This window comes from Streptomyces rhizoryzae, assembly GCF_023155275.1.
GTDB classification, from domain to species: Bacteria; Actinomycetota; Actinomycetes; order Streptomycetales; family Streptomycetaceae; genus Streptomyces; species Streptomyces rhizoryzae.
Map to the genome: position 1 here is coordinate 57672 of NZ_JALMUV010000026.1, position 53478 is coordinate 111149.

Consider the following 53478-nt stretch of genomic DNA (forward strand, 5'->3'; position numbering starts at 1 on the left):
CACACCCGCCCGTCGTACGCGCCGAGCGAACCGAGGTCGAGGGTGTGCTGCCCGGCCCGGCCCAGGACCTGTTCCAGGGGGTGCGGGAGGGGCAGGCCGAGGGCCCGGTCGACGTGTCCGGTCCAGCCGCCGCCGGTGCCGATGCCCAGCGCCAGCCAGGCCAGGTTGGGCAGGCCCAGCAGGAGCACCGCCAGGGTCCGGGCCGGGTGGTCGCCGGTGGCCAGTTCGGCGAGACCGGCGAGCAGGCCGAGCGCCGTGTAGACCAGCAGGACCAGCAGCATCGCGGACGCGGGCGGGCGGACCGCGTACGGGAGGCGCAGCAGGCCCGGGGGGAGCGGGGCCTTGCGGGAGACGGCGAAGGACAGCACCAGGACGGCGAGCACCCACAGCAGGCCGTAGCCGAGGGTGGCGGGCAGGTCGGCGCGGAAGCCGACGGTGGGGGTGGTGCCCAGGGCGGCGCCGATCCGGTCGGCGAGGCCGCTGCCGACCGAGAGGGTGAAGCGGTGGCGGGCGGCGAGCGCCACGAGCAGCAGCAGGACCAGCCAGCAGACCGCCGTTCGGGCCATCCGGCCGAGCAGTTCGCCGGGCGGGGCGACCGCGCGGTGGCGCAGCGGCCGCCGGAAGAGCGCGGCGAGGACCAGCGCCCCGGCGAGCGTCACCGACAGCGGGACGGCGTCCACGGCGGCACCGGCCCGGGCGAGGAAACCGGCGTCGCCGGTCGCGGTGAGCGAACCGCCGGCGGCGGCGACCACGGCGGCCGCGACCACGGCGGGGAACCCTCCGCCCGGCAGGCCCGCCGCCCCGGCCGCCCACAGGCCCAGCGCGGCGGTCACCGCCATAGCGGCCAGGCCCGCCAGGGCGGTGCCGAGGGCTTCCGCCCAGCCGCGGAGGGCGGGCGGTGCGCCGTGCGGGGCCGGGTTTCCGGGGCCGGCCGCTGCCGGGCCGCGTGTCTGGCTCACGGGGTCTCCTGCGGGGCACGGGGGCCGGGGTGCCGTCCAGGCCACGGTACGCACGGCGGGTGCCGTCCGCTTGCGGAAGACGGCGACCCCGGACAGACAATTGACGCGAAATGGCCGAACAGCCGCATGCAGCCGCGGCCTTCGCCTCGACACCGCCGGACGGCCGGACGGGCCGGACGGCCGCACCGTGCCGGGAAGAGGAACCGTGACATCTCCACCGCCGTCGGACAGCCAGCCGGAGAGCCGGCCGACCGGCCCGCCGTCGGGTCCGCTCTCCGGTTCCCCGTCCGGTGCGCCCACCGAGCCCGCGCACGAGCCGACCCGCCCCTGGCAGCAGCCGGGGCAGGCCACCGCCCCCGGGACCGGTGAGCCCCCTCCCCCGGGCGGCCCCGGCGGCGGGGGCGGCGGAGGCGGGGGCGGCGGTGCGAGCGGCGGCGGGGAGCACCGGCCGTGGTGGCGCTCGGCGCCGCGGGTCGCGCTCGCCGCGGCCGCGGTGGTCGTGGTGGTGGTGCTGGCGGTGGTGCTCACCCGTCCCGGCGGCGGGGGCGGCACCCAGGGCGAGGTGTTCCTGGAACCGGCTGCCTCGGCGGGCCAGGACCCGTTCACCGGCTCGACGGTGAACGGCGGCGGCACCGCGTCCCCGACCGCCACCCCGTCCCTGCCGCCGCACGGCGACCACCGGCACCCCAGCGTGTCCGGCGCGGCGCCCGGCCTGTACGGCGGCAGCCGCTCCAACGCCAGCTGCGACGTCGAGAAGCAGATCCGCTACCTCCAGGGCGCCCCGGAGAAGGCGCGGGCGTTCGCCGGTGTGGTGGGGGTGAGCACCGATCAACTGCCGCAGTACCTGCGGGGGCTGACCTCGGTGCAGCTGCTGGTGGACACCCGGGTCACCAACCACGGCTTCCGGGACGGGCGGGCCACCTCCTTCCAGGCGGTGCTACAGACGGGCACCGCGGTGATGGTGGACGCGCACGGGGTGCCGCGGGTGCGGTGCGCGTGCGGCAACCCGCTGACGCCGCCGGTGCCGGTCAAGGGCGCGGTGAAGACGGTGGGCAAGCCCTGGCCGGGCTACCGGGACGCGAATGTGGTGGCGGTGAAGCCGGCGCCGCACCCGGTGCAGACGTTCACGCTGCTCGACCCGGACACCGGTCAGTACTTCACGCGCCCGCAGGGCGACACCGGTGACACGGACCAGCCGACCGCGCCGCCCTCCCAGTCGCCGTTCTCCCCGTCCCCCGGGACACCGGGGTCCACCCCGCCCGGGGGCGGTTCGACGCCGGTGACCCCGTCGGGGCCGGGCGGCGGGACGACGCCGGAGACCCCGTCGGGGCCGGGCGGCGGGACGACGCCGCCGACCGCACCGGGGCCCACCGGGCCCGGGGAGACCGGCCCCGGCGGCACACCCGGGTCGCCCGGCCCCCCGGGCGGACCGGGCAGCACGGGCGGCGGCGGGACCACCGGCGGCTCGACCGGCTGACCGCCGCCCGACCCCGCCACCCCGCACACGCGTACGCCTTGGGAACACCGATATCGAACTGTGTCCTGATTATCCGATGCATCGCACAACCTCTGAAGCGGACAAACCCTCTGTATATGCGGCGGATGCCTCTGGCTCCGCCGCTGTCCGTTGTTCAGCTTTGGAGGAACTCTCGTGCACGCCGGAACGCGTCGCCCCACCACCCGGTTGATACCCGCCGCCCTCGCCGCGGGACTGCTGATGACCGCGTGCGGCACCGGCGCCTCGCAGTCCCAGGCGCCGGCGGCCAAGGTGACGGTCACCCCGGTGGCCGGCAGCTCCGCCGCGAAGCTCGGCGCACCGATATCCGTCAAGGCCGACGGCGGCCGGCTGACCGCCGTCGACGTCAAGGACGACAAGGGCGCGGCGGTCCCCGGCCGGCTGGCCGCCGACGGGTCGTCCTGGACCTCGCAGGGCAAGGTCCGCCCCGCGACCACCTACACCGTGCACACCAAGGCCACCTCGTCCGGCGGCAAGGAGTCCGCGGCCACCGCGAAGTTCACCACCGAGCAGGCCGGGAAGGTCAACAAGCTCACCAACACCCCGGGGAACGGGCAGACCGTCGGCACCGGCATGCCGGTCTCCATCCTCTTCGACCACCCGGTGGCCAAGAGCAGCCGCGCCGAGATCGAGAAGGCGCTGAAGGTCACCACCCAGCCGCACGTCGAGGGCGCCTGGGGCTGGGTGAAGGACTGGTCGGGCAAGGACCGGATCGACTGGCGGCCCAAGGACTACTGGCCGTCCGGCACCAAGGTCTCCGTCCGGGGCGCGCTGTCCGGCATCAACTCCGGCGACGACCGCTGGTTCGTGCGGGACTACGACTTCGACTTCTCGATCGGCGCCGACCACAAGGCCGTCATCGACGTGCCCGCGCACACCCTGACGATGTACGCGGACGGCAAGCCGGTGGGCACCATCCGGGGCTCCGCGGGCTCCCCGCAGGACCCGACCCGCGGCGGGGTGCACACCGTCCGCAGCAAGAACGCCGCCGAGACCATGGACTCCGCGACCATCGGCCACGGCAACGAGTGGATGCTGGACTCCCAGTGGGTCACCCACCTCACCGCGTCCGGCACCTTCCTGCACTCCGCCCCGTGGAACAAGTCCCTCGGCGTGGTCAACAACAGCCACGGCTGCTTCGGCATGACCACCTCGGACGCCAAGCGGGTCTACGACTTCCTCAGCGTCGGCTCCACGGTCGAGGTGAAGGGCACCACCAGCACCAAGAAGACCGACGTCGGCAACGGCCTGGAGGTCTGGCAGGAGACCTGGTCGCAGTGGCAGCAGCGGAGCGCGCTGAAGTAGCCGCGCGGCGGGGCACCGGGCCGGGCCGGTGCCCCGGCCCGGCCGGCTCACCGGATGTCGTGGGCGGTGCGCCGGTAGGTGGAGCGGCGGTCGTCGATGGCGGCCCAGCGGTCGCCGTGCACGGTCCGGGTGATGCCCTCCTCGCGGAGGAAGTCGTGCGGGAAGCCGAGCGGGACCGCGCTGACCTCGTCCAGCCGGGCCAGTGCGGCCGCGTCGAGGGTGACGTCCAGGCTGGCGAGGTTGTCGGCCAGCTGGGACTCCTTGGTGGCGCCGATGATCGGGATGACGTTGCCGGGGCGCTGCCGCAGCCAGGCCAGCGCCACCTGGGCGGGCGTCCAGCCGCCCTGTTCGGCGATCTCCAGGACGGCGGTGACGGTCTCGTCCTCGTTGTGGTCCCGGAAGCCCAGCGCGCCCTCCGCGGTCAGCCGGCCGGACTCGCCGCGCCGGTACTTGCCGGTGAGCTTGCCGGCCGCGAGCGGCGCCCAGGCCAGCACGGCCAGGTCGAAGGCGCGGGCCTGCGGCAGCAGTTCGCGCTCCACGGTGCGCTCCAGCAGGCTGTAGCGCAGCTGGGAGCCGGCGAACGCGGTCCAGCCGCGGAGTTCGGCGAGGGTGTTGGCCTGGGCGATCTCCCAGGCGGGCCAGTCCGACACACCCAGGTAGAGGACCTTGCCGGACCGCACGAGGTCGTCCAGGGCGCGCATCACCTCCTCGACGGGGGTGAAGTTGTCGCGGGCGTGCACCCACAGCACGTCCAGGCGGTCGGTGTCCAGCCGGCGCAGGCTGTCCTCGACGGACCGGACGAGGTTCTTGCGGTGGTTGCCGGCCGCGTTGACGTCGCCCTCGGCGGTGGCGCAGGTGTACTTGCTGGCCAGCACGAACCGGTCGCGGCGGCCGGCCAGGAGGGTGCCGAGGAGGGTCTCGGAGGTGCCGCCGGTGTAGTTGTTGGCGGTGTCGAGGAAGTTGCCGCCGGCGTCGGCGTAGGCGTCCAGGACGCGGGCGCTGGTCTCCCGGCTGCTGCCCCAGCCCCACTCCTCGCCGAACGTCATGGTGCCCAGGGCCAGTTCGCTCACCCGCAGGCCGGTCTTCCCGAACAGTGTGTACCGCACGTGTTCCCCTTCGGTCGTGGTGGCTCCCACGCTAGGAGCTGGAGTGCGCTCCAGGGCAAGGCGGCACTCCGGCGGGGGGCGGGGAAGGGGGCGGCCGGGAGGCGGGGGTGCGGTGCCTCCCGGCCGCGGGTGGGTCAGCCGGTGCGGAGGGCGGGGTCGCTGACGCCCGGTGCGCCGGTCTCGACGTGGCCGGCGAAGCGGCGCAGGAAGCCGGCGTCGGCGTCGGCGGTGGCCGTCAGGTCGTACCAGCGCCGGCTCGGGCCGAGGTCGACGGCCTGGGTGAGGGTGCTGCCCGGGTCCACCCGGACGGTCTGCCGGGTGCCGGTGTAGGCGTTGGCGACGGTGAAGGTGCAGGGGGCCGGGCCGGGGTTGGTGAAGGACAGCTCGACGCGCCCGGAGGCGGCGTTGTGGCGGGCGGTCACCTCGGGAGTCCGCTTCTTGCCGGGGCCCTTGAAGGTGCGCAGGAAGCCGTTGGGGCCGTGCACCGTCAGGTCGTAACTGCCCTGGGAGTAGGCGGTGTTCCAGGTGTCGGAGACGGTCTTGCCGGCCTCGGTGGTGTACGTCCAGGGGCCGTCGGTGCGGTTGGGCGAGGTGACGAGGAAGCAGGCGCCGGTGGCGGCGCCGCCGCTGAAGGTGAGGGTGAAGCGCCCGCCGGCGGGGTCGGCGGTGCCGTCGGTCAGCGGGACGTAGCGCAGCGGGCGGGTGGGCCGGGAGCCGGACTCCTGCACCGGCAGGGCGGGCTTGGCGGGCGGCGTGGGGACGTAGCTGCCGTGCCGCTGGTGGTCCGGCGGCCGGTACCCGCTGGTGTCCGGCAGCGCGGCCGGCTTGCTGTTCTCCAGGGAGAAGTCGAACGCCGAGGTCAGGTCGCCGCAGACGGCGCGGCGCCAGGGGGTGATGTTGGGCTCGTGGACGCCGAAGCGGCGCTCCATGAACCGGATGATCGAGGTGTGGTCGAACAGTTCGGAGCAGACGTACCCGCCGGTGCTCCACGGGGAGACCACCAGCATCGGGACGCGCTGGCCGAGGCCGTAGGGGCCGGCGGCGTAGCCGGCGCTGCCGGGGTAGTGCTCCAGGGCGGTGTCCACGGTGGAGCGGCCCTGGGCGGCGGAGGCGGGCGGGAACGGCGGGACGGCGTGGTCGAAGTAGCCGTCGTTCTCGTCGTAGGTGATGAACAGGGCGGTGCGGCTCCACACGTCGGGGTTGGCGGTGAGCGCGTCCAGGACCTGGGAGACGTACCAGGCGCCGTAGTTGGCGGGCCAGTTGGGGTGCTCGGAGAACGCCTCGGGGGCGGCGATCCAGGAGATCTGCGGCAGGGTGCCGGCCTTGACGTCGGCGCGGAGCCGGTCGAAGTAGCCGTCGCCGCGCTTGGCGTCGGTGCCGGTGCGGGCCTTGTCGTAGAGCGGGTCGCCGGGCTTGGCGTCGCGGTACTGGTCGAAGAAGAGCAGGGAGTTGTCGCCGTAGTTGCCGCGGTAGGCGTCGTCGATCCAGCCCCACTTGCCGGCCGCGTCCAGGCCGTCGCCGATGTCCTGGTAGATCTTCCAGGAGATGCCGGCCTTCTCCAGGCGCTCGGGGTAGGTGGTCCAGCTGTAGCCGGCCTCCTCGTTGCCCACGACCGGGCCGCCGCCGGAGCCGTCGTTGCCGACCCAGCCGGAGAACATGTAGTAGCGGTTGGGGTCGGTGGCGCCCATCAGCGAGCAGTGGTAGGAGTCGCAGACGGTGAAGGCGTCGGCGAGCGCGTAGTGGAACGGGATGTCCTGGCGCGTCAGGTGGGCCATGGTGCCGGTGCCCTTGGCGGGGATCCACTGGTCGTACCGGCCGTTGTTCCACGCCTGGTGGCCGCCGTGCCAGTCGTGGTCGAGGCCCGCGATGAACTGCATGCCGAGGTTCGCGGCGTCGGGGTGGTAGGGCAGGACGTCCTTGGTGCCGTCCTTCTGGTACCACACGGGCTTGCCGCTGGGCAGGGTGACCGGGCGCGGGTCGCCGAAGCCGCGGACGCCCCTGAGGGTGCCGAAGTAGTGGTCGAAGGAACGGTTCTCCTGCATCAGGACGACGATGTGCTCGACGTCCTTGAGGGAGCCGGTGCTGCGCCGGGCCGGGATGGCCGCGGCCCGGGCGATGCTGTTCGACAGGGCGGTGGTGCCTGCGGTGGCGCCGGCTATCTGGAGGAAGCGCCGGCGGTTGATGTCAGCCATGTGCGGTGGGGACCTCGCGGGTGAGGGAGGACGGGGTGATGGTGGGTGGGAGGTGACAGGGTGATGGTGGGTGGGAGGTGACAGGGTGATGGTGGGTGGGGGTGACAGCGTGATGGTGGGTGGGGATGACAGGTTGACGGTGTGACGGTGCGGACTGCGCAGTGTTCCAAGAGGAACGAGGGCCCGGGAAGAGGGAGTGTCCCGGAGGTGACACCTCACCGTACGGGGGGCGAACTCGCGGCCGGGCGGCGGGCGGCGGGCCCGGGAACGCCCGACGGCCGGCGGGCCGCGGTGCGAGGACCGTGGCCCGCCGGCCGTCGGGGCCGGTGCGGGTGCGGGTGCGGTTATACGGCCGGGGCGGGTCCCGCCGCCGGCTCCACCGCGGTGCCGGCCGCCGGGACCGGGCCGTCCGCGGTGGGCGCGGGCAGCGGACCGTCCGCCGCGGACGCGGGCTCCCCCGCGTCGGGGACGCCGCGCGGCCGCACCGGCGGGGCGGCCGGCGCGGTGCGGGGCGCCTCGACGCGGCGGGTGAACCAGATGACCTTGCCGCCGGCGGTGGCGCAGGTGCCCCAGCTGTCGCTGAGCGCGGCGATGCGGGCGAGTCCGCCGCCGGCGGCGGAGTCCAGCCGGGGCAGCTGGGGGCCGTCGTCGGTGACCGAGGCGGTCAGCTGGCGGCCGCTCCAGCGGAGTTCGACCACGCAGCGGGCCTCGGCGCCGACATGGCGGTGGACGTTGGTCAGGAGCTCCGCCACTCCCTCGCACACGGGCGGGATCTGCGGCGCGAGATCCCAGTGGCGCAGATGCGCGGCGACGATCCGCCGGATCTGCGGGACGCGCTCCGCCGAGACGTGCAGTTCGACCGTGTAGTGCCGGCCGCCGGGAAGTGTCATGTCGTGGCTCCTCACCGCGAGGCTCACGTCCTTCACCTCGTTGGACCAACGAACCCCGAACACGAAGAGTGAGCTTCCGTCACGTATGGGTTGACTGCCATGCTGACCCGCCCGTTGCGGGGCCGCAACAGCGCTTGAGCCGTCGGAGTTGCCCCGGACGCGCCGGGCCGCGCGGGCGTCAGGCGCCGGGGGCGGCCGGCGCGGTCGCGGCGGTCAGGGCGGTCAGAACCTTGTCGGGGGTCAGCGGGAGGTCGCGGAAGCGGTGGCCGGTGGCGTGCCACAGGGCGTTGGCGATGGCCGCGGCGGTGCCGACGATGCCGATCTCGCCGATGCCCTTGCTGCCCATGGGGTTGAGGTGCGGGTCCTCCTCGTCGAGCCAGTACGCCTCGACGACCGGGGCGTCGGCGTTGACCGGGACGTGGTACGAGGCCAGGTCGCGGGCGGTGAAGTCGCCGAAGGCGGGGTCCAGCGAGCTGCCCTCGGTCAGGGCCATGCCCAGGCCCATGATCAGCCCGCCGGTGAACTGGGAGCGGGCGGTGAGGGGGTTGAGGATGCGGCCGGCCGCGTACTGGCCCAGCAGCCGGCGGACCCGGACCTCGCCGGTGCGGGTGTCGGCCTGCACCTCGGCGAAGACCGCGCCGAAGGCGTGCCGGGAGTACCCGGAGGACTCGGCGGTCTCCCGGTGGGTGTCCGCGGTGACCGTGAGGCCGTCGGCGGGGAGCGGACCGCGGTGGTCGCGCAGCCGGTCCCGCAGGGCGGTGCACGCCTTGTGGACGGCCCAGCCCCAGGAGGCGGTGCCGATGGAGCCGCCGGCCAGCACCGCGGGCGGCAGGTCGCTGCTGCCGATCTCCAGGGCGATCCGGTCGCCGGGGACGCCGAGCGCGGCGGCGGCGATCTGGCCGAGGACGGTGCGGGCGCCGGTGCCGATGTCGGTGGCGTTGATCCGCACGCGGTAGCCGCCGTCCGGGGCGGCGTGCGCCTCGGCCTCGGAGGCGTCGACGGAGAAGGGGTAGGTGGCCGCGGCGACGCCGGTGCCCAGCAGCAGGTCGCCGCGGCGGCGGACGGCGGGGCGCGGGTCGCGGGGCAGCCAGCCGAAGCGGTCCGCGCCGCGGCGCAGGCACTCGGCGAGGTGACGGCTGCTGAACGGGCGGCCGCTGTCCGGTTCGGTGGCCGGGTCGTTGCGCACGCGCAGTTCGACGGGGTCGGCGCCCAGGGCCACGGCGAGTTCGTCGACGGCGGACTCCAGCGCGTACATCCCCGGGCACATGCCGGGGGCGCGCATCCAGGAGGGGGTGGGCACGTCGAGGGCGGTGACGCGGTGCACGGTGCGGCTGTGGGGCGAGGTGTACATCATGCGGGCCGGGATGGCGGCCTGTTCGACGAACTCGGTGACCGTGGAGGTGTGCGAGAGGGTCTCGTGGGCCAGGGCGGTGATCGTGCCGTCCGGTCCGGCGCCGAGGCGGACCCGCTGGACGGTGGGGGTGCGGTGGCCGACGACGGCGGGCATGTGGCGGCGCGGCACGGCGAGTTTGACCGGGCGGCCGGTGTAGCGGGCGGCCAGCGCGGCGAGCACCACGTGCGGGCGCGGGGTGCCCTTGGAGCCGAAGCCGCCGCCGACGTGTTCGGAGACCACGGTGACCTGGTCGGTGCCGAGCTTGAACAGCGCGGCCAGCTCCTCGCACACCTTGGTGGCGCCCTGGCTGGAGTCGTGGACGGTGAGGTGCCCGTCGTCCCACCGGGCGGTGGCGGCGTGCGGTTCCATCGGGTGGTTGTGCAGGGAGGGCATGGTGTAGGTGGCGTCGACGGTGGTCGCAGCGGCGGCGAACGCGGTGTCGAAATCGCCGCGTTCGCGGGCGCCGGGGCCGCCGTAGACCTTCTCCGGGACGTAGCAGCCGGGGTGGTCGGGGGTGAGCAGGACGTCGTGGCCGTCGGTGGCGTAGCCGATGTGGACGGCCTCGGCGGCGTCCCGGGCGGCCTCCAGGGTGTCGGCGACGGCGAGCGCGACGTACCAGCCGCGGTGCGGGACGCGGTCCTCCTGGAGGACGGCGAGGGTGGGGTCGTCGGTGGGGGCGAGGCGGGGCGCGTTCTCGTGGCTGAGGACGGCGAGGACGCCGGGCAGGGCGAGCGCGTCGCGGGTGTCCACACAGGTGATCCGGCCGCGGACGATGGTGGCCGGGACCGGCCAGGCGTAGGCGCAGCCGGGCGGGGTGCGGTCGTTGGCGTAGCGGGCGGTGCCGGTGACCTTCGCGCGGCCCTCGCGGCGGACCAGGGGGGTGCCCAGGGGCTGCGGGGGCGGGCCCGCCGGGAACGGTTCGTCGGTCATGGCGCAGATCCTTGGGTCAAAGGGGCCGGGGGCGGGGCGGGCGGGGTCAGCCGGGGGCGGCGAGGTCGGTGAGGACGCCGACGGCCAGGGCGCGGGCGAGCGGGACCTTGAAGCCGTTGTCGCGCAGCGGCCGGGCGGCGGCCAGTTCGGCGTCGGCGGCGCGGGCGAAGGTGTCCTCGGTGGCGGGCGCGCCGCGCAGCACGTCCTCGGCGGCGCGGGCCCGCCAGGGGCGGTGGGCCAGTCCGCCGAAGGCCAGGGCGGCGTGCGCGACGGTGCCGTCGCGGACGGCGAGCACGGCGGCGACCGAGGCCAGGGCGAAGGCGTACGAGGCGCGGTCGCGGGCCTTGCGGTAGCGGGAGCGGGCGCCGGGGGCGGGCGGCGGCAGGTCGACGGCGGTGAGCAGTTCGCCGAGCCGGATCTCGGTGTCCCGTTCGGGGGTGTCGCCGGGCAGGCGGTGGAAGTCGGCGGCGGGGACGGTGCGTTCGCCCTCGGGGCCGTGCAGGTGCACGGTGGCGTCCAGGGCGGCGAGGGCGACGGCGAAGTCGGAGGGCTGGGTGGCGACGCAGTGCGCGGAGTGACCGAGGACGGCCAGTTCGCGGTGGTGGCCCTCGACGGCCGGGCAGCCGGTGCCGGGCTCCCGTTTGTTGCAGGGTTTGGAGGTGTCCTGGAAGTAGGTGCAGCGGGTGCGCTGGAGGAGGTTGCCGCCGGTGGTGGCGGCGTTGCGCAGCTGGCCGGAGGCGCCGGCCAGCAGGGCCTGGGAGAGCACCGGGTAGCGGTCGCGGACGGCGGGGGCGGCGGCGAGGTCGGCGTTGCGGACCAGGGCGCCGACGCGCAGTCCGCCGCCGGGGAGTTCCTCGATGCGGTCCAGCGGGAGCCGGCCGATGTCGATCAGGGTGCGGGGCGTCTCGACGCCGAGCTTCATCAGGTCGACGAGGTTGGTGCCGCCGGCCAGGAACAGCGCGCCGGGCTGTCCGGCGGCGGCCCGCACCGCCTCGTCGACGCTGCCGGCCCGCAGGTATCCGAACGGTCTCATGCGCCGCTCACCTCCGTCCCGGCGGCGTCGGCGACCGCCTCGGTGATCCGGGGGTAGGCGCCGCAGCGGCAGAGGTTGCCGCTCATCCGCTCGCGGATCTCCTCCGCGGTGAGCGGGACCGGTCGGCCGGAGGGGGCGGTGTCGGGGGTGACGTACGACGGGGAGCCGGCGGCCGCCTCGGCCAGGACCCCGGCGGCGGAGCAGATCTGGCCGGGGGTGCAGAAGCCGCACTGGTAGGCGTCGCGGGCCAGGAACGCCTCCTGGAGGGGGTGCAGGGCCTCGCCGTCGGCGAGGCCCTCGATGGTGGTGACGGCGCGCTGGTCGTGGGCCACGGCCAGCAGCAGGCAGCTGTTCTCGCGCCGCCCGTCGACCAGGACGGTGCAGGCGCCGCACTGGCCGTGGTCGCAGCCCTTCTTGGCGCCGGTCAGGCCGAGGTGCTCGCGGAGCGCGTCCAGGAGGGTGGTGCGGTGGTCGAGGACCAGGGTGTGCCGGGTGCCGTTGACGGTGAGGGTCAGTTCGGAGCGGCGCCCGTTGACCGGGCGGGGGGCGTCCGGCCCGGTCCGCGCCTCGCCGGGGATCATCAGGCGTCCTCGGGGACGGGCCGGCGCAGCGTCTCCAGCCGCAGTTCGACCTCTTTCTCCTGGTCGCCGGCGGCCGTGCCGAGGACGCGGACCGCGAACGCGGATTTCAGGCCCTCGCAGAGCTGGTCGACGGCCCAGTAGCCGCCCTGGAGGGTGGCGATGACGGGGGCGGCCAGCCGCTGCGGTTCCGGTGCGGTGCCGCGCCGGCTGACGTCGACGGTGGAGGTCCACACCGTCGTGCCGGGCCCGGCCGTTTCCTTCGGTACGTCGTCCGCGGCGCGGTCGGAGCGGAAGGCGGTGCGCAGGGCGCCGAAGACGGCGTGTGCGTCCGCTCCCGAGCCCTCGACCTCCACCGTGACTTCGGCCGATACGTGTTCCGCGTGTGACGCCTGGTGCGCGCTGTTCACTGTGGGCCCTTCCTGTGGGTGCCGGACGCTTCCAGGCTCGCTCCGCGGCCCGGGGTGTGCGACCGGAGGCTCGAACGAGTGGTTTGAACGGGCGCATCGGCCGGCCCTCCCCACCCGGGGTTACGTTGTGCGCAGTTACGTTGGGTAGCCGGGGCGTGCGCTGCGTAGTCACGCCGGCTGCCCCGTGGTCCGTGTCCTTCCGCCGTGTCCTGTCCGTCCGTGTCCTATCCGTCCGTGTCCCTTCCGTCGTCGCTGTCCGTCCCCGCCGTCCCGCGTACCCACCAGGAGCACCGTTGACCAGTCCGCTCGCCGATCGGCACACCACCGGCTACAGCCTCCGCCAGGCGCTGTTCATGGCGCGCGCCGCCGCCCTCGCCTACGAGGACGAGCACGCCGTCGAGGCCGCCGCCGGCGCGTGGGGGTTCGGGCGGGTGCGCCACCACCACGCCGCGTTCCGCCCGCCGTTCCCGCTCACGGACACCCGGGCGTACACCCTCGGCGGGGAGCGCGTGGTCCTCACCGCGTTCCGCGGCGCCGAGCCCGCGGCCCTGCGGGCCTGGCTCACGGAGGCGGCCACCCCGCCGCGGCCCGGCCCGGGCGGCCGCGGCCGGGTCCACCACGGCTTCGCGGCGGTGCTGGAGGCGGTCTGGCCGCAGGTGCGCACGGCGCTGGAGGAGTGCGGGGGCGGCGGCCGGGCGGTCTTCTTCACCGGCCACGGGCTCGGCGGCGCGCTGGCGATGCTGGCCGCCGCCCGGCTGCACTTCGAGGACCCGCGGGTGACCGCCGACGGCGTCTACACCTTCGGCCAGCCGCGCACCTGCGACCCGGGGCTGGCCAGGGAGTTCAGCACCGCCTTCGCCGGCCGCACGTACCGCTTCGTGAACAACGGCGACATCGTGCCGCAGCTGCCCCCGGAGCCGGCCTTCCGCCACGTCTCCGCGCTGCGCCACATCGACTCCCGCGGCACGGTGCGCAACACCGTCCCGCTGCTGGGCGGCCTGCCGGACCGCGGCCGGGGCCCGGCCGCCGACCTGCTGGCCCCCGCCGCCGACGGCGTGCGGGACCACGCCGTCCGCGCCTACCTCACCGCGCTGGAGGACGCGGCGGCCGCTCAGGGCTGACGGGGCGGCGGCACGAAGGGCACCGCGGCCGCGTGCGGCACGAGCTCGACCTCGTCGCCGAGCGCCCACTCGGCGGCACGGGCGGACATCGCGGCCGGGACGGTGCCGCTGATGCCGGGCGCGGCGGGGATGTCGTAGGTACCGTGCGCGTCGTGCGGCAGGACGACGCGGTGGCCGCGGGCCAGCGCGGCGCGGGCGGTGGCGGCGACGCACATCTCGGAGAGCACCCCGCAGACCGCCAGCGCGGTGGCGCCCGCGCCGTCGAGCAGCCCGCCGAGCGGCGTGCCGTCGAAGCCGTCGTCCTCGGTCTTGCGGACCACCCGCTCCAGCGGGCCGGGCGCGGCGGGCAGGTGGAGGCGCCAGCCGGGGGTGCCGGGCTCGTCGGCGGCGCCGGGCGGGCCGTCGTTCTGGAGGTGGACGACGAGGGCGCCGGCCGCGCGGGCCCGGGCCAGCAGGCTGCGGGCGCGGTCCAGGATCCGGTCCGCGGCGGGGACCGCCCCGGCCCCGGAGACGAACGCGGACTGGAGGTCCACGAGGACGAGCGCGTGGACGGGGTCGGGGGCGGTGACGGGGCGCGGTGCGGTCGGGGCGGTCATGGACCCATCCTCGCCGCGGCGGGGGGCTGCGCCGGACGGGCGGGAACGTTTCCGGCCGGACCGGCATGGTTGCCACAGGCATCGAAGCGGGCGGATCATCCGTAGGTGCTTCGCGGCCGTCGCGCACCGGGATCGCGCCCCGGCGTCCGGGCGGCGGGGCGCGCAGGCGACCGCACCGCGACGAGGCGAGGAGACCCCCCGTGGAAGCTGCCACCGTCAACGGCCACTGCGCACCGGGCTTCGAGGGCGTCCGCGCCGCCTTCGAACGGAACTTCCGCGCCCACCGGGAGGTCGGGGCGGCGGTGGCGGTGACGCTGGACGGCGAGCCCGTGGTCGACCTGTGGGGCGGCCGCGCGGACGCCGCCGGCACCCGGCCCTGGGAGCGCGACACCCTGGTCAACGTCTACTCGACGTCGAAGGGGATGACCGCGCTGTGCGCCCATCTCCTCGCGGACCGGGGCGAGTTGGACCTGGACGCGCCGGTCGCCCGCTACTGGCCGGAATTCGCCCGTGCGGGCAAGGAGGCCATACCGGTGCGCTGGCTGCTCAGCCACCGCGCCGGGCTGATCGCGCCCCGGGAGCCGCTGGCCGAGGGCCGCGCCTACGACTGGGAGTACGTCTGCGGCGCGCTGGCGGCCACCCCGCCCTGGTGGGAGCCGGGGACCGCGCAGGGCTACCACGCCGTCACGTTCGGGTACCTGGTGGGGGAGGTGGTCCGGCGGATCACCGGGCAGTCGCTGGGCGCGTTCCTGCGCAGCGAGATCACCGGGCCGCTGGACGCCGCGGTGTTCATCGGCACCCCGCGGGCGGAGCAGGCCCGGTGCGCCGACATGGTCGGCCAGCTGGACGAGGAGCGGCTCGCCCGGCGCCTCCCGGGGCTGCCGAAGGCGCCGGTGCGGGGCCTGGCCGACCATCCGCTGGCCGGGGTGACGCTGGCGCTGACGTACATCCCGACCGGCGACGTGAACAGCGCCGCCTACCGCTCCGCGGAGATCCCGGCCGGCAACGCGCACGCCTGCGCACGCGGCCTGGCCGCCGTCTACGGGGCGCTGGCCGGCGGCCGGCTGGTGGGCCGGGCCACGCTGGAGGCGATGCGGACCTCGCAGAGCCGGCCGGACGAGCCGGACCTGACCATCGGCGGGCTGGTCCCCGACGGCGCCGCCGCGGCGTTCCGCTGGGGGCTGGGCTACATGCTCAACGACCACGGCCGGGCGGGGCCCAATCCGCGGGCGTTCGGGCACGGCGGCGCGGGCGGTTCGTACGCCTTCGCGGACCCGGAGAACGGGCTGGGCTACGCCTACACCATGAACCGCTTCGGGGGCGGCACCAGCGGCGAGGACCCGCGCAGCGGCCCCCTGGTCGCGGCCGTGTACGCGGCCCTGGCGGGGGTGCGCGGCAGCGCGTGAACGGCCCGCCGCGGCCCCCCGCGTACGCCCCGGGCGGCGTGATAATGGGAGGTGCGGCACGGATCCGTCCGGTGCCGCCGCGGTCCGCGGCGGCCCGGTGAGAGGACGTGGTGATGATGACGGAAAGGGACACCGAGACGGTCCACGAGGCGTACTCGTTCGTCTGCCTGCACTGCGGGCACGGGTGGGAGGAGGAGTACGAGATCCGGCACACCCCGGATGCCGGCGGCCGCCGGCACGCCGAGTACTTCTGCCACGGCCGGCGGGTGCCCTCTCCCCTGACCCACACCGACTGCCCGGGCTGCACCCGCGGCCCGATCCGGATCCTGCGGCCCGGCCGGGTCAAGGGGATGCAGGCGTACCTCGGCTAGCGGGAGGCGCCGCTGCGATTCGGTAACGGCGGCGGACGCCCCGTCGTTCGCCCCGGCAAACGTTGCATATGCTCAGGTCGGGGGCCCCAAGGCCGGTTTCGGACAGTCGAACGGACCGCGGCCGGTCCCCCGTCCCGATCACCTCCCAGGGGCCGCCGCGCGCGGCCCCTGGGCCGTAACGACGCCGGAGTGGAGCTTGGCCGTGGAGAAGGGGGAGCAGCGCACCCGCTCCCGTGCGCTGTCCGCGTTCCCGTACGTGGTCATGGCCGCGGTCAGCGCGGTGGACATCACCGCCGGCCCGGAGGTCGGCTTCCTGCCGCTGGTGTCGCTGGGGCCGGCGTTCGCCGGGCTGGTCGGCGGGTGGCGCCGGACCGCGCTGGCCGGGCTGAGCGCGGCGGTGCTCTGTGTGGGTCTGGGCCTGCACAGCGGGCTCTTCGAGAGCCGCCGCGGGCTGACCGCGCTGCTGTCGGTGGCCGGGGTGACCGCGGCCGGGGTGGTGGCCGCGGTGATGCGGCAGCGCCGGGAGGCGGAGCTGGCCAGCGTCCGCTCGATCGCCGAGGTCGCGCAACGGGTGCTGCTGCGGCCGGTGCCGCGCAGCGCCGGGCCGCTGCGGATCGCGGTGTCCTACACCTCCGCGGTGGCCGAGGCCCGGATCGGCGGCGACCTCTACGAGGTGGTGACCTCGCCGGCCGGGGTGCGGATCATCGTCGGCGACGTGCAGGGCAAGGGCCTGGAGGCGGTGGAGAGCGCGGCGGTGGTGCTCGGCGCGTTCCGGGAGGCGGCGCACGACGAGCCGGACCTGCCGGCGGTCGGGGCCCGGGTGGAGCGGGCGCTGAACCGCCATCTGTCCGGGGAGCGGTTCGTGACCGCGGTGCTCGCCGAGATCGGCGACGGCCCCGACGCCACCCTGCTGAACTTCGGCCACCCCTCACCCCTGGTGGTCCGCCCCTCCGGCGAGGTCGGCTACGCGGCGCCCGCGGAACGGGCGCTGCCGCTGGGCCTGATGGACCACCGGCCGGACGTGCCGGTCCCCTACACGGTGCCGTTCGCCCCCGGCGACCAGCTGCTGTTCTACACCGACGGGGTCGCCGAGGCGCGGGACTCGGGGGGCCGGTTCTACCCGCTGGACGAGCGGGCGGTGCTGCTGAAGGACCCCGACCCGGAGGCGGCGCTGCGGGCGGTCCGGGAGGACGTGGTGGACCACGCCGAGGGGCCGCTCAACGACGACGCGGCGATGCTGCTGGTGCGGTACCGCGAGCGGGCCGGCGGCGGTACCGGCGGCCCGGTGTAGCCGGTACCGCCGCCGCGGTCCGGGCCGGGGCTCAGCCGTCGGTGCCGGGGGCCGGGCGGGTGTGCAGCGGCGCCAGGTGGGCGAGGAGGGCGGCGAGGACCTCCGCGGGGCGCTCCACGCCCGCGAGGTGGGCGGCGCCGGAGAGTTCCACGAGGTTGGCGTCGCGGATGCCGTCGGCCAGTTCGCGGGCGTGCGGGGGCGGGGTGGCCGGGTCGGCGCGGCCCGCGACGACGAGGGTGGGGGCGGTGATCCGGGGCAGCGCGCTGCGCAGGTCGAAGGCGGCGAGGGCGTCGCAGCAGGCCGCGTACCCCTCGGGCGACACGTCCCGGCGCAGCGCCTCCACCAGGGCGGTGGCCTCCGGTCCGGTGGCGGCGGCGGGGGTGAACCAGCGGCCGGCGACGGTGTCGGCGACCGCGTCGGTGCCCTTGGCGCGGACCAGGGCGGCCCGTTCCCGCCAGCCGGCCGGTTCGCCGAACCGGGCCGAGGAGCAGACCAGGGCGAGCGAGCTGATGCGGGTGGGGTGGTGGGCGGCGAGCCAGGCGCCCACCGCGCCGCCCAGGGAGACCCCGGCGTAGGCGAAGCGGCCCAGGCCGAGGGCGTCGGCGAGGGAGAGGACCAGGCGGGCCAGTTCCGGGACAGTGGTGGTGCCGGGGTCGGCGAGTGCGTCCAGCGGGGTGCCGCCGTGGCCGGGCAGGTCCCAGCGGACGACGTGGAACCGGCGGGCCAGCCCGGCGAGTTGGGGGTCCCAGACGGTGAGCGAGGTGCCCAGGGACGGGCCGAGGAGCAGCGCCGGGGCGCCGGGCGGGCCGTCGGCGGTGTGGTGGAGGGCGGGGGCGGCGGGCGGCGTCATACGGGCTCCTGCGGTCGTGCGGGTGGTGCGTGCGGTGCTGCGTCACGTCCCGGGCGGGGTCCGCGGGGGCGGCGGACGGTCCCGGCGGCCGGCGGGACGGGCGGCCGGCGGCACCGGGGCGGCGCGCGCGGCGCGGTCCGGTCCGGCGGGGCCGCCGGCCGGGGCCGGGCGTCCGCGAGCCCCGCCGCGGCCGGTCAGGGCGGTGAGGGCCGCGGCGGGGGTTCGGGCACGGCCGGACCGCCGACCGTACCGAGGTTGTACCGCATCGCGGACGCGCGCACCCGCAGGCCCGCTGCCGGACCGGCCGCGGACCGGGCAGCACCGCCCGCCAGGCGCAGCGCCCGCGCTCACCGGAAGGCGAGGAACACCGTCTCGGCGCACCGGCCGTCCGCCGGCTGCCGGAGCTGGATGTCGAAGCGGTGGCGGCCGGGGCCGTCGGGGCGGGCCAGCAGGGTCCGGGCGCGCTCGGCGGGGAGCCGGGCCAGCAGCGGGTCGGCGGCCAGGGCCGCGGGGCCGCCGAAGTAGACGCGGGTGAACAGGGGGTGGAGCAGGCCGCGGGCGTGCACGCAGAGCGCGAGGTGCGGTGCGGCGTCCGGGCGCGCGGCGGGGAGCGGGGTGTGGACCGCGTAGTGGCCTGCGGCGTCGGTGGGCACCCGGCCGAAACCGGTGGCGGCCGGGCCGCCGCGGCCCGGCGGCGCTCCGGTGGCCGGATCGGGGCGCGGCGGGCCGGCGTCCGGGCCGGGCCGCCAGAACTCCAGCAGCGCGTCCGGGACCGGCGCGCCGTCCCCGTCGCGGACCCGGCCGTGCAGGGTGACGGCCCCGGGGTCGCCCTCGGGCGCGATCCGGTCGCCGCCGGGGAAGGGCAGGGCGTGGCCGAAGAACGGGCCGATGGTCTGGGCGGGGGTGGCGGCGAGGGGCTCCCGGGCGGTCCGCGGCATCAGCGGCCCTCCTCGGTCCAGGTGGCGGACGGGCCGTCCAGGACGATGTCCCAGCGGTAGGCCAGGATGCCGTCGGCGCAGGACCGGGCGTGGTCGTAGCCGGCGACCAGGCGGGGCCGGGCGGCCGGGTCGGGGACCGCGGCGAGCACCGGGTCGTGGGGCAGCAGCGGGTCGCCGGGGAAGTACATCTGGGTGACCAGGCGCTGGGTGAAGGCGGTGCCGAAGACCGAGAAGTGGACGTGGGACGGGCGCCAGGCGCGCTCGCCGGGCAGCGGGTAGGCACCGGGCCGGACGGTGGTGAAGGCGTACCGGCCGGCCGCGTCGGTCAGGCAGCGGCCGGCGCCGGTGAAGTGCGGGTCGAGCGGGGCCGGGTTGCGGTCCTCGCGGTGGGCGTACCGGCCCGCGGCGTTGGCCTGCCAGATCTCGACGAGCTGGCCGCGGACGGGGCGGCCGGCGCGGTCCAGGACGCGGCCGGAGACGGTGATCCGCTCGCCGAGCGGCGGGCCGGCGTGGTGTGCGGTGAGGTCGGCGTCCCGGGGGCCGGCGGGCGCGGTGCCGAAGACGGGGGCGGTGCGTTCGGCGGCGCCGGGGGCGGTGCGCAGGTCGAGGGTGACCGGTGGGTGCCGGGGGTGGCGGGCCGGGGCGCCGCGGTAGGGCGCCGGGGCCGGGGGCGGCGGGGCGGGGGCGGAGCCGGGGGACGCGGGTGCGGTCATGAGTGCCCTTTCCCTGCGGTGGGGTGATTCCCGGTGCCAGGAGGGGAGTTCGCGCAGCGGAGCGACGTTCATGATCCTTGCTGCCCCGAGTGTGGACCCGGCCGCGGAGCGGCGTCAACGGGCCGCCGGGTGCGGTTCCGGACGTCCTGGGCCGGTCAGCCCGCGCCGCGGTGACCGCCGCCCGCGCCGTGCGCGCCGGGCCCGTCGGCGCCGTCGTGCCCGGCGCGGGCGGCGGCGACGGCCTCCGAGGGCCAGACCCGGTCCAGGGAGGCGTTCAGGGCCGCGCCGACCAGCACCGCGAAGGCGGACACGCCGATCCACAGCAGGACCGCGATCGGGGCGGCCAGCGAGCCGTAGACGGTGGGTCCCTCGACGGCCGAGGTGAGGTAGAGGCGGAGCAGGAAGCTGCCGAGGATCCACATGGCCAGGGCGGTGACGGCGCCGGGGATGTCCTCGCGCCACGGCGACCGGACCGGCACCGAGACGTGGTAGAGGGTGGTGAGGAAGGCGACGCACAGCACCACCACCACCGGCCAGTACAGGACGCGGATGATGTCCTCGCTGGCGGGCAGCCAGCTGACCACGACGTCGGGTCCGGCGACCAGCAGCGGGAAGGCGATCGCGCCGACGGCGAGCGCGGCGACGTAGAGCCCGAAGGACAGCAGCCGGGTCCGGACGATGCCGCGGCGGCCGTCCAGCCCGTACATGATCGTGATGGTGTCGACGAAGACGTTCAGGGCCCGGGAGCCGGACCACAGGGCGAGGGCGAAGCCCAGCGAGATGACGTCGGGGCGGTGGCCGGTGAAGACGTCGTCGAGCAGCGGGCGGGCGATCTCGTGGACGCCGCGGCCGGACAGGACGCTGCCGGCGGCGTTCAGCAGGTGGTTGCGGAACCGCTCCAGGGTCGCGTGCCCGAGCCACGGCTCGCTGTAGCCCAGGACGCCGAGCAGGCCGAGGACCAGCGGCGGCAGGGAGAGCAGGCACCAGAAGGCGGCCTCGGCGGCCAGGCCGGTGACGCGGTAGCGCATGCAGCTGGCGACGACGTCCTTCAGGAGCAGCCAGACCAGCCGCCGGGCGGAGACGTTGCGGTAGAGGACCCGGGCGCGGGTGAGCCGTCCCCGGGGCGGTCCGTCCGGCCCGCGCGGTTCGGTCGGTTCGTTCGGCGGCTGCACCTCCTTACCGTATCGGCATGGCACCTACCACACATGGCACGCATACCGTGACCAACCAGCCGCCGCCGCTGACCGGGTACGACGTCTTCGCCGCCGACCCGGCGCTGACCGAGGGGGTGGCCCGGTACGTCACCGGGGAGCACCTCGGCGAGGTGCGGGAGGAGCTGGGCCGGCTGGGGCAGGCGGCCGGCTCCGCCCAGGCCCAGTGCTGGGGCGCGCAGGCCAACGCGTATCCGCCGGTGCTGCGCACCCACGACCGCTACGGCCACCGGATCGACGAGGTGGAGTTCCACCCGGCCTGGCACCGGCTGCTGGGGCACGCGGTCGGCGCCGGGCTGACCGGCGCCTGGTCGCGCCCGCACGGGCACCTGCGCCGCACCGCGGGCTTCCTGGTGTGGACGCAGGTCGAGGCCGGGCACGGCTGCCCGCTGTCGATGACCCACGCGGCGGTGCCGGCGCTGCGCGCGGAACCGGAGCTGGCGGCGGTCTGGGAGCCGCTGCTGACCTCGTCCGTCTACGACGCGGAGCTGCGGCCCGCCGGGCGGAAGGCGGGGGCGCTGGCGGGGATGGCGATGACCGAGAAGCAGGGCGGCAGCGACGTGCGGGCGGGCACCACCCGCGCGCAGCCGCTGGCGGCGGCCGGGGAGTACGTGCTGACCGGTCACAAGTGGTTCTGCTCGGCGCCGATGTCGGACGCGTTCCTGGTGCTGGCCCAGGCGCCCGGGGGGCTGACCTGCTTCCTGCTGCCGCGGGTGCTGCCGGACGGCAGCCGGAACGCGTTCCGCATCCAGCGGCTGAAGGACAAGCTCGGCAACCGGTCGAACGCCTCGGCGGAGGTGGAGTTCGACGGGCGGACGTGGGTGCGCCGGGTCGGCGAGGAGGGGCGCGGGGTGGCGGCGATCATCGGGATGGTCGCGGCGACCCGGCTGGACTGCGTCACCGCGTCGGCGGCGGTGATGCGGCAGGCGGTGGCGCAGGCGCTGCACCACACCGCGTACCGGGAGGCGTTCGGGCGCCGGCTGGCCGACCAGCCGCTGATGCGGAACGTGCTGGCCGACCTGGCGCTGGAGTCGGAGGCGGCGACCACGCTGGCGCTGCGGCTGGCCGCGGCCTGCGACGGCGGCACCGAGCGGGACCGGGCCTTCCTGCGGCTGGCGGTGCCGGCCGCCAAGTACTGGGTGACCAAGCGCTGCACGCCGGTGGTCGCGGAGGCGCTGGAGTGCCTGGGCGGCAACGGCTACGTGGAGGAGTCGGGGCTGCCGCGGCTGCTGCGGGAGGCCCCGCTGAACTCGATCTGGGAGGGCTCGGGCAACGTCCAGGCGCTGGACGTGCTGCGGGCGCTGCGCCGGGAGCCGGCCGCGCTGGACGCGTACCTGGTGGAGATCGGTGCCGCCCGGGGCGCCGACCACCGGCTGGACCGGGCGATCCGGGGGCTGCTGACCGAACTGGCCGACCTGGAGGGCGTCGAGGCGCGGGCCCGGCGGCTGGCGGAGCGGCTGGCGGTGGTGCTCCAGGGGGCGCTGCTGGTGCGGTACGCGCCGCCGGAGGTGGCCGACGCGTTCTGCGCCGCGCGGCTGGGCGGCGACGCGGGCGCGGCCTTCGGCACCCTGCCGCACACGCTGGCGCTGGCCGCGATCGCGGAACGGGCGCGGCCGGTGGTGGCGTAGCGGCGCCGGGGGGAGGTCCGGCGGCGCGGCGGCGGTTCCGCGTCCCCTGAGGAGCCGTCAGCAAGCGGCTCCGGTCAGGGGGCGGGACAGGGGGCAACCGCCGCCGCGCCGGGCTGGGAGCGGTGCCGCGCCGACTCGGCACCGCTCCCGGTCTTCAGGTCCACCGCGGCGGCTGCGGCGCGGTGCGTCCGCGCAGCGCCGCGTCGATGGCCACGATGATCTCGGCGTCGGGGACGTCCGGCCGGAAGCCGGCGAGGACGCCCCGCGCCTCGTAGTAGCGGATCACCCGGAAGGCGTCCCCGCTGCCGTCCGGTCCGGCCCCGCGCAGGTGGACGACGAGGTCGGCGAAGGCCGGCACCGGCAGCGGTCCGCCGAAGCGCGCGACCCGGTCGAGGAGTTGCGGCGCGCCGTCGACCACATAGCCGGCGGCCGGCAGCGGCTGACGCCTGATCAGGACGTCGACCGCGGACAGCCGGGGGACGCCGTAGTGTCCGGCCAGCCGGGCGGCCCGCGCCGTGCGGGCGCCCTCGCCGGCACCGATCACCACGACACGCGGGGCGGCGGCCACCATGGCGAGCCCCCTCCCACACCGTGCCGACGACGCGGGCGGCCGATCGCATCTCCGGCGGGCACCGGCGGGTTCTCCGTCGGGTGACCGGCGAATCCTCCGGCGGGGGACGCCATCGGCCGCTGCAACCAGATTTCCCCGCAGGCGTCATAGGCCACAACCGTTGCACCGCGTTGCAGCGGATCTGTGCAAGGGGCTCTCCCCCGGGGGCCGCTGACGGCACGATGGGCGCATACCGGGGCAGGGCCGGAGGCACGGGCACAACGGAGAGCGGTGTGAGGCAGAGACCGAGCGACAGGGCCGGCGGGGCGGCCGGCGACCGGGCGGGCGGCAGAGGGCTCGACGGTGCGGTGCGGTCCGCGCAGGACATCCGCGGGACCGCGCGGCGGCTGGCGGTGGTGCACGAGGCGGTGCTGGCCGGCGATCCGCCGGAGGCCGGCCGGGACGCGCCGCGGGCGGTGATCGGCGCGTCCTGGCGGCGGGTGCTGGACCGCGGGGTGGACCCGGACCGGGGCAGCGCGCAGCAGCCGCTGTCGGTCGCGGAGCTGGAGGCCCGCCGGCAGGCGTCGCAGCTGGCGGCGGTGCTGCCGGTGCTGGGCGGCGGGCTGCTGCCGACCGCGGACGCGGCGCAGCAGATCATGGTGGTCACCGACGCCGAGGGCCGGGTGCTGTGGCGGGAGGGCAGCGCCCCGATCCGGCGGATGGCCGACCGGCTGGGCTTCGACAAGGGCGCGGACTGGCGGGAGGGGACGGTCGGCACCAACGCGATCGGCACCGCGCTGGTGGCCCGCAGCCCGGTGCTGGTGCACTCCGCCGAACACTTCGTGCGCAGCCACCAGCAGTGGACGTGCGCCGCGGCGCCGCTGCACGATCCGCGGGACGGGCGGCTGCTGGGCACGGTGGACCTCAGCGGCCCGGCGCACTCCTTCCACCCGACGACGCTGGCGCTGGTCTCCGCGGTGGCCCGGCTCGCCGAGGGCGAGCTGCGCGGCCGGCACCAGGCGGCGCTGGAGCGGCTGCGGGCCGGTGCGGCACCGGTGCTGGCCCGGCTCGGCGGGCGGGCGCTGGCGGTCGATCCGCACGGCTGGACGGCGGCGGTGACGGGGATGGCCCCGCCGGCCCGGGTGGCGCTGCCGAAGGCGCCGTCGGCCGGGCCGCTGTGGCTGCCGCGGTACGGCATGTGCACGCTGGAGCCGCTGCCCGGCGGCTGGCTGATCCGGCTCGGCCGCCCGGAGCCGGTGCCGGAGCCGCACCGGGTGGTGCTGGACCTGCGCGGGCCCGGCGAACCGGCCGTGACGGTGTCCGGGCCGGCCGGCAGCTGGTCGCACCCGCTGACCCCGCGCCACGCCGAGCTGCTGTTCGTGCTGGCCGCCCACCCGGGCGGGCGCAGCGCCGCCGAGCTGGCCCGGGACCTCTTCGGCGACGGCGGGCGGACGGTCACGGTCCGGGCCGAGCTGTCCCGGCTGCGCCGCCACCTCGCGGGCGTCCTGGCCCACCGCCCGTACCGCTTCGCCGACGGCGTCGAGGTGGAACTCCGCCTCCCCGCCCGCCCGCTGGAGCTCCTCCCGCACTCCACGGCCCCGGCGGTCCTGGCGGCCCGCGGCGCGGAGGCCGGACGCGCGGGGTGAGCGCCGGGGCGGGCGGCGGAGCGGTGGGGCGGGCGGAGGTGGTCAGGGGGCGGTCCGCTGTAGCCAGGGGGCGGCCTGGACGGCCGTCGCTGTCGGGGCCCGGGGGGCGTCGCTGTCGCGTCCCGAAGGCTTGTCGCTGTCGCGTCCCAGGACTCGTCGCTGGCGCGCCGGGCCACCCCGTGCGCCGGCGCCGTCCCAGCAGGTGGACGGATCGGTCCGTGATGTGACCGTGAGAGGACGGAGCCGGGCGGGCCCCCGCGCCGGGCCGCTCCGCACCGTTCCACCGGCCCGGCCCCGCCCCCTCCCGGCCCGTTCCGGCCCGGCCCGCCCCGGCCCGGCCCCGTCCCCCGGGTGCGTTCCGGCCCGGCCCGGACCGGACCGGTCGCCCCCGTCCGGTCCGCCCCGCCCCTCCGGCCCCGTCCAGGCAGCGGACCGTCGCGCCGACCCGTCCGCCGGTGTGATGTGCTGGCCGCATGAGCCACACCGTCACCACCTGGTACCTCCAGCAGACCGCGCGGTCCGACCTGGCGCCCGCCGCGGCGCCGCCCGCCGGGCAGGACGTACGGATCGTCCGGTCCGAGGTGCCGTCGCCCGAATTCAGCCGGTTCCTCTATACGGCGGTCGGCGGGGACGTGCTGTGGACCGACCGGCTGGACTGGCCGTACGCGCGCTGGGCCGAGCACCTCGGGCGGCCCGGGACGGAGACCTGGGTGGCGTACCTGCGCGGCACGCCCGCCGGGTTCATCGAACTTCAGGGCGGGCCGGACGGGGCGGTGGAGATCGTGTACTTCGGGCTGCTGCCGGCCTTCCGCGGGCGCCGGATCGGCGGGCACCTGCTGGAGTTCGGGACCGCCCGCGCCTGGGACCTGGCCGGGCGGTGGCCGGAGCTGCCGGAGACCGCGCGGGTGTGGGTGCACACCTGTAGCGACGACGGTCCGCACGCGCGGGCCAACTACGAGCGGCGCGGCTTCCGGCTCTACGACACCACGGTGACCGAGGAGCCGGCGGCCGCCATGCCCGGTCCGTGGCCCGGCGCGGGACCCGTACCGGCCGCCGCGGGCTGAGGCGTTCGCCCCGCGGCCACCGCCGCCGGGGCACCGCGTCCGGAACCGGCCGCACCCCGCCCCACCACGTGATGGACACCACAGCGTCTCGTCATACGAGACCTTCATGTCCATATTCTGGATGACGGTGGACTGGCCGGAGAGCCCCGTGCCAGGCTTCCGTCATGTCCAGAGCTGGAATTGCCTTGGTGAGTCGGCGGCACGTCGACCTCGGCCGCATGTCCAGCGCCATTTGTCGGGCGGGCTGACGCTGCACGACCAGGGCCCGGCCCTGCGTACCGCACAGCAATCGGCACCACCGCTTCGCACGTCGTCCCCCTCGTCGCGGACGCGTTGAACCCCCGACCCCGCAGCCCACGCCGACGCGCCCGCGCGCGCCGCGACTTCGGTGTGCCCGCACAGGTCATCGGGGGTGCACCGCACCCTCCGCACCCCCCTTTGAGCCGCCCAGAAGGACGTAGCCCATGGCCGCCAACCCGGACCGCCCCTCCGCCACGACCCGCCGCAAGGCCGGCCGCCACCGCGGCGAGGGCCAGTGGGCCGTTGGTCACTTCACGCCGCTCAACGGCAACGAGCAGTTCAAGAAGGACGATGACGGTCTCAATGTGCGGACACGCATTGAGACGATCTACGCCAAGGCCGGTTTCGACTCCATCGACCCCAACGACCTGCGCGGCCGGATGCGCTGGTGGGGCCTCTACACCCAGCGCAAGCCCGGGATCGACGGCGGCAAGACCGCGGTGCTGGAGCCCGAGGAGCTGGACGACAAGTACTTCATGCTGCGGGTGCGCATCGACGGCGGCCGGCTCACCGTCGCCCAGCTGCGCGCCATCGGCGAGGTCTCCGAGCAGTACGCCCGCGGCACCGCGGACATCACCGACCGGCAGAACATCCAGCTGCACTGGGTGCGCATCGAGGACGTGCCGGCCATCTGGGAGAAGCTGGAGGCCGTCGGGCTGTCCACGACCGAGGCGTGCGGCGACTGCCCGCGCGTGATCATCGGTTCCCCGGTGGCCGGGATCGCGGCGGACGAGATCATCGACGGCACCCCGGCCGTCGAGGAGATCCACCGGCGCTACATCGGCAGCAAGGAATTCTCCAACCTGCCGCGGAAGTTCAAGACCGCGGTCTCCGGCTCGCCCGTCCAGGACGTGGTGCACGAGATCAACGACGTGGCGTTCGTCGGGGTGGTCCACCCCGAGCACGGGCCGGGCTTCGACCTGTGGGTCGGCGGCGGCCTGTCCACCAACCCCAAGCTCGCGCAGCGGCTGGGCACCTGGGTGCCGCTGGACGAGGTCGCCGAGGTCTGGGCCGGCGTGGTCGGCATCTTCCGCGACTACGGCTACCGCCGGCTGCGCAACCGCGCCCGGCTGAAGTTCCTGGTGGCCGACTGGGGCGTCGAGAAGTTCCGCCAGGTGCTGGAGGACGAGTACCTGGGGCGGAAGCTGGTCGACGGCCCCGCGCCCGAGGCGCCGACGCACACGTGGCGGGACCACATCGGGGTGCACCGCCAGCAGGACGGCCGCTTCTACGTGGGCTTCGCCCCGCGCGTGGGCCGGGTCGACGGCACCACCCTGACCAAGATCGCCGAACTCGCCGCGGCGCACGGCTCCGACCGGCTGCGCACCACCGTCGAGCAGAAGATGATCATTCTCGACGTCGCGCCCGAGGAGGTCGACGGGCTGGTCGCCGGGCTGGAGGCGCTGGACTTCCAGGTCACCCCCTCGCCGTTCCGGCGCGGCACCATGGCCTGCACCGGTATCGAGTTCTGCAAGCTCGCCATCGTCGAGACCAAGGGCCGCGGCGCCACGCTCATCGACGAACTGGAGCGCCGGATGCCGGACTTCCAGGAGCCGATCACCATCAACCTCAACGGCTGCCCCAACGCCTGCGCCCGCATCCAGGTCGCGGACATCGGCCTCAAGGGCCAGCTGGTGCTGGACGAGGACGGCAACCAGGTCGAGGGCTACCAGGTGCACCTGGGCGGCGCGCTGGGCCTGGAGCCGGGCTTCGGCCGCAAGGTCCGCGGGCTGAAGGTGACCGCCGAGGAGCTGCCCGACTACATCGAGCGGGTGCTCCGCGCCTTCCAGGCGCAGCGCCACGAGGGCGAGCGGTTCGCCACCTGGGCGGCGCGCGCCGAAGAGGGTGCGCTGAAGTGAGCGGGACCAGCCGGCGAACCCCCGGCGGGCGGGTGCTCCGTACGCGGGGGGCCGGGCGGAACGGGTCCCCGGCATGAGCGAGCGCGCCGCGCCGTTCTACTGCCCGTACTGCGGCGACGAGGACCTGCGGCCCGGGGAGGACGGCCACCGGGCATGGGAGTGCCGGGCGTGCAACCGGGCCTTCCGGCTGGAGTTCCGGGGCCTGCTGGCTCCCGGAGCCCCGGGTCCCGCCCCGTCCGGAGCCGCGACCGGAACCCCGTCCGCGGCCCGTCCCGCCACCCCTTCCGCACCCCCTTCCGCTTCCGACGGAGGTACGCCGTGACCACCGCAACCGACCTTCAGCGCCTCGCCGAGCAGGCGGGCCGCGACCTGGAGGACGCGTCCGCGCCGGAGATCCTCCGGTGGGCCGCGGAGACCTTCGGCCCGCGCTTCTGCGTCACCTCCTCGATGGAGGACGCGGTCGTCGCGCACCTGGCCTCCCGCGTCTTCCCCGGCGTGGACGTGGTGTTCCTGGACACCGGCTACCACTTCCCGGAGACCATCGGCACCCGGGACGCGGTGGCCGCGGTGATGGACGTCAACGTCATCACCCTGACGCCCCGTCAGACGGTGGCGGAGCAGGACGCCGAGTACGGGCCGAAGCTGCACGACCGCGACCCGGACCTGTGCTGCGCGCTGCGCAAGGTCACGCCGCTGGAGGAGGGCCTGGCCGGATACGACGCGTGGGCGACCGGGCTGCGCCGGGACGAGTCGCCGACCCGGGCCGGCACCCCGGTGGTGGGCTGGGACGCCCGGCGGCGGAAGGTCAAGATCGCCCCGATCGCCCGCTGGACGCAGGCCGACGTGGACGCCTACGTCGCCGAGCACGGGGTGCTCACCAACCCCCTGCTGACGGACGGTTACGCCTCCGTCGGCTGCGCGCCCTGCACCCGCCGGGTACGGGCGGGCGAGGACGCGCGGGCCGGCCGCTGGGCCGGCACCAACAAGACCGAGTGCGGACTGCACTGATGGCGGAGTACTGGGAGATACAGATGACGGGCGCCACGATCTGGCTGACCGGTCTGCCGAGCGCGGGGAAGACCACCCTCGCGCGGGAGCTGGCCGGCCGGCTGCGCGGCGAGGGCCACCGCGTCGAGGTGCTCGACGGCGACGAGATCCGCGAGTTCCTCTCCGCGGGTCTCGGCTTCAGCCGCGAGGACCGGCACACCAACGTCCAGCGGATCGGCTTCGTCGCCGAACTGCTGGCCCGCAACGGCGTCAAGGTCCTGGTTCCGGTGATCGCCCCGTACGCGGACAGCCGCGAGGCGGTGCGCAAGCGCCACCAGAGCCAGGGCACCGCGTACCTGGAGGTGCACGTCGCCACTCCGGTGGAGGTCTGCTCGGAGCGCGACGTGAAGGGCCTGTACGCCAAGCAGGCGGCCGGCGAGATCTCCGGCCTGACCGGGGTGGACGACCCCTACGAGGCGCCCGAGTCGCCGGACCTGCGCCTGGAGGCGCACACCCAAACCGTCCAGGAGTCCGCCGCGGCGCTGCACGCGCTGCTGGCCGAGCGGGGGCTGGCATGAGCGACACGCACGCGGCCGCCGGCCCGCGGACCCCCGCGGCAGCCGCACCTGCGCTCCGCGCGGGCACTGAAGCGAACGGAAGGGGCGCAGCATGACCACGGTGGCGTCGATACCCGAGGACCTGGACAACCCCTACGCGCTGTCGCACCTGGACGCCCTGGAGTCCGAGGCGGTGCACATCTTCCGCGAGGTGGCGGGCGAGTTCGAGCGGCCGGTGATCCTCTTCTCCGGCGGCAAGGACTCCATCGTCATGCTGCACCTGGCGCTGAAGGCGTTCGCGCCGGCGCCGGTGCCGTTCGCGCTGCTGCACGTGGACACCGGCCACAACTTCCCCGAGGTGCTGGCCTACCGCGACCGGACCGTGGCCGAGCACGGGCTGCGGCTGCACGTCGCGTCGGTGCAGGAGTTCATCGACCGCGGCGAGCTGCGGGAGCGCCCGGACGGCACCCGCAACCCGCTCCAGACCGTGCCGCTGCTGGACGCCATCGAGAGCAACCGCTTCGACGCGGTCTTCGGCGGCGGCCGCCGGGACGAGGAGAAGGCCCGCGCCAAGGAGCGGGTGTTCTCGCTGCGGGACGAGTTCGGCGGCTGGGACCCGCGCCGGCAGCGGCCCGAGCTGTGGCAGCTCTACAACGGCCGGCACTCGCCGGGCGAGCACGTCCGGGTCTTCCCGCTCTCCAACTGGACCGAGCTGGACGTGTGGCAGTACATCGCCCGCGAGAAGATCGAACTGCCCGCCATCTACTACGCCCACCGGCGGGAGGTCTTCGCCCGCAACGGCATGTGGCTGGCGCCCGGTGAGTGGGGCGGCCCGAAGGACGGCGAGCGGCTGGAGCTCCGGCAGGTGCGCTACCGCACCGTCGGCGACATGTCCTGCACCGGCGCGGTGGAGTCGGACGCGGACACCATCGAGGCCGTCATCGCGGAGATCGCCGCGTCCCGGCTCACCGAGCGGGGCGCGACCCGGGCCGACGACAAGCTGTCCGAGGCCGCCATGGAGGACCGCAAGCGCGAGGGGTACTTCTAGCCATGAGCACGACCAACACCGCCGCCGCGGAGGGGACCGTGGACACGGGCGCCACCTCGCTGCTGCGCTTCGCCACCGCCGGTTCCGTGGACGACGGCAAGTCGACCCTGGTCGGCCGGCTGCTGCACGACTCCAAGTCGGTGCTCGCCGACCAGCTGGAGGCCGTCGAGCACGCCTCCCGCAACCGCGGGCAGGAGGCGCCCGACCTGGCGCTGCTGACGGACGGACTGCGCGCCGAGCGGGAACAGGGCATCACCATCGACGTCGCCTACCGCTACTTCGCCACCCCGCGCCGCCGCTTCATCCTCGCCGACACCCCCGGGCACGTGCAGTACACCCGGAACATGGTGACCGGTGCCTCCACCGCCGAGCTGGCCGTGGTGCTCGTCGACGCCCGCAACGGCGTGGTCGAGCAGACCCGGCGGCACGCCGCGGTCGCCGCCCTGCTGCGGGTGCCGCACGTCGTCCTGGCGGTCAACAAGATGGACCTGGTCGGCTACCGGGAGGCGGTCTTCGCCGCGATCGCGGAGGAGTTCACCGCGTACGCCGGCTCGCTGGGCGTCCCGGAGATCACCGCCATCCCGATCTCGGCGCTGGCCGGCGACAACGTCGTGACGCCGTCGGCCACCATGGACTGGTACGGCGGCCCGACCGTGCTGGAGCACCTGGAGACCGTGCCGGTGGTCGCCGACCCGTCGGACGACCCGGCCCGCTTCCCGGTCCAGTACGTCATCCGCCCGCAGACCGCCGAGCACCCCGACTACCGCGGCTACGCGGGCCAGATCGCCTCCGGTGTGCTGCGGGTCGGCGACGTCGTGACCGTCCTGCCGTCCGGCCGGACGAGCACCATCGAGGGGATCGACGCGCTCGGCCGGAGCGTGGACGTCGCCTGGGCGCCGCAGTCGGTGACCCTGCGGCTCGCCGACGACCTGGACATCTCCCGCGGCGACCTGATCGCCCCGGCCGGCGCGGCCCCGGTCGCCACCCAGGACATCGAGGCCACCGTCTGCCACGTCGCCGACCGGCCGCTGGCCGTCGGGCAGCGGGTGCTGCTCAAGCACACCACCCGCACGGTCAAGGCGATCGTCAAGGAGATCCCGTCCCGGCTGACGCTGGACGACCTCTCCCAGCACCCGGCCCCCGGGGAACTGGCCGCCAACGACATCGGCCGGATCGTGGTGCGCACCGCCGCGCCGCTGGCGCTGGACGCCTACGCGGAGTCCCGGCGCACCGGCTCCTTCCTGCTGATCGACCCCGCGGACGGCACCACGCTGACCGCCGGTATGGCCGGTACCGCGTTCGCGGAGGCGGCCGCGGACCCCGCGCCCGAGAGCGCGGCGGACGACGAGGGGTGGGACTTCTGACCATGCTCAGGGACATGTTCGCGGACTTCGCGAAGGAGGGGGGCCGCGTGGGCAGCGGGGCCCTCGGCAGCGGACAGGGCGGAGTCGGCCGATGTGCGTGCTGACCGTGCCCGACTCCCCGCCCCCCACGCCCTCCGTCCGAAGATCCGCCATCACGCCGGGCGCGCCGTAACCGCGCGTGCACTCCCCCGGCCCTCCGAGAGGAACTCCTCCCGTGTCTGCCGTTCGTCACCGCCTCCTGGCGGCCGCCGCCACCGTCCCGTTGCTGACCGCCGCCCTGGGGGCCTGCGGCTACGGCTCCGAGGCCAAGAAGGACACCGCGGCCGCCGTCGCGCCCAAGGGGCCCAAGGTCGACGGGCTCAACCAGGTCAAGATCGGGTTCTTCGGCAACACCACGCACGCCACCCCGCTGATCGGCCTCCGGACCGGCACCTTCCAGAAGGAGCTGGGCGGCACGGCGGTGAAGTCCTCCGTCTTCAACGCGGGCCCCGCCGAGATCGAGGCGCTCAACTCCGGCGCCATCGACATCGGCTGGATCGGCCCCTCCCCCGCCATCAACGGCTACGTCAAGTCGCACGGCAAGAGCCTGAAGATCATCGCGGGCTCCGCCTCCGGGGGCGTCTCGCTGATCGTCAACCCGAAGAAGATCACGGGCCTGGACGACCTCAAGGGCAAGACGATCGCCACCCCGCAGCTCGGCAACACCCAGGACGTGGCGCTGCTGAACTTCCTGGCGGAGAAGGGCTATTCCGTCGACGCCACCTCCGGCAAGGGCGACGTCACCGTCCAGCGCATCGACAACAAGGTCACCCCCACCGCCTTCCAGCAGGGCAGCATCGACGGCGCCTGGGTGCCCGAGCCCACCGCCTCCAAGCTCGTCGCGGCCGGCGGCAAGCCGCTGCTGGACGAGAAGAGGCTGTGGAAGGACGGGAAGTTCGTCATCACGAACATGATCGTCTCGCAGAAGTTCCTCACCGAGCACCCCAAGGCCGTCGAGGCGGTGCTGCGCGCCTCGGTGCGGACCAACGCCTGGATCCGGTCGCATCCGGCCGAGGCGGTCAAGGCGCTCAACGACCAGCTGGCCGACCCGGTCATCTCCGGCAAGGCGCTGCCGGCCGACGTCATCGACCCGGCGTTCAAGAACGTCGACATCACCGACGACCCGCTGGCCGCCACCCTCCAGGAGGAGGCGGACCACGCCGTCAAGGCGGGTCTGCTGAAGAAGCCCGACCTCAAGGGCATCTACGACCTCACCCTGCTGAACAAGGTGCTCAAGTCCGAGGGCAAGCCGCCGGTCGACGACGCCGGCCTCGGCGGCAACTGACCCCGGCCCCCCGATCCCCCAGGAGGTGACACCGATGACGACCAGCACGCTCACCAAGCCCGCCGCGGCGGACGCCGGCACCACCGGTCCGCACGCCGCTCGTATCCACCACGTCTCGAAGTCGTTCGGCCGCCCCGGCGCGCGGCAGCAGGTGCTGGACGACATCAGCATCGATGTCGCGCCCGGCGAATTCGTCTGCCTCCTGGGGGCCTCGGGGTGCGGGAAGTCCACCCTCCTCAACCTGGTGGCCGGCCTGGACGAGCCGTCCGACGGCACCATCGAGACGCCCGGCGGCCGGCCGGCGCTGATGTTCCAGGAGCACGCCCTCTTCCCGTGGCTGACCGCGGGCCGCAACATCGAACTGGCGCTGCGGCTGCGCGGTGTGCCGCGCGCCGAGCGCCGCCCCGAGGCCGAGCGGCTGCTGGAACTCGTCCGGCTCAAGGGCGCGTACGGCAAGCGGGTGCACGAACTGTCCGGCGGGATGCGCCAGCGGGTGGCGATGGCCCGGGCGCTGGCCCAGGACAGCCAACTGCTGCTGATGGACGAGCCGTTCGCCGCGCTCGACGCCATCACCCGCGACGTGCTGCACGACGAGCTGACCCGGATCTGGCAGGAGACGAACCTCTCGGTCCTCTTCGTCACCCACAACGTCCGGGAGGCGGTGCGGCTCGCGGAGCGGGTCGTGCTGCTCTCCTCCCGCCCCGGCCGGGTGGCCCGCGAGTGGCAGGTGGACATCCCCCAGCCGCGCCGCATCGAGGACGCCGCGGTCGCCGACCTGTCCATCGAGATCACCGAACAGCTCCGTGGGGAGATCCGCCGCCATGGCCAGCACTGAGACCACCACCCCGTCCGCCGCGGGCACGCCCGGCGACGACCCCGCCGGACCACCGGACGGGGCGTCCACCGGGGGCGCGTCCACCGGCGCGTCCACCGACCGGGGCGGCGCGGCGGCCCCGGAGGCGGCCGGCGGCCCGGCGGCGGGCCGGGAACCCCGTCCGGCCGGCGGTGACCTGGCCGGTCTGGAGGCCGGCCTCGACGCCCTGGACGCCACCGTGGTGGCCCGGCAGCCCTGGCTGCGCACCACGTTGTCAAAGCTCTTCCCTCCCGTCATCGCGATCGTGATCGTGCTGGCGCTGTGGCAGCTCGCCTACCACTTCCAGGTCAAGCCGCACTACCTGCTGCCCAGCCCGCTGGACGTCTTCCGCTCGCTCCAGCAGAAGTGGTTCGAGGGCACCCTGCTCGGCTTCGTGTGGACCAGCGTCTCCCGCGGCGCCCTCGGCTTCGTGGCGTCGGTCGTCCTCGGGACGGTGCTGGGCCTGATCGTGGCCCGGATCAAGCCGGTCCGGGCGGCGATCGGGCCGATCCTGAGCGGTCTTCAGTCCCTCCCCTCGGTGGCCTGGGTGCCGGCGGCGATCATCTGGTTCGGGCTGAGCGACGCCACCATCTACGCGGTGGTGCTGCTCGGCGCCGTCCCCTCGATCGCCAACGGCCTGGTGTCCGGGGTCGACCAGATCTCCCCTCTCTACCTCCGCGCCGGCCGCACCATCGGCGCGACCGGTCTGGCCGGTGTCCGCCACGTGCTGCTCCCCGCCGCGCTCCCCGGCTACCTGGCCGGTCTCAAGCAGGGCTGGGCGTTCTCCTGGCGCTCGCTGATGGCCGCCGAACTCATCGTCAGCGCGCCCGATCTGGGCACCGGCCTGGGCCAGATGCTGGAGCAGGGCCGGGAGCTCCAGGACATGTCCTGGGTGCTGTCGGCGATCCTGCTGATCCTGATCGTCGGTATCGGAATCGAGCTGCTGATCTTCGCCCCGATCGAGCGCCGGGTGCTGCGCAGCCGCGGCCTCCTCGTCAAGAACTGACCCATGAGCACGCGCCCCACTCTCCTCGTCATCGCCCACGGCAGCCGCGACCCCCGGCACGCCGCGACCGTCACCGCGCTGCGCGCGCGGGTCCGGAAGCTGCGGCCCGGACTGCGCGTGGAGGTCGGCTACCTCGACTTCAACGCGCCCCGGGTGCCCCGGGTGCTGGAACGCCTCTCGGACGACGGCGTACGGAACGTGGTGGCGCTGCCGCTCCTCCTCACCCGCGCCTTCCACGCGAAGTCCGACATCCCCGCGGTCCTGCGGGAGGCCGCCGCGCGGCTGCCCCTGCTGACCGTCCACCAGGCCGAGGTGCTCGGCCCCTCACCTCTCCTGACCGGCGCGCTGGAGCGCCGGCTGGAGGAGGCCGGGCTGCGGCCCGGCGACCGCCGCTCGACCGGGGTCGTACTGGCCTCGGCGGGCTCCTCCGACCCGGAGGCGATCGCAGTGATCGCTGATATCGCGCGGGAGTGGCGGCGCACCGCCGAATGGTGCGCCGTGCGACCTGCGTTCGCCTCCGCCTCCCTTCCCCGGACGGCCGACGCCGTACGGGCCCTGCGGGCCGAGGGCGTCCAGCGGGTCGCCGTCGCCCCGTACGTCATCGCGCCGGGCTTCCTGCCGGACCGGATCGCCGCCGGCGCCCGCGAGGCCCGCGCCGATGTGCTCGCGCCGGTGCTCGGTGACGCCCCCGAGCTGGCCCGGCTGCTGCTGCGCCGCTACGACCAGGCCGTGCGGGCCCGCGGCCGGGGCGAGCCGGCGGCGCTCACCGCCTGACCGGCCCCGGTCCGCCCACTGCCCCCACCGCGACCGCCTCCCTCCCCCGGGGCGTGTCCGCGCGCCCCTTCTCGTAGACGGTCAGCCCCCGGGCCAGGTGCAGGGGCACCAGCAGCAGCTCCACCACCAGCGCCTTCCAGGCGTAGACGAGATTGACCGCCTTGGTGGCGTAGGCGCAGGGGATGTCGGCCAGGACGCCGCGCAGCGGGAGTCCGCGGCGGCGGGCGGCGTAGACCAGCGGTGGCGCGGTCAGCAGCAGATCGGCCCCGGCCCACCAGGCGACGGCGGCCGGCGGGGACGTCCCGCCGCCGGCCGCGAGCAGGAACGGGGTGGCCCACCACAGCGGCGCGGTGAGGATCTCGACGAGCGCGAGCAGGACCCACACCGCGAGCAGGGGTTTGCGGACGACCAGCCGGCCGAGGTGGAGCCGGACGTTCTGGCAGAAGCCGGCCATCCAGCGGTTGACCTGTTTGCGGAAGTAGGTGAGGTCCTCGGGGTCGGCGGCCAGGGCGACCGCGCCGGAGACGTAGACCGCGCGGCGGCCGGCGATCTGCTGGGACCAGGTGTAGTCCATGTCCTCCACGATGGTGCGCTCGGGGAAGCCGCCGAACGCCACCAGCTCCGCGCGCCGGAACACCGAGCAGCAACCCGAGCACACCATGGGGCTGTTGGCGAGCGCCTGGATGGGCCGGTGCCAGTGGAAGCCGAAGAGGTACTCCGTGGAGCGGCCGCGCTCCCACAGGGTGCGGGTGCGGCGGGTGCGGACCGTGCCCGCGGCGACCGCGACCGCGGGGTCGTCGAAGGCCGGCAGGACCCGCTCCAGGTAGTCCGGGGCGAGGACGGTGTCGGCGTCGACCGCCAGGACGAGGTCGGTGGTGCACCGCGGGAGCGCGTGGTTCTGCGCTCTGGCCTTGCTGCCGAGGTTGCGCGGCGGGCGGAGGACGGTGGCCCCGTGGGCGGCGGCTACCTCGCCGGTGCGGTCGGTGGAGGCGTCGTCGACGACCAGGATCCGGTCGGGCCGGACCGTTTGCCGCGCGAGGGATTCCAGTGTGGCCGGCAGGCCCTCTTCCTCGTTGTGGGCCGGGACGATGACGGTGACGGTGTGCATGGCGGGCTCCCCCCTGTCCTGCGGACCGCGCCGGCGAGGACGCAGACCAGTCCGATGACTCCGTAGACGATGGTGCTGATGCCGAGGAACGGCGTGACTCCGTGCATGTCACCGACGGTAGCCACGCACGGCCGCCGACGGTTCCGGAGGCAGCCTCCTGTGGATAACCCGGCCGGGGGGACGGCGGGTTCGGCGGCACGGCGCCCGCGTGCCGCGCAGCACGACGCCGGCCGCCGCGCCCCGTGGGGGCGAGCGCGACGGCCGGCGTGCGGGTCAAGCGGTCCGGTCGGCTACTGCACGACCTTCAGCAGCTTGTTGGGCGTGCCCTGGCCCGGGTTGCTGATCTTGTCGGCCGTGGCGCCGCCCACCAGCGCCTTCTCCACGTCGGCCGGCTTGGCGTCCTGATGGCCGGCCAGGTAGAGCGCGGCCGCGCCGACGACGTGCGGGGTCGCCATGGAGGTACCGGAGATCGTCTTGGTGGCGTCGTCGCCGGTGTTCCAGTCCGAGGTGATGTCGGAGCCGGGCGCGTAGAGGTCCACGACGCTGCCGTAGTTGGAGAAGTCCGACTGCTGGTCGTCCTTGGTGCTGGAGGCGACCGTGATGGCCTCCTTGACGCGCGCCGGGGAGCCCTGGCCCGCGTCGGTGGACTCGTTGCCGGCCGCGACGCCGAAGGTGACACCGGAGTCGATGGCCTTCTTCACCGCCGCGTCGAGCGCCTCGTCGGCGCCGCCGCCCAGCGACATGTTGGCGACCGAGGGGCCCTTGTGGTTCTTGGTGACCCAGTCGATGCCCGCGACGACCTGCTCGGTGGTGCCGGAGCCCTGGCCGTCGAGCACCTTGACGGCGACCAGCTTGACCTTCTTGGCGACGCCGTGGGCGGTGCCCCCGATGGTGCCGGAGACGTGGGTGCCGTGGCCGTTGTCGTCCTCGGCCTTGTCGCTGTTGTCGATGGCGTTGAAGCCGTACGACGCGCGGCCGCCGAAGTCCTTGTGGCTGATGTGGATGCCGGTGTCGATGACGTAGGCGGTGACGCCCTCACCCGCGCTGTCCGGGTAGGTGTACTTGCCGTCGCCCTTGGTGTCGGCCTGGTCGATGCGGTCCAGGCCCCACGACGGCGGGTTGTCCTGGGTGCCGTCGATGTGGAAGGTGTGGTTCTGCACGACCTTGTCGACCGCCGGGTCGGCGGCCAGGCGCTTGGCCTCGTCGTCGGACAGGCCGGTGGCCGAGAAGCCGTCGAGGGCGGCGGTGAAGGTCCGCTTGACCTTGCCGCCGTACTTGGCCGCCAGGCCGCCGCTCTCCGCGGCGCGCACCGACGCCGACTTCTTCAGCAGCACGATGTAGCTGCCCTTGACGGCGCCCTTGGCGTCGGCGCCGTAGATCTTTCCTTCGGCAGGCGCCGCACCGGCGGTGACCGCGGTGACGGCGGCGATCCCAGTGGCGGCCACCGCGGCGGATATCGCCGTGACGAGCCGCTTCTTGCCGGAACGCTTGTGAGCCATAGCGAGGGTTCTCCTCGTTCGTGGTGTGGGGGGAAGCGTTGCGCAACGGCCCGAGGAGACCCGAAGGTCTCCTCGGGCTGGTTCGAAACCCTGTCGGATTGACGGGGTCAATTCAAGGCCCACCGAGCCGTGTGAGATACGCAACAACCCTGCACAACTGCGAACGCGGGCAGAACCAGCCAAAGAACTGGGGGGAGTTGACCGGCGCGGCACAAGCCCGTTCACGCGTCCGCACTACGGGGCGTCAGCTGACGGGCCGTTTGCGCCTGCGGCCGCTCCCGGGCGGCCGGGCCCGCGCCCCGCGCCGGTGCGCACCGGCGGACGCCCGCCGCCCGGGCCCGGCCCCGGGCACCTGCGAGACTGAGCGCGAGAACGCACCGCAGGAGGCCATCCGATGACCGAAACCAGCCCCGCCTTCACCGAGGCGCGCGCCCGGGACGTGCTGGCCGCGGCCGGGCACCCCGGCGCGGCGGCGGACGCCCGGCTGCTCGCGCTCGGCGAGAACGCCGTCTTCGCGCTCCCCGGGGACGGCCCGGTCGTCCGGATCGGCCGCAGCGCCGAACTCCTGCCGCGCGCCGAGCGGGAACTGGCCGTGGCCCGCTGGCTGGCGGACGAGGGCGTCCCGGCCGTCCGGGCCGCCGCACCGGACGCCCGGCTCGTCGACGGCCACCCCGTGACGTACTGGCAGCGCCTCCCGGAAGCCGTCCGGCCGGCCGGGCCGCAGGACCTCGCCGAGCTGCTCAAGCGCGTCCACGCGCTGCCCGAGCCGCCGTTCGCGCTCCCCCGGCGCGAGCTGCTCGACGGGGTGGAGCGCTGGCTGCGGCTGGCCGGCGACGCGGTGCCGCCGGCCGACGCGGAGTACCTGCGCGGCCGGCGGGACGCCTTCGCCCTGGCCGCCACGGCGCTGGAACCGCACCTGCCGCGCGGGCCGATCCACGGCGACGCGCTGCCCCGCAACGTGCACGTCGGCCCCGACGGGCCGGTCCTGGTCGACCTGGAGACCTTCTCCTGCGACCTGCGCGAGCACGACCTGGTGGTGATGGCGCTGAGCCGGGACCGCTACGGGCTGGGCGCGGAGGCGTACGACGCCTTCGCCGCGGCGTACGGCTGGGACGTCCGGGACTGGGCGGGCTGCGCCGTGCTGCGCGGCTCCCGGGAGACCGCGAGCTGCGCCTGGGTCTCCCAGCACGCGCCCGGCAACCCCGCGGCCGCCAGGGAGTTCCGGCGCCGGGTCGCCTCGCTGCGCGAGAAGGACGCGGCGGTGCGGTGGTACCCGTTCTGACGCGGTGACCGGGGGCCCGGCCGCCGCGACGGCGGCCCGCCGGAGGGCTCAGCGCTGGTACGGGATCAGCGGCCAGGCCGCCTCGACCCTCGCCTGCGGCTTGCCGGACCGGCGCAGATACGCCTGGAACGAGGCGGCCTGCTCGGCGGCGGCCCGCTCCTGGAGGTCGTGCAGCGCGCGCGGCGACGGCAGGGCGACGGCCGGGTACTGCTCGCCGATGCGGCGGGCGACGCCGGCCGCGGCCGCCGCATCGGCACCCGCCTCGTGCGCGCCGTCCAGCCGCACGCCGTAGTGCCCGCAGAGCGCCTGGAGGGCACGCGTGCCCTTGCGGTAGCGGTCCACGTGCTTGTCCAGGACGAGCGGGTCGATGACCGGGGCGGGCGGGTGGCCGAGCCGCTCGGTCAGGGTGGGCAGGCCGTGCCGGCGGCACTCGCGGTCCAGGAGCGAGAGGTCGTACCGGGCGTTCATCACCACCAGCGGGATGTCCGCGCCCAGGGCGCCGGCCAGGGCGTCGGTGATCTCTGCTATCGCCTCGGCGGGCGGGCGGCCGTGCGCCCGGACGTAGTCGGTGGACATGCCGTGGATCTCCGCGGCCTCCTCAGGGACCGGCACGCCCGGGTCGAGCAGCCAGGACTGCTGCCCCGCCACCCGGCCGTCCCCCTCCAGCCGGACCAGCGCGGCCGTGATGATGCGGTCGCGCTCGATGTCGGTGCCCGTGGTCTCCAGGTCGAAGCTGACCAGCAGCTCCTGATGCCAGCTCATGCGGCCTCCTTCGGTGGTACCTCCCCCGCTGTCCGACACTCTCGCACGCGCCACTGACAGCGGGCCGGGCCGCCCGGCGCCCGCCGGGCCCGGACCGGCCGTCAGGACACCGGCCGGGAGTCCGCCCAGACGCTCTCGAACTCCTCGCGGTAGGTCTCGAAGAGGCCGTGGTCGCCGTCGCCGGCGTCCTGCCGGACCACCTCCCGGCCGCCGCCGCGCAGCACGAACACCGGCGACTCCATCCCGCGGCTCTTGCGGAGGTAGGGCTGGACGACGGCTATCCCGTCGGGCCCGTCGCCGTCGACGAGGTAGGCGGTGAAGCGCGGGGTCTCGTCGAAGACCTGGATCTCGAACGCCCCCGGGTCCCGCAGCCGGGCCCGGACCCGCCGCATGTGCAGGATGTTCATCTCGATGGAGCGGCTCATCTCGCCCTTCTTCAGGCCGATTTCGCGCTCCCGGCGGCGGACCGCGCTGCTGGCCGGGTTGAGGAAGAGCAGCCGGACCCGGCAGCCGGTCTCGGCGAGCCGGACCAGGCGGCGGCCGGAGTAGTTCTGGACGAGGAGGTTGAGTCCTATGCCCACCGCGTCCAGGCGGCGGGCGCCGCCGAAGAGGTCCTCGGCCGGCAGCTGGCGCTGGAGCCGCACCCGGTCGGGATGGACGCCGACCACGTCGGCGTAGCGGTCGCCGACCAGGTCCTCGACGGCGTCGATCGGCAGCCGCCCGGAGATACGGGTGCCGGCCCCGGAGCCGAGGAGGTCCAGCAGCCGGGCGGAGGCCCGCTCGGCCTGGGCCAGGACGGTGCCGGACAGCGCGCGGTTGCGGGAGACGATGTTGCGGGCGACCTCCAGCTCGTCGAGGGCCAGCTCGACCTCGCGGCGGTCGTCCACGTAGGGCTCGAAGCAGGGCCAGTGCTGGACCATCAGCTCGCGCAGCTGCGGGAGCGTCAGGAAGCTGACGATGTTGTCGTCGGCGGGGTCGAGGAGGTAGCCCTTGCGGCGGCTGACCTCGCGGACCGCGACGGCGCGCTGCACCCACTCCTGGCCGGCCGGTCCGGCGGCCGCGACGACCCACTCGTCGCCGTGGACCGGTTCGTAGACGGGCCGCAGGACGGCCGCGACGACGGCGCGCAGGCGCTGCTCGACGAGATTCAGCCAGATGTAGGCGCGGCCGGCCCGGCGGGCCCGGGTGCGCACCTCGCTCCAGGCGTCGGTTCCCCAGTCCAGCTCGGCGCCGATCTCCAGCGGCCGGGCCAGGGACACCGTCCCGGGCGGCGCGTCCACGGAGCCGCCCTCCTGGCCCTCATGACTCTCGTCACCAGGGGGCAACTCCAGCCCGCCGCTCACCTGCCACCGCCTCCCGAACCCTCGTGCCAACGATCAAGGCAGACTACTGCGGCGCCGGGGGGCGGTGCAGCAGGATGGTCCGAGTCGGTTGCCAACTCCCCTTGTCCCTCTCGCCGGTTGTGGCCGGTAAGCACGGCCGGAGTGAGCGGTTTCATAGCCGGGGCGGCGGGCGGCGGCCGGTTTGGGACCATGCGAGGGAGTGACCCGGGCACGGGCCGTTGACGGCACCCCGGGGCCCAGGGCGCGCACCGCCCACCCCCGGGCGGACCCCCGGGCACCCCGCAGGAGGGCCCGATGAGGTAACGGTACGACAATCGGACATTGCCGAAGATCGCCCACCATTCAGCGGAGATCACGCGAAAATCTCCCGTTATCCGGCAAGTTGGAACACGTTGGGAAAGGATTCCGATTCGGTCCGCGGACGTGTGTCGTGGAGTCGCCGCCGCCCCGCAGAGAAAGTGGAAGAGTCTACGCATGCAGGTCTGGCCGGGACAGATGTATCCGCTGGGTGCCACCTACGACGGTGCGGGCACCAATTTCGCGGTGTTCTCCGAAGCCGCCACGCGCATCGAACTGTGTCTGCTGCACGACGACGGTTCGGAGACCGCCGTCGAGCTGCGCGAGTCCGACGCCTTCGTGCGGCACGCGTATCTGCCGGGGGTGATGCCGGGGCAGCGCTACGGCTTCCGGGCGCACGGCCCCTACGAGCCCGAGCACGGGCACCGCTGCAATTCCGCCAAGCTGCTCCTCGACCCGTACGCGCGGGCGATGAGCGGGGTGATCGACTGGGACGAGGCGGTCTACGGCTACCACTTCGGCCGCCCCGAGGTCCGCAACGACCTCGACTCGGCGCCGCACACCATGGCGTCGGTGGTGGTCAACCCCTACTTCGACTGGGGCGACGACCGCCCGCCGCGCACCGCCTACCACGAGACGGTGCTCTACGAGGCGCACGTCAAGGGACTGACCATGCGCCACCCCGACCTGCCGGCCGAGCTGCGCGGCACCTACGCGGCGCTGGCCCATCCGGCGATCATCGACCATCTGGCGAAGCTCGGCGTCACCGCGCTGGAGCTGATGCCGGTGCACCAGTTCGTCCAGGACCACCGGCTGGTGGACGCCGGGCTGACGAACTACTGGGGCTACAACACCATCGGCTTCTTCGCCCCGCACAACGCCTACGCCTCCTGGGGGGACCGCGGGCAGCAGGTGCTGGAGTTCAAGACCGCGGTCCGGGCGCTGCACCGGGCGGGCATCGAGGTCATCCTCGACGTGGTCTACAACCACACGGCCGAGGGCAGCCACCTGGGGCCGACGCTGTCCTTCCGGGGGCTGGACAACGCCTCGTACTACCGGCTGTCGGACGACCGGCGCTACTACATGGACACCACCGGCACCGGGAACTCCCTGCTGATGCGCAGCCCGCACGTGCTCCAGCTGGTGATGGACTCGCTGCGGTACTGGGTCCAGGAGATGCACGTGGACGGGTTCCGGTTCGACCTGGCGGCGACGCTGGCCCGGCAGTTCCACGAGGTGGACCGGCTGTCGTCGTTCTTCGACCTGGTGCACCAGGACCCGGTGGTCAGCCAGGTGAAGCTGATCGCCGAGCCCTGGGACGTCGGCGAGGGCGGCTACCAGGTGGGGAACTTCCCGCCGCTGTGGACGGAGTGGAACGGCAAGTACCGGGACACCGTGCGGGACCTGTGGCGGGGCGAGCCGCGCACCCTGGCGGAGTTCGGATCCCGGCTGACCGGTTCCTCCGACCTCTACCAGGAGGACGGGCGGCGCCCGCTGGCCTCGGTCAACTTCGTCACCTGCCACGACGGCTTCACCCTGCGCGACCTGGTGTCGTACAACGACAAGCACAACGAGGCCAACGGGGAGGACAACCGGGACGGCGAGCGGTTCAACCGGTCCTGGAACTGCGGTGCGGAGGGGCCCAGTGACGACCCGGCGGTGCGGCGGCTGCGGCTCCGGCAGATGCGGAACTTCCTCGCCACCCTGATGCTGTCGCAGGGCGTGCCGATGCTCAGCCACGGCGACGAGTTCGGCCGCAGCCAGCGCGGCAACAACAACGCGTACTGCCAGGACAACGAGCTGACCTGGGTGCGCTGGCCGGAGCGGGCGGCCCAGGGCACCGGGGGCGGCCCCGGGGCGGCGGACGGGGACGCGGCGGACGGGGACGGCCCGGCGGCGGAGTCGCCGGAGGAGGCCGAGCGGGCGGAGGAGCTGGCGCTGCTGGCGTTCGTCCGGCAGATGGTGTGGCTGCGGCGGGACCACCCGGTCTTCCGGCGGCGGCGGTTCTTCCAGGGCCACCCGATGGAGGGCACCCACGACGAGCTGTCGGACATCGCGTGGTTCACCGCGGCCGGTACGGAGATGGGCACCCGGGACTGGCAGTCGGTGCACGCGCACGCGCTGACCGTCTTCCTCAACGGGAGCTCGATCTCGGAACCGGGGCCGCGCGGTGAGCCGGTCACCGACGACTCGTTCCTGCTGATGTTCAACGCCCACGACCAGGACAAGGAGTTCCGGGTGCCGGAGCACCTGGGCCGGCAGTGGCAGGTGGTGGTGGACACCGACCGGCCGGAGGCGCCGGCCGACGGCCGGGGCGCCAAGGTCAAGGGCGGCGACCTGCTGACGCTGGTCGGGCGGAGCCTGCTGGTGCTCCAGCGGCCCGCCTGAGCGGCCGCGCGGGCCCCGCCGGGTCAGGGTGCCGGGGCGGGGTCCGCCGCGGCGTCCTGGCCGGGCCCGGGGGCGCGGACGGGCGCGGCGGGCCGGGCGCCGGCGCGGGTGGTGAGCGCGACGGCCAGGATCAGCACCGCGGCGCCGACCGCGACCGCGAAGGCGGCCGACGGGCCGTGGGCGTCGGCCAGCCGCCCGGACAGGGCCAGCGCCAGGGCCTGTCCGCCGACCACGGAGCTGGTCAGGAACGCCATCGACTCGGCCAGCCGGGTGGCCGGCACCAGCCGTTCGGTGAGTCCGAAGAGGGTGATCAGATGCGGGGCGAAGGCCACCCCGAGCACCACCACGACCAGGTAGAGCGCTCCCAGCGAGCGGACGAACAGCAGCGGCACCGACAGCACGATCAGCGCGGCGGCGGCCGCCCGCCACCGGGTGGGCAGCCCGATCCTGGCCGGTACGAGGGCCAGCGACAGGCCCGCGGCAGCGCTCATCACGCCCATCGCGGCGTACACCAGACCGGCCTGGGCGGGCTGGTGCAGGCGCTCGGTGAGCGCGGTGATGCCCGCCTGGCAGGCGCCGAACATGGCGCCCTGGAGCACCATCGAGAGCCGCATGGCGTGCACCGCCCGGGGCATCCGGGCGCGCGGCCCGCGCGCGGCCCCGGTGGCGCGCGGGGCCCGGCCCGCGGCGCGGCCGGCCGCCACCGCGGTGGGGTGCAGCGCGAACGCCGAGCCGCAGACCGCCAGCAGCAGCGCGGCCAGCGCCAGCGCCACCGCCGGACGGGCCACCGAGGCGGCCAGCCCCACCAGCGCCGGGCCGAGCACGAACGACACCTCGTCCAGCGTGCCCTCCAGGGACAGCGCGGCGCTCACCACCCGGTCGCCGGCCGCCGCGCGGTGCGCCAGCGCGACCAGCCGGGTGCGGGCCAGCGGCCCGATCTGCGGCACGCTGGCGCCCGCCAGCAGGCCGATGAGGGCCAGCGGCAGGGTCGCCGTACGGGCCTGCGCGGCGAGGACCAGGGCGGCCACCGCGAGCGCGTTGAGCCAGCAGGCGACGAGCACCACCGGCCGCTGCCCGTGCCGGTCGGCGAGCCGCCCGGTCAGCGGGCCGGCGGCCGTCTGACCCGCCGCCAGGGCGCCGCCCACCAGGCCCGCCGTGGTCAGCGACGCTGGTCTCCGCCACCAGCAGGACGCTGCCGAGCTGGCACATGGCGGTGGGCAGCCGCCCCAGGAAGGAGACCACGGGCAGCAGCGGCCCGCTGAGGGCGAGGACCCGGCGGTAGGTGGTGGCAGCGGTCATCACAAGAAGCTATCCGTCCCCCCGGCACGATCCGTAGCGGCGGTACGTACGAAGCGGTACCGCGGTCCGGCCCGGCGGTTCGGACGAAGACACCACGGAGGGGACGGCCCGGGATGACGCAACCCGATGACAGAACGGCCCGCCCGCGGGGTACGGGTGTTCCCATGACGCACGCTTCGAGTCCGTCGCCGACCGCCACCTACCGGCTCCAGCTCCAGCCGGACTTCCCGTTCGCCGCCGCCGGGCGGGCCGTCCCGTACCTCGCCGCGCTCGGGGTGTCGCACCTGCACCTCTCGCCCGTCCTGGAGGCCGTCCCCGGCTCCACCCACGGCTACGACGTGACCGGCCACGGCGCGGTGCGGGCCGAACTGGGCGGCGAGGACGGGCTGCGGGCGCTGGCGGCCACCGCCCGGGCCCACGGCCTGGGACTGATCGTGGACATCGTGCCCAACCACATGGCGGTGCCCGCGCCGCTGACGCTGAACGGGCCGCTGTGGGAGGTGCTGCGGGACGGGCCGGGGTCGCGGTACGCCCGGTGGTTCGACATCGACTGGGACGGCGGGCACGGCGGCCGGGTGCTGCTGCCCGTCCTGGAGGGGCGGATCGGGGACGAGCTGCCCCGCTTCCGGGTCGACGGGCAGGTGCTGCGCTACGGGGAGCAGGTCTTCCCGCTGCGCCCCGGTACCGAACGGCTGCCGCTGGAGCGCCTCCTGGGGGCACAGTGGTACCGCCTGGCCTGGTGGCGGCTGGCCCGCACCGAACTGAACTACCGGCGGTTCTTCACCATCTCCGACCTGATCGGGCTGCGCGTCGAGGACCCCGAGGTGTTCGAGGCGACCCACCGGACGGTGCTGCGGCTGATCCGGGACGGCGTCGTCGACGGGCTGCGGATCGACCATCCGGACGGACTGGTGGACCCGGGCGGCTATCTGGCGCGGCTGCGGGGCGCGGCCAAGGGCTGCTGGACGGTGGTGGAGAAGATCCTCACCGGGCCGGAGCGGCTGCCGGTCGGCTGGGCGTGCGCGGGCACCACCGGCTACGACACGCTGCGCCACATCGACGGGCTGTTCGTCTGCCCGCAGGGCGCCGGGCGGCTGTTCTCGCACTACCGCGACTTCGTCACCCCGCTGGCGGACGAGGGCGGCGACTGGGAGGAGACGGTGCGCCGGGCCGCCTACGAGGTCGTCGAGCACGACCTGGCGGCCGAGGTGGAGCGCCTGGTGCGGACCGCGGTCCGGATCGGCGAGCGGGTGCCCCGGCCGGGCGACCACGCCCCGTGGGCGCTGCGGCAGGCGGTCCGGGAGCTGCTGGTGCGGCTGCCGGTCTACCGGCCGTACACCGGGGACCCCGCGGACGCGGCGCGGGCGGCGTCGGACGCGGCGATGCTGGCCGCTGCCGCGGAACGGGCCCGGGCCACCTTCCGGGTGCCGGAGGAGGCCGGGGCGGTGGACCTGGTGCACGACCTGGCGCTGGGGCGGTGCGCCGGCGGCGGGGGCGGCGCGCCGGACCCCGGCGTCGTGGACTTCGCGGCGCGGTTCGCGCAGACCGCGTCCGCACTGCACGCCAAGTCCGTGGAGGACACCGCGTTCTACCGCTACCCGGTGCTGCTGTCGGCGTGCGAGGTCGGCGGCGATCCCGGGGAACCGGCGCTGGGTCCCGGGACGTTCCACGAGTACTGCGCGCGGATGCAGCGGGACTGGCCGGAGGGCGGCACGGTGCTGTCCACGCACGACACCAAGCGCAGTGCCGATGTGCGGGCGCGGATCGCGGTGCTGTCGGAGTGCCCGGACCGGTGGCGGGACGTGCTGGGCGCGGTGGCCGGCGGGCCGGAGGCCGCCGAGGGCGGGGTGCCGGTGGATCCGATGGCGGTGTGGACGGCCTGGCAGAGCGCGTTCGGGCTGGGGGCGGCCACCGCCGGCGGCCCGGCGGCGGGGGGACCGGCCGGCGAGGGCCGGGAGCGGCTGGCGCCCGCGGTCCTCAAGGCCGTGCGGGAGGCCGGCCTGCGGACGTCCTGGACGGAGCCGGACGCGGCGTACGAGGACGCGGTGGCGGAGTTCGTCCGCGGCGGGCCGTGCGGTCCGGCCGCCGCCCACCTGGCCGCGCTGGAGGCGGAGCTGGCCCCGTACATCCGGGCGAACGTACTGGGCGCGGCGCTGCTGCACCTGACCGTGCCGGGCGTCCCGGACCTCTACCAGGGCACCGAGCGGGAGTACACCGCGCTGGTCGACCCGGACAACCGGCGGCCCGCGCGGTTCGCGCCCGGCCTGCTCGCGGAGCTGGACGGCGGGGCCGTGCCGGACGGGCTGTCCGCCGAGAAGCTGCGGCTGACGGCCGCCGCGCTGCGGCTGCGCCGGGCGCACCCGGAGTGGTTCGGCGCCGCCGGCTCCTACGAGCCGCTGACCGCGGAGGGCCCGGCGGCCGAGCACTGCGTGGCCTTCGCGCGCGCCGGACGGGTGGTCACCGCGGTCACCCGGCTGTCGCTGCGGCTGCGGGAGACCGGCGGCTGGTGGGACACCGTGCTGCGGCTGCCCGCGGGCGGCGCCTGGCACGACCTGCTGACCGGCCGCACGCTGCCCGGCGGGGCCCCGGTCGGGGTGGACACGCTGCTCTCCGCGTGGCCGGTGGCACTCCTGGTCCGGGCGGAGGGAACGGCGGAGGCGGTGGGGGCAGCCGAGGCAGCGGAGCCGGCGGAGACAGGCTGACAGGGCGTCAAGGCCGCGCGGGCGGCGGCCGGTACGGCGGGGCACGGGCCGGGTGCGGCGGGCGCGCCGGGCCCGGCCCGTCCCGCGCCGGGCGCGCGGCCCCGTTCGGCGTCAGGCCCCGTGCTCGTCCCCCCACTCCCGCAGCAGGCCGGTGAACTCCGCTGCGGCGCCGGTCAGTTCGACGCGGGAGAAGACGGTGATGTCGCGGCGCCAGGGCGGGTCGGTGGGCACCCGGGCGCAGTCCAGGCCGGTGAGTTCGTGGGCGGCGGTGAGCAGGACGCCGACACCGGCCGAGGCCATCCGCACGGCCGTCGAGGTGTGCTGGGTGCGGACGGCGGTGCGCGGGGTGAAGCCGGCCCGCTCGCACTCCACGTCCAGCCAGCGCCGCCCGGCCAGCACCGGCTCCAGGCTGCACCGCACCCAGGGCCGGTCCGCCAGGTCCGCCAGGCGCACCGAGGCGCGGCCGGCGAGCGGGTCGCCGTGCGGCACCACCAGCACCATCCGCTCCCGGCCGACGACGGTGACCGGCCCCGGCCAGTCCTCCGGGCGCGGCCCCAGCGCCATGTCGGCCACCCCGCGCAGCATCCGGTCGGTCAGCTCCTCGGTGGTGGCGTACTCGTGGAGCACCACGCGGACGCCGGGCCGGAGCCGGGCCCAGCGCGCGCAGACCGCCGGGAGCACCCCGATGGCCTGGGCGTGCACGGTGGCGAGGTGGAGTTCACCGGTCTCCGCGCCACCGGCCGCGAGCGCCGCGCGGCGGGCCTGGCGGGCGCTGCGGACGGCGAGTTCGGCGTGCGGGTAGTAGGCGCGGCCCATCGGGGTGAGCCGGACGCCGCGGGTCATCCGCTCCAGCAGCGGCCCGCCGACCTCCCGTTCCAGCGCCTTGATCTGGTGCGAGAGCGCGGACTGGCTGACGTGCAGCGCCTCCGCGGCACGGGTGAAGGACTGCTCCTCGACCACCGCCACCAGGTACTCCATCTGACGCAGGCTCATCCGCCCCTCCCCGCACCGGAACCGGCCACCGTGCGCCGGCCGCCCCGGTACTCGCCACGGCCGCCATGCACACCGTTCATCGTCCCCATAGAAACATTGCCTTGGACTCATCACCGCAGGCGGGCGGAGGCTGGGGGCCATGAACACGCACTCGCTCACGGACCGGCCCGACGAGCCGGACGTCGTCGTCATCGGCGGCGGCACCGGCGGCTACAGCACCGCGCTGCGGGCCGCCGCCCTCGGACTGCGGGTGGTGCTCGCCGAACGCGATCTGGTCGGCGGCACCTGCCTGCACCGCGGCTGCATCCCCAGCAAGGCCATGCTGCACGCCGCGGAGCTGGTCGACGGCATCGCCGAGGCGGGCGCCCGGTGGGGCGTCAAGGCGACCCTGGAGTCGGTGGACTGGGACGCGCTGACCGCCACCCGGGACGACATCGTGGCGCGCAACCACCAGGGCGTCGGCGGCCATCTGGCGCGCGCCGGGGTGCGGGTGGTGCGCGGTTCGGCGCGGCTGACCGGTCCGCGGAGCGTGCGGGTGGACGGGCCGGACGGCGGCGCGTTCACCGCGCGGCGCGGGATCGTCCTGGCGACCGGTTCCCGGCCCCGGATGCTGCCCGGCCTGACCGCGGACGGGCGGCGCGTGGTGACCAGCGACGACGCCCTCTTCGCGCCCGGGCTGCCGGCCTCGGTGCTGGTCCTGGGCGGCGGCGCGATCGGCGTCGAGTACGCCTCCTTCCACCGCTCGATGGGCGCCGAGGTCACCCTCGTCGAGGCGGCGGAGCGGCTGCTGCCGCTGGAGGACGCCGACGTCGGCCGCCACCTCACCCGGGGGCTGAAGCGGCGCGGGATCACCGTCCGCACGGGCGCGACGCTGACCGGCGCGGAGCTGCTGCCGGACGGCGTACGGGCCACCGTCCGCACCGCCCGGGGCGAGGAGGCGGTGGTGACGGCCGAGCGGCTGCTGGTCGCGGTGGGGCGGGCCCCGGTGACCGACGGGCTGGACCTGGCGGCGGCCGGACTGGCCACCGACGGGCGGGGGTTCGTCGCGCCCGCGGACTGGTCCCGGCTGGAGACCGCGGTACCGGGCATCCACGTGGTCGGCGATCTGCTGCCGCCGCCGTCGCCCGGTCTGGCGCACGCCTCGTTCGCCGAGGGGCTGCTGGTCGCCGAGACGCTGGCGGGGATCCCGTCCCGCCCGGTGGACTACGCGGCGGTACCGCGGGTGACGTATTCCAGTCCGCAGACCGCGTCGGTGGGGCTGACCGAGGAGGCGGCGCGCTCCCGGGGCCTGCCGGTCAAGGTGAACACCCTGCCGCTGACCGCCACCGCGAAGGGCATGGTGCACGGCCAGGGCGGGATGGTGAAGGTGATCGCGGCGGCGGACGGCGCGGGCGGCGAGGCCACCGGCGCGGTGCTGGGCGTCCACCTGGTGGGGCCGCACGTCTCGGAGATGATCGCGGAGAGCCAGCTGATCGTGGCCTGGGACGCCGAACCGGCCGATGTCGCGCAGCAGGTGCATGCGCACCCGACGCTGTCGGAGGCGGTCGGCGAGGCGTTCCTGACGCTGGCCGGGCGGGGGCTGCACCAGCACTGAGGCCGCCGGGGCCGGGGGCGCGCAACGGGTCCGCCCCGGGGCCGGACGGCCCGCCGTCAGTCCCCCCTCACCGCCCCGCCGGGCCCCGGCGCTCCGTCAGGACGTAGTCCACCTCGCCGAAGCGGATGTGGTCGCCGGGCCCGACCGGTATCTCGCCCACCAGGCGGCGGCCGTTGACGCAGGTGCCGTTGGTGGAGCCGAGGTCGCGCAGCACCCAGCCGCGGCCCTCGCTGCGCAGTTCGGCGTGGTGGCGGGAGACCGTCTCGTGGTTGAGCCGCAGGCCGACGCCCGGGGCCCGCCCGATCCGCAGCGGGAACGGCCCGGGCTCGGGCAGCAGCAGCTTCGGCAGCCGCTCGGTGCGCCAGGCCCGGCGGACCCGCAGGTGGAAGGAGGACACCCGGCCGACCAGTCGCAGCACCAGCCCCTGCGCCCTGCCGCGGCTCTCCAGGTCCGCCGTGGCGGCGGCGAGTTCGGAGTGCTGCTGGGCGGTCAGGACCACGTCCAGCCGGCGCAGGAAGGTGTCCTGGGACAGCCGTCCCTGCGCCGCGCCGTCCCGCAGCAGCTCAAGGGCGCGTTCCCGGTCGGCGTCCGAGGGACGCGCGGGGAACTGGAGCGAAGTCATGCCGTGATTGTCCGGCCTGCAACGAGCCGGTGTCCAGGCGATGTCGGTGCCCCGCCGCACCGCGTGCTTCCGTCCGGCCCGGCGGCGTGCTTGGGTCGTGCGGACCGGGCCGCGGACCCCGCGGCGGGCGGGCCGGCGCGGACGACGAAGGAGGACCACCGTGCTGTTCGAGGTATGGGCGCCGCAGGCCGGGCGGGCCGCCCTCCAGTGGGCCGGGGACCGGGCCGGCGAACCGCCGGTCCCGCTGGAGCCCGACCCCGGCCGCCCCGGCTGGTGGCGGGCCGAGGCGCCGGCCCGCCACGGTGACCGCTACGCCTTCCGGCTCGACGGCGGACCGCCGCGCCCGGACCCGCGCGCCGCCCGGCTGCCCACGGGCCCCGGCGGGCCCGGCGCGGTCGTCGACCACACGCGGTTCCCCTGGCGGCACCCCTGGCCCGGCCGCCCGCTGCCGGGCGCGGTCCTCTACGAACTGCACATCGGGACGTACACCCCCGAGGGCACCTTCGACGCGGCCGCCGCGCGCCTGGGCCACCTCGCGGACCTGGGCGTCACGCACGTCTCCCTGATGCCGGTCTGCCCGTTCCCCGGGACGCACGGCTGGGGGTACGACGGGATCGCGCCGTGGGCGGTGCACGAGCCGTACGGCGGGCCGGACGGGCTGAAGCGGTTCGTGGACGCCGCGCACGGGCACGGCCTCGGGGTGGTCATCGACGTGGTCCACAACCACCTCGGCCCGTCCGGGAACCACCTCCCGGAATTCGGCCCGTACTTCACCGACGCGCACCACACGCCCTGGGGGGCGGCGGTCAATCTCGACGCCCCCGGGTCCGACGAGGTGCGCCGCTACCTCATCGGGAGCGCGCTCGGCTGGCTGCGCGACTACCGCGCCGACGGGCTCCGGCTGGACGCCGTGCACGCCCTGCACGACGACCGGGCCGAGCACTTCCTGGCCGAACTCTCCGCGGCGGTGGACGCGCTGGCCGCCCAGCTGCGCCGCCCGCTGTTCCTGATCGCCGAGTCCGACCGGAACGACCCGCGCACCACCGCCCCGCGGGCGAGCGGCGGACTGGGCCTGCACGCCCAGTGGAACGACGACTTCCACCACGCCCTGCACGCCGCCCTGACCGGCGAGTCCCACGGCTACTACGCGGACTTCGCCCGCGCCCCGCTCGCCGCCCTCGCCAAGACGCTGACCGGCGGTTTCTTCCACGACGGCAGCTACTCCAGCTTCCGCGGCCGGCGCCACGGCGCGCCCCTGGACCTGCGGGCCACCCCGCCGCACCGGCTCCTGGCGTACGCCCAGACGCACGACCAGATCGGCAACCGCGCGTACGGCGACCGGCTCGCCGCCGCGCTCTCCCCCGGTCTGCTGGCCTGCGCCGCCGCCCTGGTCCTGTGCTCCCCGTTCACCCCGATGCTCTTCATGGGCGAGGAGTGGGGCGCCCGCACCCCCTGGCAGTACTTCACCGACCACACCGACCCCGAGCTGGCGGAGGCCGTCCGGGCCGGGCGGCGGCGGGAGTTCGCCGCGCAGGAGGGCGGCGCGGGGCACGGCGGCGGCCCCGGCACCGACTGGCCGGACCCGCAGGATCCGGCCACCCGCGCCCGCAGCGTCCTGGACTGGTCCGAACCGGCCGCCGAACCGCACGCCGCCCTGCTCTCCTGGTACCGCGCCCTGCTCGCCCTCCGCCGCAGCCACCCGGCGCTGACCGACCCCGATCCGGCCCGCACCCACGTCACCCACGACGAGGACGCCCGCTGGCTCCTCCTCCGCCGCGGCCCGCTCCACCTGGCCGCCAACCTCTCCCCCACCCCCGCCG

General features: G+C 75.4%; 45 protein-coding genes and 1 riboswitch (1 of these 46 cut by a window edge). Of the genes, 24 read left to right on the forward strand and 21 right to left on the reverse strand.

Features of this window, described 5'->3' with window-relative positions:
• Positions 1 to 959, reverse strand: the 5' portion of a protein-coding gene (locus tag MUU72_RS20850) for a streptophobe family protein (protein ID WP_248014850.1). 367 nt of this gene lie to the left of the window's left edge; only the first 959 of its 1326 coding nucleotides appear in the window; the start codon lies at positions 957 to 959; its stop codon lies beyond the left edge, outside the window.
• A 205-nt stretch (positions 960 to 1164) separates the two neighbouring features.
• On the opposite strand from MUU72_RS20850, the gene MUU72_RS20855 reads away from it, so the two are divergent.
• Complete coding sequence (locus tag MUU72_RS20855; RefSeq protein WP_248014851.1) at positions 1165 to 2436, forward strand: DUF6777 domain-containing protein; 1272 nt, start codon at positions 1165 to 1167, stop codon at positions 2434 to 2436.
• A 174-nt stretch (positions 2437 to 2610) separates the two neighbouring features.
• Positions 2611 to 3780: a L,D-transpeptidase family protein gene (locus MUU72_RS20860; RefSeq protein WP_248014852.1), complete on the forward strand. Its 1170-nt coding sequence runs from the start codon at positions 2611 to 2613 to the stop codon at positions 3778 to 3780.
• 47 nt (positions 3781 to 3827) lie between these two features.
• Here MUU72_RS20860 and MUU72_RS20865 read toward each other — a convergent pair whose 3' ends face one another.
• The 7 genes from MUU72_RS20865 to MUU72_RS20895 form a co-directional block, all read right to left on the reverse strand.
• Positions 3828 to 4886 carry an aldo/keto reductase gene (locus MUU72_RS20865; protein WP_248014853.1) on the reverse strand — a complete coding sequence of 353 codons (1059 nt, stop codon included), beginning with the start codon at positions 4884 to 4886 and terminating at the stop codon, positions 3828 to 3830.
• A 134-nt stretch (positions 4887 to 5020) separates the two neighbouring features.
• On the reverse strand, positions 5021 to 7078 hold the full coding sequence (locus MUU72_RS20870) for a phosphocholine-specific phospholipase C (protein ID WP_248014854.1): 2058 nt from the start codon (positions 7076 to 7078) through the stop codon (positions 5021 to 5023).
• A gap of 344 nt (positions 7079 to 7422) precedes the next feature.
• Positions 7423 to 7968, reverse strand: coding sequence for an ATP-binding protein (locus MUU72_RS20875; protein WP_248014855.1), 546 nt, complete (start codon positions 7966 to 7968; stop codon positions 7423 to 7425).
• Between the two features lie 178 nt (positions 7969 to 8146).
• Positions 8147 to 10291 carry a xanthine dehydrogenase family protein molybdopterin-binding subunit gene (locus MUU72_RS20880; protein WP_248014856.1) on the reverse strand — a complete coding sequence of 715 codons (2145 nt, stop codon included), beginning with the start codon at positions 10289 to 10291 and terminating at the stop codon, positions 8147 to 8149.
• Positions 10292 to 10337: 46 nt separating this feature from the next.
• Complete coding sequence (locus tag MUU72_RS20885) at positions 10338 to 11324, reverse strand: FAD binding domain-containing protein (RefSeq protein WP_248014857.1); 987 nt, start codon at positions 11322 to 11324, stop codon at positions 10338 to 10340.
• Positions 11321 to 11905 carry a 2Fe-2S iron-sulfur cluster-binding protein gene (locus MUU72_RS20890; protein ID WP_248014858.1) on the reverse strand — a complete coding sequence of 195 codons (585 nt, stop codon included), beginning with the start codon at positions 11903 to 11905 and terminating at the stop codon, positions 11321 to 11323. The genes MUU72_RS20885 and MUU72_RS20890 overlap by 4 nt, the downstream gene beginning before the upstream one ends.
• Positions 11905 to 12312: a hypothetical protein gene (locus MUU72_RS20895; RefSeq protein WP_248014859.1), complete on the reverse strand. Its 408-nt coding sequence runs from the start codon at positions 12310 to 12312 to the stop codon at positions 11905 to 11907. The genes MUU72_RS20890 and MUU72_RS20895 overlap by 1 nt, the downstream gene beginning before the upstream one ends.
• Before the next feature lie 293 nt (positions 12313 to 12605).
• On the opposite strand from MUU72_RS20895, the gene MUU72_RS20900 reads away from it, so the two are divergent.
• Complete coding sequence (locus MUU72_RS20900) at positions 12606 to 13433, forward strand: lipase family protein (RefSeq protein WP_248014860.1); 828 nt, start codon at positions 12606 to 12608, stop codon at positions 13431 to 13433.
• Here MUU72_RS20900 and MUU72_RS20905 read toward each other — a convergent pair.
• The gene (locus tag MUU72_RS20905; RefSeq protein WP_248014861.1) at positions 13424 to 14029 is read right to left on the reverse strand and encodes an isochorismatase family protein; all 606 of its coding nucleotides are present in this window, start codon (positions 14027 to 14029) and stop codon (positions 13424 to 13426) included. The genes MUU72_RS20900 and MUU72_RS20905 overlap by 10 nt on opposite strands.
• 200 nt (positions 14030 to 14229) lie before the next feature.
• Here MUU72_RS20905 and MUU72_RS20910 point away from each other — a divergent pair, with 200 nt between their 5' ends.
• From MUU72_RS20910 to MUU72_RS20920, 3 genes are all read left to right on the forward strand, one after another.
• A complete protein-coding gene (locus tag MUU72_RS20910; RefSeq protein WP_248014862.1) occupies positions 14230 to 15435 on the forward strand; it encodes a serine hydrolase domain-containing protein in 1206 nt (401 codons plus the stop codon).
• A 113-nt stretch (positions 15436 to 15548) separates the two neighbouring features.
• Complete coding sequence (locus MUU72_RS20915; protein ID WP_282504372.1) at positions 15549 to 15806, forward strand: hypothetical protein; 258 nt, start codon at positions 15549 to 15551, stop codon at positions 15804 to 15806.
• A gap of 262 nt (positions 15807 to 16068) precedes the next feature.
• Positions 16069 to 17097: a PP2C family protein-serine/threonine phosphatase gene (locus MUU72_RS20920; RefSeq protein WP_282504386.1), complete on the forward strand. Its 1029-nt coding sequence runs from the start codon at positions 16069 to 16071 to the stop codon at positions 17095 to 17097.
• Positions 17098 to 17128: 31 nt separating this feature from the next.
• Here MUU72_RS20920 and pcaD read toward each other — a convergent pair whose 3' ends face one another.
• The 4 genes from pcaD to MUU72_RS20940 form a co-directional block, all read right to left on the reverse strand.
• Complete coding sequence (gene pcaD / locus MUU72_RS20925) at positions 17129 to 17947, reverse strand: 3-oxoadipate enol-lactonase (RefSeq protein WP_248014864.1); 819 nt, start codon at positions 17945 to 17947, stop codon at positions 17129 to 17131.
• 347 nt (positions 17948 to 18294) lie between these two features.
• Positions 18295 to 18885 (reverse strand): peptidase associated/transthyretin-like domain-containing protein, encoded by a 591-nt coding sequence (locus MUU72_RS20930; protein WP_248014865.1) that lies wholly within the window; start codon positions 18883 to 18885, stop codon positions 18295 to 18297.
• Positions 18885 to 19598, reverse strand: coding sequence for a dioxygenase family protein (locus tag MUU72_RS20935; protein ID WP_248014866.1), 714 nt, complete (start codon positions 19596 to 19598; stop codon positions 18885 to 18887). Before MUU72_RS20935 ends, MUU72_RS20930 begins: the two co-directional genes overlap by 1 nt.
• A 155-nt stretch (positions 19599 to 19753) precedes the next feature.
• Positions 19754 to 20770 carry a YihY/virulence factor BrkB family protein gene (locus MUU72_RS20940; RefSeq protein WP_248014867.1) on the reverse strand — a complete coding sequence of 339 codons (1017 nt, stop codon included), beginning with the start codon at positions 20768 to 20770 and terminating at the stop codon, positions 19754 to 19756.
• Between the two features lie 17 nt (positions 20771 to 20787).
• Here MUU72_RS20940 and MUU72_RS20945 point away from each other — a divergent pair, with 17 nt between their 5' ends.
• Positions 20788 to 22437: an acyl-CoA dehydrogenase family protein gene (locus MUU72_RS20945; protein ID WP_248014868.1), complete on the forward strand. Its 1650-nt coding sequence runs from the start codon at positions 20788 to 20790 to the stop codon at positions 22435 to 22437.
• A gap of 154 nt (positions 22438 to 22591) precedes the next feature.
• Here the strand turns inward: MUU72_RS20945 and MUU72_RS20950 are convergent, their stop codons facing one another.
• On the reverse strand, positions 22592 to 23008 hold the full coding sequence (locus MUU72_RS20950) for a hypothetical protein (RefSeq protein WP_248014869.1): 417 nt from the start codon (positions 23006 to 23008) through the stop codon (positions 22592 to 22594).
• A gap of 272 nt (positions 23009 to 23280) precedes the next feature.
• Here MUU72_RS20950 and MUU72_RS20955 point away from each other — a divergent pair, with 272 nt between their 5' ends.
• The 12 genes from MUU72_RS20955 to MUU72_RS21010 all read left to right on the forward strand — a co-directional run bounded on the left by MUU72_RS20955 (position 23281) and on the right by MUU72_RS21010 (position 35769).
• The gene (locus MUU72_RS20955) at positions 23281 to 24633 is read left to right on the forward strand and encodes a helix-turn-helix domain-containing protein (protein WP_248014870.1); all 1353 of its coding nucleotides are present in this window, start codon (positions 23281 to 23283) and stop codon (positions 24631 to 24633) included.
• Between the two features lie 473 nt (positions 24634 to 25106).
• Positions 25107 to 25697, forward strand: a complete 591-nt coding sequence (locus MUU72_RS20960) for a GNAT family N-acetyltransferase (protein ID WP_248014871.1) — start codon at positions 25107 to 25109, stop codon at positions 25695 to 25697.
• A gap of 164 nt (positions 25698 to 25861) precedes the next feature.
• The gene (locus tag MUU72_RS35915) at positions 25862 to 25945 is read left to right on the forward strand and encodes a putative leader peptide (RefSeq protein WP_350257049.1); all 84 of its coding nucleotides are present in this window, start codon (positions 25862 to 25864) and stop codon (positions 25943 to 25945) included.
• A 216-nt stretch (positions 25946 to 26161) separates the two neighbouring features.
• On the forward strand, positions 26162 to 27856 hold the full coding sequence (locus MUU72_RS20965; RefSeq protein WP_248014872.1) for a nitrite/sulfite reductase: 1695 nt from the start codon (positions 26162 to 26164) through the stop codon (positions 27854 to 27856).
• A gap of 318 nt (positions 27857 to 28174) precedes the next feature.
• Positions 28175 to 28864 (forward strand): phosphoadenylyl-sulfate reductase, encoded by a 690-nt coding sequence (locus MUU72_RS20975; RefSeq protein ID WP_248014874.1) that lies wholly within the window; start codon positions 28175 to 28177, stop codon positions 28862 to 28864.
• A 23-nt stretch (positions 28865 to 28887) separates the two neighbouring features.
• The gene (cysC, locus tag MUU72_RS20980) at positions 28888 to 29421 is read left to right on the forward strand and encodes an adenylyl-sulfate kinase (RefSeq protein WP_248014898.1); all 534 of its coding nucleotides are present in this window, start codon (positions 28888 to 28890) and stop codon (positions 29419 to 29421) included.
• 91 nt (positions 29422 to 29512) lie between these two features.
• Positions 29513 to 30448 (forward strand): sulfate adenylyltransferase subunit CysD, encoded by a 936-nt coding sequence (gene cysD, locus MUU72_RS20985; protein WP_248014875.1) that lies wholly within the window; start codon positions 29513 to 29515, stop codon positions 30446 to 30448.
• A gap of 2 nt (positions 30449 to 30450) precedes the next feature.
• Positions 30451 to 31812, forward strand: coding sequence for a sulfate adenylyltransferase subunit 1 (locus MUU72_RS20990; RefSeq protein ID WP_248014876.1), 1362 nt, complete (start codon positions 30451 to 30453; stop codon positions 31810 to 31812).
• A gap of 214 nt (positions 31813 to 32026) precedes the next feature.
• Positions 32027 to 33136, forward strand: coding sequence for an aliphatic sulfonate ABC transporter substrate-binding protein (locus MUU72_RS20995; protein ID WP_248014877.1), 1110 nt, complete (start codon positions 32027 to 32029; stop codon positions 33134 to 33136).
• Between the two features lie 34 nt (positions 33137 to 33170).
• On the forward strand, positions 33171 to 33971 hold the full coding sequence (locus MUU72_RS21000) for an ABC transporter ATP-binding protein (protein WP_248014878.1): 801 nt from the start codon (positions 33171 to 33173) through the stop codon (positions 33969 to 33971).
• Positions 33958 to 34995, forward strand: a complete 1038-nt coding sequence (locus MUU72_RS21005; RefSeq protein ID WP_248014879.1) for an ABC transporter permease — start codon at positions 33958 to 33960, stop codon at positions 34993 to 34995. Before MUU72_RS21000 ends, MUU72_RS21005 begins: the two co-directional genes overlap by 14 nt.
• A 3-nt stretch (positions 34996 to 34998) precedes the next feature.
• A complete protein-coding gene (locus MUU72_RS21010; RefSeq protein ID WP_248014880.1) occupies positions 34999 to 35769 on the forward strand; it encodes a sirohydrochlorin chelatase in 771 nt (256 codons plus the stop codon).
• Here MUU72_RS21010 and MUU72_RS21015 read toward each other — a convergent pair.
• Together MUU72_RS21015 and MUU72_RS21020 are read right to left on the reverse strand one after the other, a co-directional pair.
• On the reverse strand, positions 35759 to 36922 hold the full coding sequence (locus MUU72_RS21015; protein WP_505016668.1) for a glycosyltransferase family 2 protein: 1164 nt from the start codon (positions 36920 to 36922) through the stop codon (positions 35759 to 35761). The two genes, MUU72_RS21010 and MUU72_RS21015, sit on opposite strands and share 11 nt — an antisense overlap.
• A gap of 245 nt (positions 36923 to 37167) precedes the next feature.
• On the reverse strand, positions 37168 to 38376 hold the full coding sequence (locus MUU72_RS21020) for a S8 family peptidase (protein ID WP_248014882.1): 1209 nt from the start codon (positions 38374 to 38376) through the stop codon (positions 37168 to 37170).
• Between the two features lie 500 nt (positions 38377 to 38876).
• A riboswitch (guanidine-III (ykkC-III) riboswitch) is annotated at positions 38877 to 38942 on the reverse strand.
• Between MUU72_RS21020 and MUU72_RS21025 the strand changes: the two genes are divergently transcribed.
• The gene (locus MUU72_RS21025; protein WP_443743063.1) at positions 38921 to 39658 is read left to right on the forward strand and encodes an aminoglycoside phosphotransferase family protein; all 738 of its coding nucleotides are present in this window, start codon (positions 38921 to 38923) and stop codon (positions 39656 to 39658) included. (Overlaps the previous riboswitch by 22 nt.)
• Before the next feature lie 48 nt (positions 39659 to 39706).
• Here the strand turns inward: MUU72_RS21025 and MUU72_RS21030 are convergent, their stop codons facing one another.
• Together MUU72_RS21030 and MUU72_RS21035 are read right to left on the reverse strand one after the other, a co-directional pair.
• Positions 39707 to 40420 (reverse strand): exonuclease domain-containing protein, encoded by a 714-nt coding sequence (locus tag MUU72_RS21030; protein WP_248014884.1) that lies wholly within the window; start codon positions 40418 to 40420, stop codon positions 39707 to 39709.
• 101 nt (positions 40421 to 40521) lie between these two features.
• Positions 40522 to 41700 (reverse strand): DUF5919 domain-containing protein, encoded by a 1179-nt coding sequence (locus tag MUU72_RS21035; RefSeq protein ID WP_248014885.1) that lies wholly within the window; start codon positions 41698 to 41700, stop codon positions 40522 to 40524.
• A 537-nt stretch (positions 41701 to 42237) separates the two neighbouring features.
• Between MUU72_RS21035 and glgX the strand changes: the two genes are divergently transcribed.
• Positions 42238 to 44448 (forward strand): glycogen debranching protein GlgX, encoded by a 2211-nt coding sequence (glgX, locus tag MUU72_RS21040; protein WP_248014886.1) that lies wholly within the window; start codon positions 42238 to 42240, stop codon positions 44446 to 44448.
• Positions 44449 to 44471: 23 nt separating this feature from the next.
• Here the strand turns inward: glgX and MUU72_RS21045 are convergent, their stop codons facing one another.
• The gene (locus MUU72_RS21045) at positions 44472 to 45593 is read right to left on the reverse strand and encodes an MFS transporter (RefSeq protein ID WP_372503234.1); all 1122 of its coding nucleotides are present in this window, start codon (positions 45591 to 45593) and stop codon (positions 44472 to 44474) included.
• Between the two features lie 318 nt (positions 45594 to 45911).
• Here MUU72_RS21045 and treY point away from each other — a divergent pair, with 318 nt between their 5' ends.
• Positions 45912 to 48449: a malto-oligosyltrehalose synthase gene (treY, locus tag MUU72_RS21050; RefSeq protein ID WP_248014887.1), complete on the forward strand. Its 2538-nt coding sequence runs from the start codon at positions 45912 to 45914 to the stop codon at positions 48447 to 48449.
• 111 nt (positions 48450 to 48560) lie between these two features.
• Here treY and MUU72_RS21055 read toward each other — a convergent pair whose 3' ends face one another.
• Complete coding sequence (locus MUU72_RS21055) at positions 48561 to 49442, reverse strand: LysR family transcriptional regulator (protein WP_248014888.1); 882 nt, start codon at positions 49440 to 49442, stop codon at positions 48561 to 48563.
• Positions 49443 to 49581: 139 nt separating this feature from the next.
• On the opposite strand from MUU72_RS21055, the gene lpdA reads away from it, so the two are divergent.
• Positions 49582 to 51036, forward strand: a complete 1455-nt coding sequence (lpdA, locus tag MUU72_RS21060; protein WP_248014889.1) for a dihydrolipoyl dehydrogenase — start codon at positions 49582 to 49584, stop codon at positions 51034 to 51036.
• A 67-nt stretch (positions 51037 to 51103) separates the two neighbouring features.
• Here the strand turns inward: lpdA and MUU72_RS21065 are convergent, their stop codons facing one another.
• The gene (locus MUU72_RS21065) at positions 51104 to 51658 is read right to left on the reverse strand and encodes an FHA domain-containing protein (RefSeq protein ID WP_248014890.1); all 555 of its coding nucleotides are present in this window, start codon (positions 51656 to 51658) and stop codon (positions 51104 to 51106) included.
• Between the two features lie 160 nt (positions 51659 to 51818).
• Between MUU72_RS21065 and treZ the strand changes: the two genes are divergently transcribed.
• The coding region (gene treZ / locus MUU72_RS21070; RefSeq protein WP_248014891.1) for a malto-oligosyltrehalose trehalohydrolase at positions 51819 to 53478 on the forward strand (1660 nt) is incomplete at its 3' end.

Coding starts and splice junctions, on each gene's coding strand:
- MUU72_RS21055 (WP_248014888.1), bottom strand. CDS start 49,442: ATGAGCCTGCGTCAGATGGAGTACCTGGTGGCGGTGGTCGAGGAGCAG.
- MUU72_RS20965 (WP_248014872.1), top strand. CDS start 26,162: ATGGCCGCCAACCCGGACCGCCCCTCCGCCACGACCCGCCGCAAGGCC.
- MUU72_RS20935 (WP_248014866.1), bottom strand. CDS start 19,598: ATGACCGCACCCGCGTCCCCCGGCTCCGCCCCCGCCCCGCCGCCCCCG.
- MUU72_RS21000 (WP_248014878.1), top strand. CDS start 33,171: ATGACGACCAGCACGCTCACCAAGCCCGCCGCGGCGGACGCCGGCACC.
- MUU72_RS20875 (WP_248014855.1), bottom strand. CDS start 7,968: ATGACACTTCCCGGCGGCCGGCACTACACGGTCGAACTGCACGTCTCG.
- MUU72_RS21005 (WP_248014879.1), top strand. CDS start 33,958: ATGGCCAGCACTGAGACCACCACCCCGTCCGCCGCGGGCACGCCCGGC.
- MUU72_RS20885 (WP_248014857.1), bottom strand. CDS start 11,324: ATGAGACCGTTCGGATACCTGCGGGCCGGCAGCGTCGACGAGGCGGTG.
- cysC (WP_248014898.1), top strand. CDS start 28,888: ATGACGGGCGCCACGATCTGGCTGACCGGTCTGCCGAGCGCGGGGAAG.
- MUU72_RS20930 (WP_248014865.1), bottom strand. CDS start 18,885: ATGCCGCGGACCGCCCGGGAGCCCCTCGCCGCCACCCCCGCCCAGACC.
- MUU72_RS20920 (WP_282504386.1), top strand. CDS start 16,069: ATGGCCGCGGTCAGCGCGGTGGACATCACCGCCGGCCCGGAGGTCGGC.
- MUU72_RS35915 (WP_350257049.1), top strand. CDS start 25,862: ATGTCCAGAGCTGGAATTGCCTTGGTGAGTCGGCGGCACGTCGACCTC.
- MUU72_RS21030 (WP_248014884.1), bottom strand. CDS start 40,420: ATGAGCTGGCATCAGGAGCTGCTGGTCAGCTTCGACCTGGAGACCACG.
- MUU72_RS20945 (WP_248014868.1), top strand. CDS start 20,788: ATGGCACCTACCACACATGGCACGCATACCGTGACCAACCAGCCGCCG.
- MUU72_RS20880 (WP_248014856.1), bottom strand. CDS start 10,291: ATGACCGACGAACCGTTCCCGGCGGGCCCGCCCCCGCAGCCCCTGGGC.
- MUU72_RS20890 (WP_248014858.1), bottom strand. CDS start 11,905: ATGATCCCCGGCGAGGCGCGGACCGGGCCGGACGCCCCCCGCCCGGTC.
- lpdA (WP_248014889.1), top strand. CDS start 49,582: ATGAACACGCACTCGCTCACGGACCGGCCCGACGAGCCGGACGTCGTC.
- MUU72_RS21020 (WP_248014882.1), bottom strand. CDS start 38,376: ATGGCTCACAAGCGTTCCGGCAAGAAGCGGCTCGTCACGGCGATATCC.
- MUU72_RS20915 (WP_282504372.1), top strand. CDS start 15,549: ATGATGACGGAAAGGGACACCGAGACGGTCCACGAGGCGTACTCGTTC.
- pcaD (WP_248014864.1), bottom strand. CDS start 17,947: ATGACGCCGCCCGCCGCCCCCGCCCTCCACCACACCGCCGACGGCCCG.
- cysD (WP_248014875.1), top strand. CDS start 29,513: ATGACCACGGTGGCGTCGATACCCGAGGACCTGGACAACCCCTACGCG.
- glgX (WP_248014886.1), top strand. CDS start 42,238: ATGCAGGTCTGGCCGGGACAGATGTATCCGCTGGGTGCCACCTACGAC.
- treY (WP_248014887.1), top strand. CDS start 45,912: ATGACGCACGCTTCGAGTCCGTCGCCGACCGCCACCTACCGGCTCCAG.
- MUU72_RS20905 (WP_248014861.1), bottom strand. CDS start 14,029: ATGACCGCCCCGACCGCACCGCGCCCCGTCACCGCCCCCGACCCCGTC.
- MUU72_RS20870 (WP_248014854.1), bottom strand. CDS start 7,078: ATGGCTGACATCAACCGCCGGCGCTTCCTCCAGATAGCCGGCGCCACC.
- MUU72_RS21065 (WP_248014890.1), bottom strand. CDS start 51,658: ATGACTTCGCTCCAGTTCCCCGCGCGTCCCTCGGACGCCGACCGGGAA.
- MUU72_RS20950 (WP_248014869.1), bottom strand. CDS start 23,008: ATGGTGGCCGCCGCCCCGCGTGTCGTGGTGATCGGTGCCGGCGAGGGC.
- MUU72_RS20960 (WP_248014871.1), top strand. CDS start 25,107: ATGAGCCACACCGTCACCACCTGGTACCTCCAGCAGACCGCGCGGTCC.
- MUU72_RS20990 (WP_248014876.1), top strand. CDS start 30,451: ATGAGCACGACCAACACCGCCGCCGCGGAGGGGACCGTGGACACGGGC.
- MUU72_RS21010 (WP_248014880.1), top strand. CDS start 34,999: ATGAGCACGCGCCCCACTCTCCTCGTCATCGCCCACGGCAGCCGCGAC.